The sequence below is a fragment of the Vibrio sp. Vb1755 genome (assembly GCF_033338635.1).
In the GTDB taxonomy this organism is placed as follows: Bacteria; Pseudomonadota; Gammaproteobacteria; order Enterobacterales; family Vibrionaceae; genus Vibrio; species Vibrio alginolyticus.
The window spans coordinates 57,672-115,342 of the sequence record NZ_JAWOTA010000014.1; the positions used below are offsets into that span (position 1 = coordinate 57,672).

A 57,671-nucleotide genomic window follows, 5' to 3' on the forward strand; every position below is an offset into this window, starting at 1 on the left:
AGCATTACAACAACTTGAGTCCAAGCTAAGAACGCAAAGAGCTTCTAGCCATTCAAATTTGTCAGAACCGGAATGGCAAAGCTATTACCAACAAGAAGTCGCGGATTTTCGTCGTGAATTTTTTTCTTCTTAACAATGCGCTTTGACTGACTGGGAACTTAAAAAGGCACGTTGCTAACCAGCCGTCGTGCCTTATGTTCAACTCTCTACTTTTAATTCAGAACAAATTTAAACCAAATACATCTTTCACATCAAATAGCACTTTTTCGGTTTTCTCGCGAGAACGCTCACTACCTTGTTTTAAAATATCAATCAGCTGCGCTTTATCATTCAAATACATAGCGCGCTTTTCTCGAATAGGGCGAAGCATCTCTTGTAAGCATTCTTCTAACACTTTCTTGGTCAAACCATCACCTAATCCACCTCGTCGATAATGGTCTTTTAGCTGTTCGACATAATTTTTATCAGGATGAAAAGCATCGAGGTAGATGAATACAATATTCCCTTCGACTTGGCCAGGGTCCTCAATTTTCAGATGATTGGGATCGGTATACATAGATTTCACTGCCGCGGAAATCTCCTTTTCGGAGGCGCCTAAGTTGATTGCGTTCCCCATGCTTTTAGACATCTTATTTTTACCGTCAGTACTCGGCAAACGAGGTGCATCGCTAAGTAATGGACGGCATTCCCTAAGAACCTCTTTTCCACCCAGGTGGTTTATTTTTCTCACGATTTCATTAGTTTGCTCTAACATCGGCAGCTGGTCATCACCCACTGGTACTAGCGTCGCATGAAACCCCGTAATATCAGCAGCTTGAGAAATTGGATACGTTAAAAAGCCTGCGGGAATAGAGCGTTCAAAGCCTTTACTTTGAATCTCATTTTTAACCGTGGGGTTTCGCTCTAATCGTGCGATAGAAACAAGATTACTGTAATACATTGTCAACTCGGCTAACGCTGGAATTTGAGACTGCAACGTGATCGTAGTTTGAGCGGGGTTGATACCAACAGCCAAATAATCTGCAACGACATTGAGAATATTAGAGGATACCTTTGATGGGTTATGCGCGTTATCCGTCAGCCCTTGCATGTCCGCAACCAAGATCGTTTGCTCGTGCTCCGTTTGCAATTTGACTCGTTGTTGCAATGAACCAATATAGTGCCCGAGGTGTAATGGACCTGTTGCTCGATCTCCGGTAAGTATAATTTCACGCTGAGATGTATTTTTATGGCTATTCATATTTGTCTCCAAGTATTTAATAGATCGCTACTGGAGATAAAAAGATCAAACACTCTTAGCTACCATCCAGCAGCTTAAGAATGTAAGTATTCCGCGCCGCTCTATTTAGAGCGCCACCAAGAGAAGGTTGTTAATGAAGGGCGAACGTGTATTTTCATGTTTTTTAAACTAACAGCACACACCGCAGAACTCAATCTGTTTTGTACTGAATTAGTGTGAGTGTTCCAACAGCCAATTAAGAGGATTACATTGGTAAAGACATCGCAATGACCAAAACCGCACCAAATACCGAACCAGAGACAAACGCACACAGTACAGTTTTGTTGTGTTTCCTTTTCATTGATGAACTCCTATCCATAACTACGATGACCAGCCCTCACATCTAATACGCATGTGGATGCATCACGACAACGAGTTAACCAACATATCGCACGTAGGACCAGTACCGCTTTGTTAAATTGGGACCTCGTCCATAACTTGGAGTGTAAATGACTCCGGAACCTACAACAGAAGAAAATTTCATCACGTTACTGTCCTACCCTCCGGGTTTGTGGCTTAATAGGCAGCAGGAACACTTTTTTCTTTTACTGCGGATACTTACATGGAAGCTGTTTTACATCAGTTGCAATTCTCTTTGTCGATAACCGGACCTATCTGTTTGATGTTGGTACTTGGCGTTCTTTTTAAGCGCTTTGGTCTAATCAACGATAATTTTATCGAAGTAGGCTCTAAACTGGTGTTTCAAGTTACCTTGCCTGCAATGTTATTTGTCAGCATTGTGGCTTCAGAACACGACTTTTCCGCGGCAAGTGGATTCGTCAATTTCGGCGTCACCGCTAGTATTTCGTTTTTCATTTTCACCTACCTTTCCGTCAAACTTCTGTTCAAAGCGTCGCCTGACCAAGGCGTTCTCATCCAAGGTGGGTTCCGAGCAAATACAGGTATTATTGGTATCGCTTACGTTGCCAATGCGTATGGTTCTCAAGGTGTGGCGCTAGCAGCGCTCTATGTCGCGGTCACCACATTTATTTATAACGTCCAAGCGGTAATTTGCTTATCGCCCAAGGGGGCAACGTCTGCCTCGCAAGCAGCAAAGATGATGGGCCGAACACTGACTAGGAATCCGCTCATAATCTCCATTGTTCTAGGAATGGCTTTTTATTTACTCGCTATTCCAGTACCGAATGTGGTTATTGATGCAGGAGACTACTTGTCCAAAATGACATTGCCTTTGGCGCTGTTGTGTACGGGTGGCTCACTTGACTTTAGCTTGATGAGAAAAGAGAAAGGTCCATCTTGGTTTGCGAGCAGTTACAAGCTCATCGTAGCGCCAGTCATCATCACCATGGGAGCTTACTTAGTAGGATTTCGAGGAATTGAGCTAGGTATTCTTTTCTTTATGAACGCCTCTCCAGTCGCTGCTGCCAGCTATGTCATGGCGCGTTCCATGGGAGGCAATGCCACGTTAGCTGCAAATATCATCGCACTCACTACGGTGCTTTCTACCGTGACCTGTACGTTGGGCATCCTATTTCTTAAGTTCTACAACTTAATATAATTGGTCCGCGATAAAATAAAGACGCTAAACGGCATTGATGTCAGTTACTGGTCGTGATTCGCAAAAGTGAGCTTTCTTACCAGACGAAAAAATTCACTCGCTTCAGATTCCGACAAACAAGAAAAAAACTCTTTCTGTAAATTCGTCATGATTTGATGAACTTGCTTTAAAGCATTTGCTCCCTCTTTTGTCATGCTTAGCATTTTAAGGCGCTGATTCGATTTACTTTTAGAAACTTGAACAAACCCTCTCTTTTCCAGATTGTCCACCATCCGCTTTGCTACACTTCGCTCAGTTCGAACCGCATCAGCCAACGCTTGCTGGCTCATAGGTTGAAATTCTTCTAAAGCGGCCAGTGCACTTGCCATTTCTAGTGTCATCAAATTTTGCCGAGACAGCTCGGCTTGGGCACGATTGCGGTACATGCGCTGCATCACACCGCAGACAAACATAGGGCTTTGATCCAAAACGGAAATTGGGGAAATTTTCTGATCTTTCATCGTCGTTTTTCTTCTTTAGGCTTTCATTCGGCCGAAAAGGCTGTGCTGATACTGCACACAACACGCCGTCTTTCAGGCTCGCGTCATAGACGGTAACCACCAAGTGAAAACATAAAATAAAGAGCGCCGAAGCGCCCTTTAATCGTGTTTATTATCACTAGTATAACTCAGTTAAAACAAGCAAGTCCTACTCGCTTTGCTGAGTGGGTTTAGTGCTGGTCTCAGACAACTCTGCCTCCGACTCTTTTCTCGCACGTCGATCAAACAATCGCTCAACCACTACAAAGAAGATTGGGACGAAGAATATACCCAATATCGTGGCACTGATCATGCCACCAAGTACGCCGGTACCTACTGCGTTTTGACCTGCCGATCCCACACCTGAACTGATAGCAAGTGGTACCACACCCAAACCAAAAGCAAGCGATGTCATGATAATTGGGCGCAGACGAACGCGAACAGCATGTAAGGTTGCTTCGATAAGCCCAGCGCCTTTCTCATAGTAGTCCTTTGCAAACTCAACAATCAGAATGGCGTTTTTGGTTGCCAAGCCGACCGTCGTTAATAAGCTCACCTGGAAGAACACATCGTTGTCCATACTTCGCGTCATTACCGCGAGCACAGCACCAAGCACACCAAGAGGCACAACTAACACCACGGCGAAAGGTACTGACCAACTTTCATACAAAGCGGCGAGAACTAAGAATACGACGAGGATAGATAGCGCATATAGCATCGGCGCTTGGTTTCCGGAAAGGCGCTCTTCATACGAAATACCATTCCAGTTCACCGTGAAACCTTCTGGTAGCTTTTCTACCATTGCTTCAATTTCTTCCATGGCTTCACCAGTACTTACACCAGGAGCTGCACCGCCTTGAATATTCATTGCTGGCAAACCATCAAAGCGCTGCAAAAGAGGAGAACCATAGGTCCACTCGCCACTCGCAAAAGCAGAGAAAGGCACCATCTCTCCTTTAGCGTTGCGTACGTACCATGAATCGAAGTCTTTTGGCTGCATGCGGTATTCCGCATCACTTTGCACCATCACTTTCTTCACACGACCGCGATCAATATAATCGTTAATGTAAGCCCCGCCCCATGCAGCTGACAGGATTTGGTTTACGTCATTGATACTGACATCCAAAGCACGAAGTTTGACGTGGTCAATGTTAACTTTGTACATTGGCGCATCTGCCTGACCGTTTGGACGAACACCGACAAGTTTCGGGTTTTGTGCTGCCATGCCCAGAAGTTGCCCTTGAGCCGCAACTAATGCATCGTGCCCTTTATTCAACGAGTCTTGGAGATAGAAATCGAAACCTGTCGAGTTACCTAGCTCTTGAATCGCTGGAGGGGCGAACGCAAACACCAAAGCTTCTTTAATGGTAGAGAAGTACCCCATCGCTCGACCAGTAATGGAAGCGGCATCGGCGCCAGGCGCTTCACGCTCAGACCAATCTTTCAGACCGATAAATGCCATCCCCATGTTTTGGCCTTGGCCTGCGAAACTAAATCCAGCAACGGAGAAGACTGACTTTACATTGTCTTTTTCGTCTACTAGGTAAAAGTCACGCATTTTCTCAAGTGTTTTTTCCGTCTGTTCTTGTGTTGAGTTAGGCGGCAAAATAGCCATTGAGAATACTGTGCCTTGGTCTTCATCTGGCAAAAATGACGTTGGAAGGTTCATAAATAACCAGCCAGCACCTGCACTCATTGCCAAAAATACAACCAACATGCGACCTGTGCGTTTTAGAAGTTTGGCAACGCCGGTTTCATAGCCTGCTGTCATCGCATCAAACTTGCGGTTAAACCAGCCAAAGAAGCCTTTCTTCTCTAGAAGCTCAGCATCGCCTTTTTTCAGCAACGTAGCACACAATGCTGGAGTCAGAATTATCGCAACCAAAACGGAAAGCGTCATAGCCGCCACAATAGTTATTGAAAACTGACGGTAAATAACCCCGGTAGAACCAGACATAAACGCCATAGGGACGAATACCGCTGAAAGCGTCAAACCGACACCAATCAGGGCACCAGTGATCTGTCCCATCGATTTTTTGGTCGCTTCTTTGGGCTCTAACCCATCCTCATGCATCACACGCTCGACGTTTTCCACCACAACGATGGCATCGTCCACCAACAAACCGATAGCCAGAACCATCGCGAACATGGTTAACGTGTTTACGCTAAATCCAGTCGCGTACAAAATAGCGAAGGTGCCGAGCAGTACGACAGGCACTGCGATCGTTGGAATGATCGTCGCACGGAAGTTCTGCAAGAACAGATACATGATTAAGAACACAAGAAGAATGGCTTCTAATAGCGTTTTAACCACTTCTTGAATCGAGGCTTTGACGAATGGCGTCGTTTCAAATGGGTAAGCAATCTGCAACCCTTCTGGGAACGTAGCACTCAGTTGGTCTAAGCGCTCTTTTACCGCATTGGCTGTCTCAAGCGCGTTTGCGCCAGTACCTAATGAAATACCTAAACCCGATGCTGGGAAGCCATTATATTGGCCTCGAATATCATAACTTTCTGCACCACGTTCAACACGAGCAACATCTTTCAAATAAACATTAGAACCACTGGCGTCAGACTTAAGAATGATGTCTTGGAACTCTTCCACACTGCTCAAACGACTTGCAGACGAAATCGTTGCATTCAACAACTGGCCTTCCTGCGCAGGTGCTGCACCAAGTTGACCTGAAGAAACTTGCGCGTTCTGTTCACTGATCGCGTTCGCTACATCGATTGCGGTCAAGTTGAATTGCGTAAGCTTAAATGGATCCAGCCAAACTCGCATCGCATACTGCGCACCAAACGCCTGCACTTGTCCGACACCAGTTACACGACTTATCGGGTCTTGAATATTCGTTACAACAAAGTCGCCGATATCGTTTTCTGTAAAGTCTGGATCTTCAGAATAAACTGCGACAACCATGAGAAATGCCGTATTGGATTTATTTACGACAATACCTTGGTTTTGTACCTCCATCGGCAATGAAGTCAATGCCAATTGCAGTTTGTTCTGCACCTGTACTTGCGCGATATCAGGATCAGCTTCGCTATCAAACGTCAGGGTAATTGTCGCATTACCAAATGCATCACTGCTCGATGATAGGTAGCGAAGGTAATCTAATCCTGTCATGTTTTGCTCGATAACCTGCGTTACCGAGTCTTCAACGGTTTTTGCTGATGCACCTGGATAGCGAGCACTGATGGTGATCGTCGTCGGTGAAATCGTTGGGTATTGCGAGACGGGTAAATTGAATAATGACATTACCCCCGCCAACATCGTTAGAATCGCGAGAACCCAAGCAAATACCGGACGATCGATAAAAAATCGTGCCATGATTACTCCTGTTCACCGTTTTGGATAGTTACCGAACTGCCTGGCCCTACCTTTTGTAAACCGGCGGTAATGACTTTATCACCCGCGTTCAAACCATCAATAATGCGCCATTGGCTATTGATCGCTTCGGCAGTCTTCACTGGTTTCGCTTCCACTTTGTTCTCGCCATTAACCGTCATCACTGTCGCTTTACCTGTCGCATCACGAGATACCGTATTTTGTGGTATTAGAATCGCATCAGGGTCTACACCAGTAATGACCGTCGCACGAACAAACATTCCAGGTAGCAACAAACCGTCAGGGTTTGGGAATTCGGCACGAAGCGTCACGCTGCCCGTACTTTCGTTCACATTGACCTCAGTAAATTTCATTGTGCCTTTGTGTTCGTAAGTGCTGCCATCTTCAAGCATCAATGTAACTTGCGCAGAGTCATCTTCTTGCATATGGCCTTGGGAGAGTGATGCTTTCAAACGCAGCAGTTGCGCGGATGATTGCACAATATCAACATTGATAGGGTCAAGCTGTTGAATGGTCGCTAATTTGGCAGCTTGGTTAGCCGTAACCAACGCACCCGCTGTCACACTCGATTTACCGATCACCCCGCTAATCGGAGCTTTGACTTGCGTATAATCTAAGTTGATTTTTGCTGTGTTGATCTTGGCTTTTGCGACTAGGACCTGCGCTTTCGCTTCTTTGTATGCCGCTTCTGCTTCATCCAAGTCTTGTTGGCTGATGGATTTTTTGGTGATCAAGGTTCTGTAACGCTTCACCGTGGCATAGGTCGACTCTGCCGCAGCTTGCGCACGGATTAATTCCGCTTCAGCGCTCAGCAAATCCGCCTGAAATGATGAATCATCAATTTGATATAGCGACTGCCCTCGTTCAACAAGGCCACCTTCAACAAAATTTCGCTCCGAAATAATGCCAGTGACTTGCGGACGAACTTCCGCTTCTTTGAATGCTCGGCTACGACCCGGCAACTCTACTGTCAATGCTTGGCGCGTTGGCTGCACTGTTAACACTTCTACTTCGGTTGCGGGCGCAGGACCACCACCTTGGCTCGATCCTTCTTCGCTAGGTTGACATCCAACCACAAAAAGGCTCGACGCAATCAGCAGAGATAGCGTGGTTTTACGTCTCATGAATTTTTCTCTCTTATCTACCGACAAGCCTTCAAGATTCCTTATTAAAAGCTTCTAGAATGACTTAATAATGACTAAAGGATGTATATCCAGAACAAATTAATTAGGATGATAAATACCCAGTGTTGTACATACAACAAAATTTACAGTTCTATACGCTTACGAAAAACGTTTATGGTAAAGGTGTTATGAAGTTCTCAAATTTGAAGATTTTGGGTTGGAAATCACATTTTCCTGTGTGCAATTGCAATGGTTAAAAAGCGGCAAAAGTGATGATAAAAGCATCATCACGCTGTACAGAGTTTGTTACCGCTGTCTAGGGTTATTTGCCCACTCTGGTATACGAACTAAAGTGAGAAAGGAATGTAAATATAGTCGAAATTTCACAAGTCAGGTTCGCCACTTATCTAAAAAATAACCCGCTAAGAAGCGGGTTATTTCGTCAGTGAGATTGCTGTTCTCAAGCTTATACTTTGAACTGACTGACCTGATGATCTAAACGTTGAGTTTGCTCTGACAACATGGCTAAAGAAGCTTGCGCTTGGTTTACGATTTCCACAATTGAAGTGCTACTGTCTGCAATGCCTTGTACGTTGCTATTTACTTCGTCACTTACTGTACTTTGCTGGCTCGCAGCCGTTGCAATGTGTGTATTCATCTCGTTCATACGTGAAATCGCGTTCAAGATTTCAGAAAGGGATTCACTCGCTCGGCCAGCGGACTTGATCGTTTCATCACTGCTATTTTGGCTACCGCGCATCACTTCTACAGCTTGTCCTGCACCAGATTGTAGCTTTTCAATCATGGTTTGGATTTCTCCCGTACTCTGTTGCGTACGACTGGCTAAAGAACGAACCTCGTCCGCTACCACAGCAAAGCCTCGCCCTTGCTCTCCAGCGCGAGCCGCTTCAATGGCTGCGTTAAGCGCTAATAAGTTTGTTTGCTCGGCAATACCACGAATTACATCCAGTACGGACGCAATGTTACTCACATCATGATCCAATGTGTTAATGACGTGGCTTGCGCTTTCGATTTCACTTGCGAGGCTGCGAATTGAGCTAACCGTTTGATCCAAAATAACATTGGTATTGGTAAGTTCATCATTCGCTGTTTGGCTCGCAACCGCGGCTTCGTTAGCGCTATCGCTTACATTTCTGCTGGTGACTTGCATTTCGTGCACTGCCGCCGCTACCGCCTCACTATCTTTTTGCTGAGAAACGGTCGAGTTCGCGATGGTCTTGGTCAACGAGCTAAGATTTGCCATTTCGTTACGTAGGGTATTTGAGCTTTCAATTACCTGAGCGACTGTCACTTGAATTTTGGACACAAACTGGTTAAATGCGTCTGCTAAATTGCCAATTTCGTCTTGTGTTTTTACATCAATTCGCTGACTTAGATCACCTTCACCGGACGCAATTTCTGTCATCGCATTTTTAATATCATTGATAGGCTTCACAACCGTTTGTAACAACAAAAAAGCCATCGCGATAGCGGCAAAAATAACAATCACAATGCCAGCCTCAAGAATGAGTTCTGCTCTTGTTGCAGCCGCTGATATTTCGCCCTTCAACTGGCTTTGCTTTTCTTCTATTGCATCTTTTACAACGTTAAGCTGCGCTCTAACCTCGATAAATTGGTCTTCAAAGGTATGTTTGTGCTCGTTGTAGTAACCACGCCATTGAGATTGAGGTAAACGTAGCATCGCTTCATAACTTGCTAACCATTTTTCACCCAAAGAGACAAGCGTTCGAACTTCATTACCATGTGTAGAAGGCATCACACCGGCTTGTGATAGCTCAATCATTTGTTCCATACGTGGTAGTGCTTTGTAGGCGTTGTCTTTGTATTCACCGATGTGATGATCAATATCGTTTTGAGTATCAGAAAGTGCAACACCTTGGATTGCAGATGTTGCTTGGTAAAGATCGCGATAAGCATCCTCAATCGTTAATAAGTTCGGCACGATCTGTTCGTTGAGTGTCTCACTCAATTCAGATTGCTTCCAACTTGTCATAACGTTTAATACAGAGCTCACAATAAACAATCCAATAATCAATGACAGCGGAATCACTATCTTCTGCTTGATCGTTAAGTTCTGGAACATGAATAGACTCTCTTTATTTATGGTATACAAACTGCCGAAAATTATATCAAACAAATAGAGTATACTATTAGGTAAAATAGACTATTCAACATGAAATCTAATGACTTTTTGACAAGGGTTCTAATTTCAACAATTAGTTGATTTTATAGAAAATTTAACAAATAGATCTTTTCAAAATATGCAAATTAAAATGCTCTTTCAAAACGAAAAATATGTAACAGAAAGTGAATTAAAAGGGACCACATTTTGAAGAATAGATCGAATCAATGATTTACTGAGAACACATACAAAACACAGTTCTTGGATTGAGCACCACCGCGGAATATGCAAAGGTCCGAACATTTCTTCTAAAGCTCAAAAAAACCATTGTTTATCTGACGTATTTAAGGGTACTCCTTGATGATGTTAGTCGTGATGTTGGCAGACAGGATGCTTACAAGTTTTCGAAGTTAACCAGTAGCACAGTGAACGATTCAGATTTTCTTGAGCGCCAAGGCAATAAAAAAGTTTGCTATTTTCCTCTCAAGAGACGCATTAAAGAAAATAATGCAACCTAGTCACAAAGTCTTGCTACATCTTCAGAAAAGAATGATGTTGCTAAACAAATCTGGTGCAGCATACACATTGAAGCTAAACTCGTTTAAGGAACTTTTTCATATCAATATGAGAAAACATAGATTTCTCAAAGTTACACCGACCATTCAACGATTAAACTAATGTTAGCGTACCGGTACGTCCAAAAACTCCATGCATGAACCATTTGAAAGAGCCAAAATGTTCCAACCCAACTTCGCCTCAGTGGAGTGGCGAGTCGTTTCGCTCGCTCTCCTACTCTCTCTTCCTAACACAGCTCAAGCGGATCCACTAGATAAGGAAATTAGCAACCTTCTCCAACAACGTTTTTCTATCGCGGTTTTGCTGTCCGACACTGACGCAATTGCGTTTGGTATTGGCGACTTTGATCCGAATGCATTATTTGATACCGCCAACCCAGAGTTCGGGACTGACGAGTCAATCAATGAACGTCGAAGCAAATCCGTATATGTTCTCCCTTACACGACTAACTTTGACATAGAGGGCAGCGAGGACTTACATGAGCTGTCGTTTAAGGCATTTACGATACAAACAGAGAATGATCTCAAACTATTCGGCACAAGTAAGGATCTTCTCAAGGAAAGGACATACGGTGCATCGATTGGTTATGGGTATCTATACAAAGCAAGTGAAAACGTCACCCTTAGCACCAGAACGACGACTCACCTTATGCGTTATAAAAACTCATTCTCTACCGATAATAAACTTTCATCCATCATTGGAAGAATCCTAGACGGCCGTGCCGTTAACGTTTCAGCATGGGCGGCAATAGTTCAACCATCCATTAAAGCCAAATACACGTCTCCCACAAGTTGGGGGAAATGGCATGCCAGTTCGACATTGAATTCATTCATTGGGCACAGCTGGGGAAGCGCAAATAACGGCAATATAGGCAACCCTAAAGGTTGGTACCTATCTAATGAAATCACCGGTTACTACAATATTTATCACGGTGAGCAAGCTTTATTTACTGGGATTAAAAGAGTCGACCTTTCGCATGATTTAAGCGACGAACTTGGAAGTCCGCATTACTACGAAGCTTCTATAGGATGGCTATTTTATGCACCAAAGCCCTTTGATTGGTTGGACAATTTCGGCATAGGCGTTAACTTCAACTACGGCTCGACTCTCAGAGGTGGCAGCATTCAACTTTACTACAACAAACAATAAAGCCGTCAGTACAGGAACCAGTTGGTAGCATATATAACAAGAAGAACGAGAAGACACAAAAGGAATGGCAGAGTTAGCGTCTTCGCAAACTTTTTCATGAGACTTGGGTTATCAAACACCACACCTTCCGCTTCTCTTACCCTTCGCTCTTCGTCAAAATGCCATTTAATGGCTAAGTAGGCTCCTATCCCTAATACAATAAGCTTAAAAGCTCCAGCAAAGTAAGGAAAGAAATTAGCCCAACTGTCGTTCATTATCCATCTCCATCAAATTCAATATCAGCTTTGCGGTGGCAGAATCCAAGATTCATGTAGAATGCCCCCCTCAAAGTCAGACTCTCTGGCTAGCGTCAGTCTACTGCTCGAGATAGCTGTCCACAACTCTCTTTACCATATCGGCATTTATTAATTATTTAATAAATAACAAGAAAGACACTAGCACACTTGCTGAAAAGTAAGTGTCAGTTTGGATTGAAACTCATCAGGAATCGAAAATGGTCCACAGTCGACTTGTTGATCTAGTGAAAGCCGAATTACCTAGCTTTAAATCGTTCGCTAGTATAAAAATGTAGCCTATCGCACTTCTGGTCGAGTGCTAACGAACTTATGATGCACATGTCATTAGCAGTGCAATTTTAAGTTTATCAATTAGCTAAAGTTTCCCACCTTAACTGCCAGTAAGTTTGCTGTGTTTGAGATGATCTCGACATGACTAGTGTATAAATAGTATGGAGGTTCAAAGTGAAGGCAAGGCAATTTTCCTTACTAAAAATATTGTTTTTGTAATTTTATTTCAGGATTATCGAAACCATCATAAGGATAATTCGAACTAATCTTAATCCATGCTCCTTCAGTTACATTTGCTTTCTTTTACTCACTTCTCGCGACTATTAGTGGCATTTTGAGACAATTTCCTACACTCCTTTCTTTGTCTTAGTTGATATAAATCATGGTTAGAAGAAAACAGAATCACCTGTATTTCTCGATACATGAATCCAAACTGCCCGACTTTTCGTAACTAAATTACAGATAGACACGATTTTTAGTATGGCACGTTTTTGAGGAACCAAGATGTTAGATACCCTCATGCTGTCGCGGATCCAGTTCGCGGCCAATATCAGCTTTCACATTCTCTTCCCGACCATCACCATTGCGTTGGCGTGGATATTGGTGTTTTTCAAGTGGCGATATAACCGCACACAAGCCCCCGTATGGCTCGATGTTTATTACTTCTGGGTCAAGATATTCGCTCTCACTTTCGCCTTGGGTGTGGTATCCGGCATTACGATGAGTTTCCAGTTTGGTACCAACTGGCCAGGCTTTATGGAACGAGTCGGAAACGTAGCTGGACCATTGCTCGGATACGAAGTGATGACCGCCTTCTTTATGGAAGCCACCTTCCTGGGTGTAATGCTTTTTGGACGAGGACGAGTACCGGAATGGGTTCATACTCTCGCCACCGTTCTGGTTGCTGTTGGGACAAGTATGTCCGCATTTTGGATTCTGGTGCTTAACAGCTGGATGCACACACCAAGTGGCTATGAAGTGATTGACGGCATTGTTCATGTGACCAGTTGGAAAGAAGTCATTTTCAATCCTTCTTTACCGTACCGTCTTCTACACACGCTATTAGCATCGGCGCTGACTGCCAGCTTCTTGATTGCGGGTATCTCGGCTTATCAAATAATGAAAAAGCCAGATCATCGCTCAGCCAAACTTGGCTTAAAAGTCGCGTTGTTCGCGGCGGCTGGGTTCATCCCGGTACAAATCTTTGTCGGTGACCTTCACGGGTTAAACACGCTTGAACATCAACCTGCAAAAATAGCAGCAATGGAAGGTGTGTGGGAGACCGAGCAAGGCGCGCCCCTTCTTCTGTTTGCGATGCCAAATGAAGAAACTCGCAGCAATGATTTTGAAGTGGGCATCCCTAAGTTGGCTAGTTTGATTCTTACGCATGACTTAGACGGGGAAATCCAGGGACTTAACGAGTTTGCGCCTGACCACCCGCCAGTGAAGCCCTTGTTCTTTGGTTTCCGCGTGATGGTTGGTGTAGGTGTCCTTATGCTGCTGGTTAGCTGGTATGGCGCGGTGAAGCTAACACGCAAGAAAGCGCTACCTAAACCTTACCTATACACAGTATTAGCCATGACGTTCTCTGGTTGGATAGCCACACTGGCGGGTTGGTATGTTACTGAGATTGGTCGACAACCTTGGTTGGTCAGCGGTGTATTGCGAACATCCGAAGCCGTCACCACGGTTGCGAGCAGTAGCGTGATGACTTCGCTCATTATGTACTTAGCCATTTATGCTGCATTGCTGGTTGCGTACATCCATACCCTATTCTATTTGGCGCGCAAAGACGTTGCAGCCCATGAAGTCCCACTGACACAACAAGAGGCCTAATCATGCTCAACTATCTACCAGAAATTTATCTTCTGCTGCTTGGCTTCTCGGTCTTTATGTATGCCGTGCTCGACGGCTACGACCTTGGTGTCGGTATCCTTTTGCCAAGTGATAATGAAGCGCAACGTGACCGAATGATAGCGTCTATCGGCCCTTTCTGGGACGCGAACGAAACGTGGTTGGTGTTAGCCGTTGGTATTTTGTTGATTGCCTTTCCTACCGCTCATAGCTTGATTTTGACGGAGCTTTATATGCCGACCGCCATCATGCTTATCGCACTGATCATGCGTGGCGTGGCATTCGATTTCCGAGCCAAAGCGAACTCGGATCATAAACCTCATTGGGATTGGTGCTTCAGAATTGGCTCGCTAATCACCGCACTAACTCAGGGTTACATGGTGGGTCGTTACATCATGGGATTTGAACAATCAACCGAAGCATTTGGCTTTGCTTGGTTAAGCGCACTTTGTGTAGCGGCGGCGTACGTTTACATCGGTGGCGCATGGTTAGTACTAAAAACGGAAGGTGATTTGCAAATACGCTCGGCCCGTTGGTCTCGCCGTGCTGGTTGGTTAGCGGCCTTAGGAATCTTGGTGGTTAGCGTTGTAAACCCGATTGTAAATCAACAAGTTGCCTTGCGTTGGTTCAGCTTCCCAGAAATCTTGTTGCTTGCCCCAGTTCCGTTAATTGTATTGGCAACCATCTTCCTAGTTGATCGCTATTTGCGTCAGGTTCCAATGGTGAATGATCTGGGTGTGCGCTGGCCTTTCTTTGGTGTCACTGTCATTTTCGCGTTGAGCTTTCTCGGGCTTGCGTATAGCTTCTTCCCAGAAGTTGTGCCGGGATTAATGACCGCACAAGAGGCCGCCTCCTCGCCTGCGACGTTAATAATCGTGGGCTACGGTGTGATGATTGTTATGCCGGTGATATTGCTTTACACCTTTGTGGTATACCGGATCTTCAAAGGCAAAGCGACAGAACTTAGCTACAAGTAGGAAAGGGAATTCCTCAACGAAGCGCCGCTGCTCATGCGGCGTTTTTTTGCAGTACTCACGACTAAAGTATCTACCCAAAGCGACTGAGTGGGAACGCTGAGAGAATGTAGCGGCAGCCAGTAGTTTGTTCCTAACTAGAACGAGATAACCGTTTCTCAAATATAGCGATACAGGCACAAAAACAGAAAGAACATTTGATGTTACAAAAGGTAGACCGCCACTTTAAAACGCTTTGAGTATTTTTTGCGCTCAATGAGGTGCAAGTATACTTATGCTTTTTATGACTTGTGAACACTCAATTGCATGTTATGTTGCTGTTGAAATAGTACATGAAATAAGGACAAGAACATGAAGATAAGATGCAAAACGACGCAAAGCATTGAAAAATTTAACCCAGATGACCTCAATCCAAACACAGATCTCTTTGGTATGATTGCTGTTGTATTCGTGTTCATGGCTGTTTTGCTTAGCATCTAGTAGCAATACGTTCATTCTTGTGGCCGTATTCATACCTCATGTGATATGGGTGCTAAATTCTAGATTAAAGCGGATGGGCTAACCCGCACCAATCAGATTATGGCTGCCTCTGTATAGCTTCTTCAATTTTGGCGTTGTATAGAGGTGAGATGTGAATAGTTGGCTTGTAGATAGAATGGCGCTTGCACCTTGAGCACTCTTGTGTACTTTCAATGACGCATTACTTTAGTGCAGATATGAAAAAAGGCCTGATAAATCAGACCTTTTAGAATGTGGCGGTGAGTGAGAGATTCGAACTCTCGATACGTTGCCGTATACACACTTTCCAGGCGTGCTCCTTCAGCCACTCGGACAACTCACCGAATCAAATTTTGGCTAGCATCATTGGCTAACGAGGCGCTAATTTAATGATTATGTGCCTGATGGTCAAGGCTAAACATAAAAAAAAGCGCCCTTTTCGAATCGATTGCTCACTAAGTAACTAAATTGAGCAAAACTGGGGCATTTACATGCTTTGAGAATAACCGGGAACACGGAACCAACGGCGGCACATATCCAAGAAGTACCCATACAACACACCCATGCCACAAGAAATAACAGCGTTACTTGCCACTGCGGTCACAATTTGATCTGTAGACGCGCCAACTGCGAATAAGATACCCGCATAAACTGGAGATTGAAATAGTACATAAGCGACCAGATCAGAGATGTTTTTCATAAAGGAAGACGGTGACACCTTACTACCTTGATGCAGCACCCAATCACGAAAAACCCCATACGGCCAAGCAATGGCGATATTCACTGGAATCGATAGCGTACGCGATGCTAGAGATTGCTCAAATGTCATCCCTGAAATCAAAATCTCGACAATCATCCCTGTGATAAAGCAAAAAACAACCATAGCAAAGGTATCCGCTGCGGCGTGACGAATACAAAATGGTCCACGAGACTTCATTTACAAAACCCTTAAAATCAAACACTGCAATTAATAAAAATAATAAAACTATTAACCACTAAAAAGACACCAAGCCAGTTAATGATGCAATTAGAACACACAAAAACTAGCTTATGGCTCTGTATTTAAAATTAAGTTGTAAATTTATAACCAACTTTTAAAGTAAAAGTAGTTTTTTTCACCAATGACGAGTAAAAACGCCTAAAATTACGTAAAAATGGTACAAAAACACGGATTTCACTTACATAAAAAGGGGTTACGATAATTATTTTGACGTAAAGTTAGAACAAAACTCGGACTGTAAACAGTCACTCCTATAGCTTATGCTACCAAGCTGCGAAAATTCAGAGTATTACCGATATAATCACAGTAGAAGGTCTTGCTGCTTTACTCGTAAAAGTAAAACTGCAAGCCTGTTCATTGCAGGTTAGAAGAGTTTGTCACGAAGCTGGATGACGTATGAATAGTAAGAACAATTCACAGTTGCGCCATATTGATTCAGTTATGGTGAGGCCAGCAAAATCGTTAATGTATCGATATCATCTTGGTCTGGGGATTGCTGACGCTTTAAGTTACTTCTTATCCGTTCAGCGACTGAAGAAACGTCGTCACTGAGTTCAAGGGGAGCCTCCGCAATGATCGCTGAAATAGCCTCAAGTGCTTCATTAAGATGTCCATTATCTAGAGCGACATAGAAGTTGAGTAACCACTTTTCAGCATTAAAGCTATCTGCTGCATTTCCATCAAAGTCCGATTGGTACTGATATAACTGTGTCGCATGAAGATACAGTGCATCATTTAATTCAGACTCCACTATTGGTTTCGCTATTATGTGGTCTGCTCCTACATTAATCATACGTTCTTGTGTTTCTTTGAACACATCCGCTGTACAGCCAAAAATCAGTACCGACTTAGCAGGTGAACTCATTGCTCGAATGGCTGATATGGCCCCAACGCCATCTAGAACAGGCATATGATTATCCATCAGTATCAAATCAAATGGTTTGCTCGCAACCTCATCGACTGCAAGCTGACCATTTTCGACACTTGTGCACTCAAAGCCCTTGGCTCGGAGGAAAGTTTCCATAATGATCGCATTTGTTCGGTTGTCTTCAACAATGAGTGCTTTCAACCCTTTACAGTTCAATTTATGTGTATTGATTGACTCTACTTTACCCGGCTTGCAAGGTGTAAGGGCAATTTCGACAGTAAAAGTCGTTCCAGCGTCCTCCTGACTCTCTACAACCACTTGCCCACCCATATGTTCCGCGATTTCTTTGACTATTGCTAAACCAAGCCCTGTACCACCAAACCGTCTAGTCGTTGATGACTCCGCTTGCTCAAAAGGACGAAAAATGCGTTTTTGTGCCTCTTTTGAAATACCAATTCCTGTATCTTTTACCTTTAGTATCAGCTTGGTGCCTGCCTTACTCGATTTCTCGGCTAGCTCTACCTCTACGATGCCACGATCGGTGAACTTAACAGCGTTATTGAGTAGATTGAACAGTACTTGACGCAAACGGGCTTTGTCATTGTTGTACCAACGACCCGTTGGTAAATGCGAGACGACTCTAAAGCGAAGACCTTTTTCTGCACATAGAGTTTGATAAACACTCTTGATACTGCCGATAATCGACTCAATTGGGAAAGGCTTATTTTCAAACTCAACATGCCCTTGTTCAATTTTTGAGTAATCTAAAATCTCATTGAGTAATGTCATCATGTGATCACCTGAATCATAAAGTGTTCTCAGGTGCTTACGCTGCTCATCGGTAAGTGGTGTTTTTAACAGTATCTGGGCAGTTCCTAGTACACCGTTCATTGGTGTGCGAATCTCGTGGGACAATGTGGCTAAGAATGCCGTTTTAGCGTTTGTCGAAGCCTGAGCTTTTATTCTCTCCTGCTCTAAATAGATCGTCTTTTCATTGAACTTCTCGATAAGCTGTCCGATTTCGTCATCGCTATCGTAGTCAATATCTATGATCCCACCAGTTTTCGAGTCATCAATCTTAGCGGCAATGCGAACAATTGGTTCAACAATATAGCGATTCAGTAAGTAGTAACCGACCAAGACACACAAGAGCAAAAATGGAATGATCCTCCCCTCAACGCTCATCACTTGTTCAAACACTTGATCGGCGACTTTAGCTTTTGCGTTGACAACTTCCATGCGCCAATCGAACTCTCCGAAATCAAGCTCGCTGACATAAATTTCGTCCGTCAGTTGAAAGTTGTGTTCAATAATCACGTTTGAGTCAGCATCGCGAACCACTACCCCCAAAGAATGCTGGTTCGTGTGCTCTCGAATAAACTGAAAAAGTGCATCAAGTGATAGGTCTACCGTTACAACTCCAGCGAATCGACCGTTTTGGTAGTACGGAGAAGACGCGGTAATCATCTGGACCTGAGTAAAGGTATCGATGTAAACCGTAGACCAACTAACAGAACCTACCGGAGCATCGGCGGCAGCGACATACCAGGCTTCATTATCATAACCGCCAGATTCGGGGTTATTGTAGGAGTGAATTTGGTCAATACCACTATCACTGTTTTTATTGAAGAATAGACTTTTATATCTCCATTGTTCTGCTTTTAGTTCGGGTTTAGGCCATACGCCACCACTAACAAGCATCTTGTCACTCAATTGAAGTATATGTGGAATTATTGTGTTGAGAGATTGAATATTTTCAGTCCCTTGGGCTAGCCCTACTAAGCTGCTCAATACACCTGTAGAACTGAGGAGGGGCTCTTTTATCTCAAGAGCCAGGAGTTGGGTACGTAACTCTAGGTTTTGCTCTAGCTTTTGTCTAACCGGTGGCTCAACAACCAAATAGGCGACAGAACCGATAGTGGCGATAAAGAAGCACAGGTAAAGTGTTAGGGCGAGAATGCTTTTTTTTCTAAGTGATGAGCGAATTTCCATAGATGTGTGAATCATTCCCTAATATCGATTTATCACTAATTGATTGGTAAGATGAGCGCAATCAACCAGCCCATTAACAAATGGTATTCTATTTTGAAACTACAAGACATCCTTTCTCTCCCAGAACTTGACGGTAAACTACTAAACCTAGCAAAAACTCAAGGCTTTGTAACAGCGATGGCTGCAGCGCCAAACGTATTAATGCCTCAAGAGTGGTTGCCATTCTTATGGGGTGGAGAAGAAACAGCGCCATTTACTGACGGTGAACAACTAGAGCAGTACATTGACGAGATTGTACAAATGTGGAACCAAACTCGTCCCGCTCTCCTAGAAGGCACTTGGCAGTGGCCTGCAGGGTGCGCGCTAGATGAGCAAGACATTGTAACAAGTCAGGCTCGCGATTTCTGTGAAGGTGTATTACAAGGCTGGCAACTTGCGCGTGATGACTGGGAAACGTTGATGCCTGAGGATAGCGAAGATAATGCCCTACTCGGTGGTGTTTTACTTTCTCTTACTATGCTTTACGACCCAGAAACAACCATTGAAACATTGGCCGAACAAGGTATGGAAGGCTTAGAGCAGTTTGAAGAGATCTTCAATGCAATGCCAGTGATGTTATGTGGTCTTACCCAGCGCGGTGTTGCATTAGCTGAAGAACAATAGACGCAACGCTGTCGACCATCAAGATTGAACGGCTGAATAGACAAAAAGCTCTCCAAATGGAGAGCTTTTTTGATCATGTTAAAATTACATGTGGAATATACCGCGCCATATCTTGAGTCACTAAGCTACTGTCTTCCCTAATCGAAATACCGGCAGCTCTATCATTGACCAACCAACTGCCAATTAACGTATGGTTGTGCCCAAACTTAGGTAGTGGATGGTATTGCTGGACGATATTGAATTTAGATTCATAAGGCCCTGACGTTTTAACAAAACGTTTTCCATCGATGACGATCTCGATGTTCGCGCCCTCTCGAGAAAATAGTGGCTTGATGACATAATCTCTCATAGTGTTCGCTTTTGAATCGTTAGCAAAATAAGCGGGCAAAAGGTTCGGGTGATTAGGAAAGCGCTCCCACAATAACGGTAAAAGTGCTTTATTGGATAGAATCGACTTCCACATCGGTTCTAACCAGTTTACGTTCGCAGTCGCTAAGTACTTCGCATATTCCTCTTCAAACATAAACTCCCAAGGGTAAAGCTTAAACATCCAACGAATCGCTCTGTCGTCAGCATCCACAAACAGACCATCTTCCGTCACTCCAATATCTTCGACATGCACGAATGCCGTTGCTAACCCTGCCTCTCGCGCGCAATCCTCTAAATACTGGACAGTCCCTTTATCTTCTTCAGTGTACTTGCAGCAGCTAAAGTGAAGTGTTTGTCCTGGTTGGTATTTTGCTATTTCGGCAAAGCGCTCGATCAAAAAGTCTTGAAGAATATTGAATTGATCCGCGCTCTGGTGAACTCGACCTTTATTTACAACATCTTCTAGCCACACCCACTGCCAAAAGCCAGTTTCAAACAAGCTGGTTGGCGTATCCGCATTGTTTTCCAGTAATTTTGCTGGCGAGGTCCCGTTGTACGCGAAATCCAGCCGCGAATAAAGCGAAGGTTCGCTTCGTCTCCATGAAGAAGCGACCTGCTCCCACATAGATTCAGGGATCGCACATTGCGTCAGCAACCGCTCACTCCGAACGACTTCATCCACAATAGCCAGGCACATCTGATGCAGCTCTTCAGTGGGCGCTTCTATATCGCGCTCAATTTGCTCCAGCGTGAATTGATAGTAAGCACTCTCATCCCAATACGGTTGGTCATACATGGTATGGAAACCAAAACCAAACTGGCGTGCTAATTCACGCCAGTTTTCGCGCTCTTGTATTTCTCGTCGAAACATAGTGCTTTTTAACCGCCTCGACTGACCGACACCACTTTACCAAACCCGCCTCGAGACATCGCCCTGCCAATGGTGCCGCCACCACGTTTATTAAGGCTATTCGTCGCAACTTTGGTCGGCTGATTTCGGTAGGAGCCAAAGAATTGCCCTGCTCCATTATAGAATTTGGATTTATAACGGTACATCGGCTCTGAGTAATAGCTCTTGTTATAACCTTTCAACCCGCTTAATGAGCGACTGTAAAAAAAACCGCCAAAGTTAGGTACATAAGCTCGGGAACTGGAACTGTAGTAACAATCATCCTCGTAGAAATCATTCTCGCATTCGAACTCGCTGCGGTAGCGAGGGGCATTTTGTTCGGCACGAGCTAAAGCTTCTTGGTATGCAATGTCACACTGTTCACTAAACTCAGGCGAGTTAGATTTACACTCATCAGCATCAGAAAAAATGTACCCTTCTGTTTTTGACTCGTACGTAGCAAAGAAGAAAATACCACCAAAGGCAGCAAAGGGAAGAATTTTCCCAAGCTTTAAGCTTTTGTCCATGGAAGAACGTTTAACGTTAGAACTCCGCTTCATCGTTCCTCCTAGTAAGTCATGCAAGCGGCATTCAATACGCCGACCGAAACAGAAACTGCGGCTAATACAATACCGGCTGGCAGTTCATCTTTTTCGATACGCTCTGCCACTTTCGGAAGTAAAATAAAGCGTACAATTGCAAATGCGATAATTTGAGCAAGCATTGCAACAACGCCCCACACCATAAAATCGACGATATTGACCGAGTTTTTTGCCGCCCCCGAAATCGCGAGACAATAACCAAGGAAGGCCCCACTTAGCGCAATCGCTGCTGCTGTATTTTGTTTTTCTTTGATCAGATGCCACTCATCGTATGGCGTCAACTTGACGTAGATGAACTTAAACGCCAATACAAAAATAATAGAAACAGAGAAATAGAGTAAAAAGTTTGGGAAGCCTGCTAACAGGCCGGCAATCATGTGCATTATTGTTCCTTGTTCATTTCTTTCCAGGCAAAATCTTCAATACGTTCATCTGCAATGTAAAACAGCTTGGTACTCGCGGGTACTTCAGCATCTAAATCTGGGTTGAGTTGAATACCATCGCCAATATCAAAAGCAATCAGCGTGGCATGATGGCGTCTTTTGAGAAAAACGAAGAGATTCTCAATAGTGGTGGCAGACTGACCCTCGGGATAAATAACTGAGTATTGCGTCATACCTCGTGTTGAAGCCAAAAGCTCCTGATGAAGCGCACTTGAGCCCGGGTCAACCGCCGCTTTTGCCAACATTTCTGCACCAACAGCAGGTATGCATTCCGCTTTCGGGCAATGCTGACTTAGAAGTCGGCCTAGCGCTTCATCTTTAAAGTAAGCGACCAAATGAGCGGAAGGGTTTACAGATGCGCAGTATAGAGCGGCTGACAAGGTAATGTCGTCCGAGAGATTATCCACAATAATGCAAGCGGCTTCGGCAATATTGGCGTTTTTCATTTCTTGCGAATCGGTATAACTGGTCACTTTGATAAAACTGATTTCGCCAGGTAACGGGTTCTCTATTTCTGAACGGCTGCATAAAACAATCGGACGCTTTCCCTCTTCTTCATGTTGTAACATGCGAATAAGGTGCATCGTCCTCGATCCATTCCAGCCCAACAATACAATATGGTTTTCCACTCTTACTCTCCGTTTTCCTAAAATACCCGCTCGCCAATAGTCCATCGCGGCTCCAGCGACACGCCCCAATAATGCGGCGAATAAGCTCAAACCGCCGGGGATTACAAATAGTACGACAACCCATTTACCCAAATCTGTTACTGGAGAATGGTCGCCATAACCCACCGTACTCGCCGTAACCATGAGGTAATAGATAAAGTTAGCGAAACTGTCTGTTAATGCTGTTTCACCAGCGAGAACCAGCAGCCACCATGAAAGGCTCACATATAAGCCACTAAAGATGAGAAGGCTTCGGTTGCTCAATTTAAAAAGGTGTGAACTAAGCCACTTTTTAACTACTAACCACACCGCCATAAATTTATGACCTCGATATTCATTGATTGCATCAATAGTAACTCATTGATAGTAAGACACAAAAAAACCAGCCATATTCGACTGGTTTTTGAGATTTACTTTCAGTTACGCCTACTTTTTAAGCATTACCTTTCACTTGCATATTTAGCTGCTCAGCAAAATCTAGCATGCGGTTAAGTGGTATAAGGGATTTAACACGCAGTTCTTCGTCAACAAAAATCTCGTGCTCTTTACCACCTTCACTAAGCGCTTTCTCAATTGCTTTCAAACCGTTCATTGCCATCCAAGGACAGTGTGCACAGCTGCGGCATGTTGCGCCTGCACCTGCGGTTGGTGCTTCGATAAGCTCTTTTTCTGGCACTAGTTGCTGCATTTTAAAGAAAATACCTTTGTCTGTCGCAACGATCATTTGTTTGTGAGGAAGCTCTTTCGCTGCTTTGATCAGCTGACTCGTTGATCCAACGGCATCGGCAAGTTCTACGACGCTTGCTGGTGACTCAGGGTGAACCAAAATAGCCGCATCTGGATACACGCTCTTCATTTTTCGTAACGCATCAGCAGAGAACTCATCATGAACCACACACTCACCCTGCCAAAGCAGCATATCTGCGCCAGTTTTGTTAGCGATGTACGATCCTAGGTGACGGTCTGGTCCCCAAATAATTGGCTTATCTTCAGCGTCTAAGTGTTCCACGATTTCAAGCGCAATACTCGATGTAACGACCCAGTCGGCACGGGCTTTAACCGCTGCTGAGGTGTTTGCGTAAACTACAACCGTATGATCAGGGTGAGCATCACAAAACTCGCTGAACTTATCCGCAGGACAGCCAAGGTCGAGCGAACATTCCGCTTCCAACGTTGGCATTAGAATGCGCTTTTCTGGTGTCAGAATTTTGGCCGACTCGCCCATAAAGCGAACACCACCAATAATCAATGTACTTGCAGGGTGACGATTACCAAACTTCGCCATTTCCAACGAGTCACCAACAAACCCGCCAGTGTCTTCAGCTAGGGCTTGAATCTCAGGGTCGGTATAGTAGTGCGCGATAAGTACCGCATCTTTTTCTTTGAGTAACTTTTTAATACGCTCAATGTAAGATGCTTTTTCTTCTTCGCTTAATGGAACTGGTTTCGGTGGGAATGGGTAAACAGTGTCGATTTTATCTAATATATGGCTCATTGCTCTTGCTCTACGCAACTTCCTTTAATCCGAGTATTGTAACCTCGTTAATTTTCAAAAACCAACTTGTCGCGGGGATTTCTAGCGGTCTAGCCGTATATCTTTGTTACAGGTAGCATTTCCGAGTAGCGAAATTCGGTGCAACATAAGGTCAGAGGCTCTGCATCATTGCTATCGACTTAGCCGTTCTGTACCAACAGAAAATGGAAAAGAAAAAGGAAGCCGAAGCTTCCTTTTTAAAACATAACGTCTTACAGCTTAGAGCTGGCAAGTTTTGCAGATGCACTACCTGGGTATTCATCAACCACTTGTTGGTAGTACTTTTTCGCTTGAGCTGCATTGTTATTACGCTCAGCGATTTCGCCTAACTTAAGCAACGCATCGGCTCGCTTATTGGAGTCTTTATAAGACACCACAGCGGCAAAACTTTTCACTGCATCCTCATCCTGCTTTTTAGCGAAGTACAACTGACCTAACCAGTAGTGAGAATTCGCTGAATATGTAGAATCAGGATAATCTTTCTGGAACTGCTGGAACGCTGCAATTGCACCAGTGTAATCACGCTTTTTGAGAATCAGGTCAACTGCATTCTGATATGCCGTTTGCTCATCAACATTTGGAGTGTACTGGCCACCTGTTTTCACAGGTTGTGCTTCTTGTGCAGGTGTGGATTTTATCTCTCCACGAACACGATCCAGCTCGACAAACAACTCACGTTGACGTTGCAACATTTGTTTCATTTCGTAGCTATTTCGCTCTAATTGACCACGCAATTCACTGATCTCTTGCGACATTTGGTCAATTTGCTGTTGCATTTGGAGCTGAACGCGATTGCGGTTTTGGAGCAAACGTTCTAGACGCTCTACTTCCGTTTCAGATGAACGGCTCTTAGAGACGGATGATGTGCTGTTGAGATCAGATACTGGAGCTGGTGCAGCGAACGCAAAGTTCGCTGCACTTGCCAGTAACGTAAGCGCAACAGCGCGCTTAGTGTTACTGAACATGAGGATTACCTCGAATTAGTATACTAGAACCGCGCGACGGTTCTTAGCGTAAACTTCATCTGATTGACCTAGAAGAAGTGGCTTCTCTTCACCGTAGCTAACGATTGAGATTTGGTCAGCTTGAACACCTAGTGCTTGTAGGTAGTTCGCTACTGCTTGTGCACGACGCTCACCTAGAGCAATGTTGTACTCAGGTGTACCGCGCTCATCAGCGTGACCTTCGATAGTTACGTTAAGTGCTGGGTTCTTGCTTAGGTAAGAAGCGTGAGCCGCTAGCATCTCTTCGTAATCTGCTGCAATTGTTGAGTTGTCAAAAGCAAAGTAGATTGTTTGAGTTTCACGTAGCGCTTGCTCTTTTAGCTCTTGCTCTGTCAACTGACCGCTTTGATCAATTGGCGTAGCTACTGTTGTTTCCACTGCGCCATTGTTGTTTGTTGCTGCACCAGTGTTAGAAGCAGCGTCGTCGCTTGAACTACACGCTGTAACAGCCATTACAGGAAGCGCGATTAGTAGCCCTTTTAGAACCTTGTTCAGTTGCATCTTATTTTCCTTTATTAATCAAACTTATTACTACAAAAACGGTGACCATGCAGGCGCTCGAACACGCCCATTTGTTGCCGGTAATCTAGCTTTGAATCGACCATCAATTGACACCATCGATAGTACGTTTTTCTTGTTGTAAATCGAGCTATACACAACCATGCCACCGTTTGGGGCAATACTAGGAGACTCATCAAGCAAGGTCTTAGTTAAGACTTGAAGAGCACCAGTTTCCAAATCTTGTTTCGCCAAATTAAATCCTGCGTTGCTGCGGTTCACCATAACTAGGAATCGCCCATCAGGAGTAATCTGACCACCCAAATTTTGGCTGCCTTGCCAAGTCAAACGGTCAATAGAACCGCTGCCCAAATTTACTTGATAAATCTGTGGTTTACCACCCCTATCCGATGTGAAAATCAACGATTTTCCATCCGGATGCCAGAACGGTTCCGTATTATTTGATCTGCCACGCGTAATTTGCGTCAGTTTACGAGTGTTAAGGTCAAACGTATAAACATGAAGCGAGCCTGTTTTAGAAAGAACAATCGCTAACTTATTGCCATCAGGCGAAAATCTTGGTGCACCATTGTGACGTGGGTATGAAGTAATTTTCTCACGTTCACCGGTGTAGATGTTCATTATGAAGATTTCTGCTTGGCCATTTTGGAAGCTAACATACGCAAGCTTTTTACCATCTGGTGACCACGCTGGTGACATTAATGGTTGCTTAGAGCGTAAAACCAGACGCTCATTGTAGCCATCGTAATCAGCGACTCGAAGTTGGTAAGGGAAACGGTCTTTATCGTTCACTACCACATATGCGATACGAGTCATGAAAGCGCCACGGTCGCCAGTCAACTGCTCATACACCAAATCAGAGATACGGTGAGCGTACTCACGCATACGAGGCCCTTGAACAGTGGCTACTTTATTGAACAGCACATGATCTTTTGACAGAACCAATTCACCGTCACTACCAAGCGCCTTACTCTTCCCACCCGTTAACTGACCACGCACAATATCAACAAGTTGATAGTTGATAACGTAGTCACCTTGGTCGTTTTGCTTGATTGAACCAGTCAATAGCGCATCCACGCCTAAATTGGTCCAAGCATCAAAATTAACTTCTGATTCACTGAACGGTGTTTGTGGCATTTTGCTCGTTGGAACTGGGCTAAATTTACCACTACGTTGTAAATCCGAGGCGATAACAGCAGAAACATCCGTTGGAAGCGCTTGTGTGCCCTCCCACTTAAACGGAACAACAGCAATTGGTCGTGCTGAATCAATACCATCGGTAATGACCAACTCTAATGCGGCATTCGCCACATTTGTCATACTGCTAAACAGTACAAACATTCCTAGTAAAAGGCGTCTAATCACGTCTTATTCCTTTTAGTCCAAAGCAACAGTTATGTTGATGTCTTTTAGTCTTTCATTGACCGCTGATTCTGAAGATTTAGGGAACGTCCCTACCTGAGCTATTGCTCGCTTCGCCGCAGCACATACTCGAGCATCACCACTCAAAACGGTAACACCAGAGACCATCATATCAGTTCCTGTCGGAATCAATTTGATGTTTACCCTACACTCCTTTCCCAGCAAGTAGTCATCCTTAATCAGCTTTTGCTGAATATTTTGAGTATAGATGGATGACATACGAGAAAGTTCGTCGTCAATAAATTGATTGCGCGCAGCACTGTTTTTACTGACCTCATCCTCGAGCCCCGCAAAAATATCATCTAACGCGGCTTCTTGAGCTTTACGCTCACGCTCGGCACGCTCAGCTGCTTCTCTCGCTTTACGCTCTCGCTCCGCTGCCTCTTTTGCCGCTTTCTCTTTTGCGATGCGCTCTTGTTCAGCTTTTTCAGCTGCTTCACGCTCACGACGTGCTTTTTCTTCCGCTTCTTTTGCTGCTTTTTCACGAGCTAAACGTTCTTGCTCAGCTTTTGCGATAGCCGCCTCTTTTGCTAAACGCTGCTGTTCAGCTTTACGCACGGCTTCTTCTTTTTCCTTGCGCTCTTTTTCTAGCTTAGCAGCTCGCTCTTTTTCTTTGCGAACACGTTCTTCTTCCTGCTTGCGCTCTTGCTCTTTTTTCTTACGCGCAGCTTCTGCTTCTCGTGCCGCTTGAGCATCTTTCGCTTGCTGCTCTTTCAACTTGCGAATTTGCTCTTCTTCAGCTTTGCGGTTTTTTTCTAGCTGCTCTGCTTCGCGTCTCAGTTTATCAAGACGCTCTTGTTCTTTTTTCGCTGCCTTTTCGCGTTGCTGGCGAATTTCTTTCGCTTGTTGCTGCACAAGTTTTGGATCGATGACAACAGCTTGAACCATTTGCCCTGTAGGCTCTGGTTTAGACATATTGAAGTCCGTCCCCCAAAGCAGGGCTGCAACTAGAATTGCATGCAAACCAACCGATATTGCTATCGGTTTGGTGTATTGGTTGGGTTTCTTCTTGTGATCTTTCATAGATAATTGATGTCTATTCCCTGATATCGGTCATTAGACCTACCTTAGGGATACCAGCTCGACTTAGTTCATCCAGCAATAGAACAACATCGGCATATGGTGTTGCCGCGTCGCCACCTACCGCAACTGGTGAATCCGGCTTAACCTCTCGCTCCGCTTTCACTCGCACAATAACATCTTGCAACGACAAACCTCGCTGAACTTCTTCATCATTGACGCTTAGGCCTAAATTACCCTCGCTATCAATTTCGATGATAATAAAGCTACTGTCAGTCTCGCCAGCAAGGTCTTGCATAGATTCTGCAGTCGATGTTTTCGGAAGATCAACGTCGACGCCTTGAGTCACAAATGGAGCGGTCGCCATAAAAATGATCAACAGTACGAGCATTACGTCGATATACGGAACAACGTTGATCTCCGCTGTCATTTTTCGCTTTTTAGGTTGATAACCCGCCATGCTTTATTCCTTATCCGCGCTGTCTCGGCCAGCCATCGCTTGACGATGAAGGATGCTGTGGAATTCTTCAGAAAATGTTGCGTAAGTGTGCTCTAGTTTACTCACTTTATTGCTTAGGCGGTTGTACGCCATTACTGCCGGAATAGCCGCAAATAGACCCATCGCTGTCGCGATAAGTGCCTCGGCGATACCCGGTGCAACCATAGACAACGTAGCTTGCTTTACTTCACCCAGCGCAATAAAGGCGTGCATGATGCCCCAAACGGTACCAAATAGGCCGATATAAGGGCTTATAGAACCGACTGTTGCCAAAAACGGTAAGCTTGTTTCTAGCTCATCAACTTCACGAGAAACAGCAACGCGCATTGCGCGGCCAGTGCCTTCCATGATGTAAGCTGGTGAATTTGCGTTGCTCTTACGTAGGCGAGCAAACTCTGTAAAACCTGCGTAGAAGATTTCTTCTGTGCCTTCAATTTCGTCTTTACGCGCTTTTACTTTTTGGTAAAGCTGAGAAAGATCAGTACCCGACCAAAATTTGTCTTCAAACTGCTCTGCATTTTTTGATGCTTGAGAAAGCACTTTGCTGCGCTTGATGATCATTGCCCATGACACAATTGACATGCCAAGCAACGTCAGCATCACAAGCTTTACCAACAGACTGGCCTGAAGAAAGAGATCTAAAATGGAAATATCAGCAGTCACTATTTGTTAGCTCCGAATTTATAAAGGTTGGAATAGCTATTGGTTTCATTTTCTTATTATCGATACATGCTACCTTAACCGAGGCCTTGCACAATATCTTGCCTTGATCATTGACCAACTCTTGACAGAATTGCAGAGAAGCACGTTTTATTTCTGACACTCGGGTTACGACTGTCAGATGCTCGTCCAGCCTAGCCCCTTGGTTGAAATCGATATCCATGTGTCGGACAACAAAGCCGATATTTTGTTCCAGTAACACATGTTGAGAAATGCCTTTAGCACGTAACATCTCTGTCCGTGCGCGCTCAAAGAATTTTAGATAATTAGAATGATATACAACACCGCCCGCATCAGTGTCTTCATAGTACACGGTGATCGGCCAGTGAAAGAGATTTGATGTGCCTTGCAAGGGAGTACCAATATATTCAATTCTTTAAAGTAATTACTATAACTGAAGCGACAGCAATTGGTACCGAGCTAAGGAAATATTTTTGAAATTTGTAGAAAAAATAAAAGCTAGGCGAGATACCTAGCTTTTATTCGATGATTTAGTAACCGACTTTATTACAGCATATTTCAGCCTAAATGAAATAAAGTGCCGTTAGATAAATTAAGATAGCTAACGAGAAATAAGGACTAAACAAAACTTGCCAGTACCAGTTTCTTGGCTTGAAGCCCACCCCATACACCATGCTTGAACATACAGACCAAATCAGTGCTGGTGCGATGATTGAGTTAAAACCACCAATTGCTTGATGGTAAGCTTCAGGGTCCCACATCACCAATCCTACGTGCATAAAGCCAAGGATGAGAGATAAGACTCGTAGCAGAGTCTTATCCATTGGTGCGTGAAGTTTCGCTACCTTATCAGCGAAGTTACTCACTGTCTTTATCCATCATTTCTGAGTGCTCTAGCCAAAGAGCGTTGATGATACCGAATGCACAAGCAAGTAGTACACCTAGAATCCATGCGAAATACCACATAGTAAATGCTCCTTAGTAAAGTGAGTTTTTGTTGTCTTCAATGTACTGGTCATCAAGGCGACCAAACATCTTGTAGTAAGTCCAAGATGTGTAGCCAAGGATGATTGGCACCATAACAAACGCAACGCCTGTCATCAGGTTCAGAGTCAGCTCAGATGACGTTGCATCCCACATTGTTAAGCTGTGGCTTGGCATTAAGTCTGAAGGCATGATGAATGGGAACATCGCAAAACCTGCAGTAAAGATAACACCAGCAACACCCAAACTTGAAGTAATGAACGAAATCGCACATTTTTCAAGACGAGATGCCAATACAGCGAGAAGCGGCATTGCAACACCTAATACAGGAGCAGCCCATAGTAGTGGGTAGTTTTCAAAGTTCTTCATCCACGCACCAGCTTCACGGATAACCTCTTTGTTTAGAGGGTTAGAAGCAGCGTTAGTGTCGATACCGCCAACAATGACGTAACCATCGATATTTTGGATCCAGAAACCAGCCGCTACAAACGCAGCAACCGTCAGTAAACCAGCCAACTGAGCAACGTTGCGCGCACGCACATGCACTTCGCCTGTTGTTTTCATTTGTAGCCAAGTAGAACCTTGCATCAAAATCATGAACAAGCTTACTAGACCACACAACAGTGCAAATGGATTTAGTAGACCAAAGAATGAGCCATGGTATGTTGGCATCAAGAACTCACTCAATTGGAATGGTACACCTTGTAGAAGGTTACCAAACGCCACACCAAAGATGATTGGCGGAACAAAACCACTGATTGAGATACAGATATCCCAGGTATTGCGCCATTTTGGATCTTCGATTTTAGAGCGGTAGTCTAGGCCCAGAGGACGAAGCCATAGCGCTGCTAGTGTCAAAATCATCGCTAAGTAGAAGCCTGAAAATGACGTTGCGTAAACCAAAGGCCAAGCTGCGAACAGTGCACCACCAGCAGTGATAAGCCAAACTTGGTTACCATCCCAGTGAGGAGCAATTGAGTTAATCATGACACGGCGTTGCGTGTCGTTTTTACCGATGATAGGTACAAGCGCGCCTACACCCATATCGAAGCCGTCTGTTACTGCAAAACCAACTAGTAGAACACCGATTAGTACCCACCAGATGAGTCGCAAGATTTCGTAATCAAACATCTTGTTATCTCCTTACCTTACGCTTCTACTTGGCGACTAACTTTGTCTTCAACAGAGTCAGCATTTTGCTCGAAGTGGTAGCGACCCGTTTTCAGGCTACTTGGGCCTTTACGAGCGAATTTCAACATTAGGTAAACTTCTGCAATCAGGAATACCGTGTATAGCGCCAGAATTGCGAAGAGTGAAGTCCAGATTTCACCTGCAGTTAGTGCAGAAGCTGCAACATGTACTGGTAAAATTTCACCTACAGCCCAAGGTTGACGGCCGTACTCAGCGACGAACCAACCCGCTTCAATTGCAATCCAAGGTAGTGGAATGCTAAATAGTGCAGCTTTTAGAATCCATTGTTTCTGCTCAATCTTCTGACGACACGTTTGGATAAACGCCGCACCAAAGACAAACAACATGATGAAGCCACAAGCAACCATGATACGGAATGACCAGAATAGCGGCCATACTGTTGGGATTGAGTCGTCCGCAGCAGCTTGGATTTGCTCTTCTGTTGCATCAACAACATTGTCTGTGTAGCGTTTTAGAAGTAGACCGTAACCTAGGTCACCTTTCACTTCATCAAACGCAGTCATGTTTTCTTCTGACTTATCGCCCGCACGAAGCTTCTCTAGAAGTTCATAAGCGTACATGCCGTCACGAATACGATCGACGTGTTCATCACGTAAATCACGAAGACCTGTTACTTGCTCATCAAAAGAACGTGTCGCGATAATACCCATTACGTAAGGGATCTTAATTGCGTAATCGGTATGCATCGTTTCCTGGTTAGGAACACCAAATAACGTAAATGCGGCAGGTGCAGGTTCAGTGTGCCACTCTGCTTCAATTGCAGCGAGTTTCACTTTTTGAACTTCACCAAGCTCGTAGCCAGATTCGTCACCAAGAACGATGGTAGATAAGATAGCTGCAATACCGAAAGAAGCAGCAATAGCAAACGAACGACGAGCAAACGCAATGTCACGACCTTTTAATAGGTAGTATGAACTGATGCCTAGAATAAACATTGCGCCACAAGTGTAACCAGAAGCAACCGTATGCACGAACTTAACCTGAGCAACTGGGTTTAGTACAACCTCAGAGAAGCTCACCATTTCCATTCGCATGGTTTCGAAGTTGAAATCTGCGCCTACTGGGTTTTGCATCCAGCCGTTTGCGATAAGAATCCAAAGAGCAGAGAAGTTAGAGCCTAGTGCCACAAGCCAGGTAACCGCTAAGTGTTGGCGTTTAGATAGACGATCCCACCCGAAGAAGAATAGACCAACAAAAGTTGACTCCAGGAAGAATGCGACAAGTGCTTCGATCGCTAGCGGTGCACCGAAGATATCACCTACATAGTGGGAGTAATAAGACCAGTTCGTACCAAACTGGAACTCCATGGTAAGGCCTGTCGCCACACCAAGTGCAAAGTTAATACCGAATAGCTTACCCCAGAACTTGGTCATGTCCTTATAGATTTGCTTGTTCGTCATTACGTACATCGATTCCATAATGGCCAGAAGGAAGGCCATACCAAGGGTCAATGGTACGAATAGGAAGTGATACATCGCTGTCAGTGCAAACTGCAACCGCGATAGATCAACTACGTCAATCATGGTAACTCCTATGTGTCGGCTGAATGACACTCTCTACATATTGCAATCCATATTCAGGTGTTATTTACACTTGAAAAATGTTGAATTATCACAACTCATTGTTGCAAAAATGTGCTTCATTGGTTAGTTAATTGTTAAGCATCAGCTAATATAGCTGGGGCTAATATTACTTGTAAAAACAGATTGTTTCAAAAGGTTTATAGCCGTAACGCGCTTTGATATACATCAATGTTTATGCGCGGAATTTGCACAAAAATCCATCACATTGATCTAGATCAACCAGTATTGGATACGGATGTTAAGAGAGAGTAATCAGGAGAGAAATTAACCAGTTGCAAGCAAACATCGAGTTAACAATCAATGCTTTTTACTTACTAAACCAGTATGAGAAAAAATTCAAAAAATGTGAGTTTGGTCAACTTTAATGAAGCGCTGGGCAACAACGGCCCAGCGAGGGAATCTTATTTTTCAATTCCGAAATGCAAATACGCACGATCTGTCGCGATTCTTCCACGCGGAGTGCGTTGTAAATAACCTTGCTGAATAAGATAAGGTTCAAGAACGTCTTCAATAGTGTCCTTTTCTTCACCTATCGCCGCTGCCATGTTGTCGAGCCCGACCGGACCACCACCAAATTTTTCCATAATCGCGAGTAGTAGCTTACGGTCCATGTAATCGAAGCCTTCGGCGTCCACATCAAGCATATTCAACGCCTTATCGGCAACATCGGCACAAATGTGACCATTGCCTTTTACTTCCGCATAATCACGAACACGACGTAGCAAACGGTTAGCAATACGTGGTGTGCCACGCGCACGTCTTGCCACTTCCAATGCACCTTCAGGTTCCATTGATAAACCTAAACAATCCGCGCTTCGCTGCACGATATCTTGGAGGTCTTTTATCTTATAAAACTCAAGGCGCTGAGTAATACCAAAGCGGTCGCGCAATGGTGACGTTAAAGAGCCCGCTCGGGTCGTCGCACCAATTAACGTAAATGGTGGTAAATCGATCTTAATAGAACGAGCGGCCGGACCTTCACCGATCATAATATCCAGTTGATAATCTTCCATCGCCGGATATAGCACCTCTTCAACCATCGGACTCAAGCGGTGAATCTCATCGATGAACAACACATCGTTTTCTTCAAGGTTGGTTAACAGCGCGGCCAAATCGCCTGCTTTCTCAAGTACAGGGCCTGAAGTAGTGCGAATGTTCACTTCCATTTCATTGGCAACGATATTCGCAAGTGTGGTTTTACCCAAACCTGGGGGACCAAAAATCAAAAGGTGATCAAGTGCTTCGCTACGTAACTGAGCAGCTTTAATGAAGATCTCCATTTGGTCACGGACATGGTCCTGACCTTGGTAATCCGCTAATTTTTTTGGCCGAATAGCACGATCAATGACATCTTCATCACGAAAGGCAGGGTTTTCTGGCGCGATTAAACGATCGGCTTCAATCATCTTTTTACCTTGAAAAATGGTTACCTGAGAGAATAATGCCGCTCGTTTAACAGCAAGTGGCATATTTCTATATCTCGTCATCCTGTACAGCGACGAAGGAGCGTGATACAGGATCTTCTATCCGAGCGATTTATGGTCAAATTGTTTCATTAACCGCTCAGCGTGCTGCTATTAGATTCCCAGTCTCGCCAGGCTCGCTGGAATGACACAAAAAACATCGTTAAGCGATTGGCATTAACCTTAGAGAATGAGTTATCTTGAACAAATGTTCACTGTGCAACCAGCGTTACACCATTGATTTTAGAGCTTCACGGATCATTTGCTCACTGCTCATGTCCGGTTTAGCGATCTGAGATACCACTTTCGACGCTTGAGTCGGCTTGTAACCTAGAGCTAGAAGCGCGCTGATTGCTTCTTCTTCCGCGTTGTTGGATGTCGCACTAGAATCCGCAGGAGCAGCATCCGTAAATGGTGTAAATAGATCGCCAGCGCCCCACCCTTTCAAGCGGTCTTTCATTTCAACAACCAATCGCTCTGCGGTTTTCTTGCCAACGCCTGGAAGCTTAACCAGCGTAGAAACGTCTTCATGTTCCACACAAGTAACAAATTGCGTTGCTGTCATACCAGAGAGAATACCAAGACCGAGTTTAGGACCAACGCCATTGGCTTTGATCACTTCACGGAAAAGTGCTCGTTCTTTTACCGTGTTGAAACCGTATAGCAATTGCGCATCTTCACGGACAACAAAGTGAGTATAAATAATGGCTTCTTCGCCAACATTTGGCAGTTCGTAAAAACAGCTCATTGGCATCTGGACTTCATAGCCAATGCCATTAACTTCAATTAATACTTCAGGTGGTTGCTTTTCAATCAGTATGCCACGAAGACGTCCAATCACTATAAATACTCTTTGGAAATGAATTTGCGACAGGATAATAAAGAACTGGATAGACATCCAGTTAATTTTAACGGTAGCGCCCTTTTCTGGCACTGGTTGCTTTGCCCGCTAACGCAACGAGAGTCTTGTTAGTATTGGCATGACAAATCGCCACACCTAAAGCATCGGCTGCATCCGCTTGAGGCTTGGCGGGCAATTTAAGCATCTGCTGAACCATATGCTGAACTTGCGCTTTGTCCGCGCCACCAGTGCCGACGACAGCTTGCTTAATAAGACGAGCCGCATATTCAAATACCGGCAACTCCGCATTCACCGCAGCAACAATTGCACTGCCACGAGCTTGGCCAAGTTTTAGCGCTGAATCCGCGTTTTTGGCCATAAACACTTGCTCGATCGCGAAAACGTCCGGTTGAAACTGGGTAATGATTTCCGTGACGCCTGCATAAATCTGTTTAAGCCGACCCGGAAGTTCTTTTTCTGAAGTACGAATGCAGCCACTACCAAGGTATTGCAAGTGGCGTCCATTTTGACGAATGACCCCATAGCCGGTAATGCGCGAACCTGGGTCAATGCCCAAAATAATTGACATGAATGTTCCTAAAAATGAGGCCTAATTCGGCCTCAGTCTTTTTATTATTACTTGCTAACTTCGGAGCAAATACCGCTCCCGACACCTTGAGTTTAATCTAGCGTAGCCGCAACGTCGTCAGAGATATCACCATTGTGATAAACCTCTTGAACGTCGTCCAGATCTTCCAAAGCGTCAATCAAACGAAGTAGTTTTGGCGCAGTATCCGCGTCCAAATCTGCTTTCGTTGATGGGATCAGCGACACCTCAGCGTTCTCTGCCTCAAACCCTGCGGCATCAAGAGCATCTTTTACGAGTCCAAAATCGCCAGGGGCCGTGTAGACATCAATCGAGCCATCTTCTGCCGTTTCAATGTCATCAGCACCACTTTCTAATGCTACTTCCATTACCGCATCCTCATCTAAACCTGGGCCATATGAAATCACGCCTTTCTTGTCGAAAAGATAGTTGACGCTACCATCCGTCCCCAGATTACCGCCTGACTTTGAGAATGCATGGCGTACGCCAGATACCGTACGATTTCGGTTATCCGTCATACATTCGACCATGACCGCCGTACCACCTGGACCATAACCTTCATAGATCACGGTTTCCATGTTGTCGTCGCCTTCACCACCAGCACCTCGGCTGACTGCGCGGTTGACAGTGTCACGTGTCATGTTGTTAGACAGTGCTTTATCAATTGCTGCTCGCAAACGTGGGTTATTTTCTGGCTCACCGCCCCCCTCTTTTGCCGCAACAACGATTTCACGGATTAATTTAGTAAAGATTTTGCCGCGCTTCGCATCTTGCGCTGCTTTACGGTGACGAATATTCGCCCATTTACTATGACCAGCCATAATTCACCTTTTAATGTATTTTGACGCTTAATAACAAAACATGTTCTAAAAGCGTTGCTTGGGAAATTGCTTTGGAAGTTTCTTGGGTTTATTTAAACAAAAACTCCCGCAGTTGCGGGAGTTTTCTTCAAATGTTGTGCGCTTATTCTGCGTCTTTTTCTTTCGCTGCAGTTACTGCGATAGCTAGCTCTTCTAGCGCTGCTGGGTTCGCAATACTTGGTGCGTCTGTTAGTAGACACGCCGCTGCTGTTGTTTTAGGGAACGCGATAACATCACGGATGTTCTCTGTGCCACATAGCAGCATTACTAGACGGTCTAGACCAAATGCAAGACCAGCATGTGGAGGCGTACCGAATTTCAGCGCATCAAGCAGGAAGCCGAACTTAAGCTGTTGCTCTTCAGGTGTGATGCCTAGAATATCAAATACGGCTTCTTGCATATCTGCGTTGTGGATACGAACAGAGCCGCCGCCCACTTCGTAGCCATTTAGAACCATATCGTAAGCGTTAGAATTTGCCGCAGCAGGGTTTGCTTTTAGCTCTTCTGCAGTCACACCTAGAGGCGATGTGAATGGGTGGTGCATCGCGTGTAGGTTGCCTTCGTCATCTTCTTCGAACATTGGGAAGTCAACAACCCATAGTGGAGCCCATGCAGACTCATCCGTTAACTCTAGGTCTTTACCTAGTTTCAGACGTAGCGCACCCATTGCTTCTGCAACGATACCCGCTTTATCAGCGCCAAATAGGATAATGTCACCAGATTCCGCTTGAGTACGATCTAGAATGCCGTTGATCACGTCTTCATTTAGGAATTTAGCGACTGGAGATTGGATACCTTCCATGCCCGCTGCACGGTCATTAACCTTCATCCAAGCTAGACCTTTCGCACCGTAGATGCCAACGAATTCACCGTAGCCATCAATTTGCTTACGAGTCAAAGATGCACCACCTGGAACGCGAATAACGGCAACACGGCCTTTTTCGTCGTTTGCTGGGCCAGAGAATACTTTGAACTCAACATCTTTCACTAGGTCAGCAACGTCTACTAGTTCCAGTGGGTTACGTAGGTCTGGCTTGTCCGAACCGAAACGACGAATCGCTTCGCTGAACGGCATTACTGGGAATTCACCTAGGTCAACGTTTAGTAGCTCTTGCCACATTTCACGAACCATTTTCTCAGTCGTTGCACGAACTTGGTCAGCCGTCATGAATGACGTTTCGATATCGATCTGAGTGAATTCTGGTTGACGGTCAGCACGCAAGTCTTCATCACGGAAACACTTAACGATTTGGTAGTAACGGTCAAAACCAGACATCATTAGAAGCTGTTTGAATAGCTGTGGAGACTGAGGAAGCGCGTAGAAGCTGCCTTTGTGAACACGGCTAGGTACTAGGTAGTCACGAGCGCCTTCTGGAGTCGCTTTTGTTAGGACTGGTGTTTCGATGTCTAGGAAACCGTTGTCATCTAGGAAGCGACGAACAAAGCTAGACGCTTTAGCACGTAGCTTGATGCGGTCGCTCATTTCAGGACGACGTAGATCTAGGTAACGGTACTTCAGGCGTTGCTCTTCAGAGTTCTTTTGGTTGAAGTCTAGAGGCAGAACATCAGAACGGTTGATGATTTCAAGACCTTTCGCAAGGATCTCAACTTCACCTGTTGCCATGTCTTTGTTTGCTTGGCTCTCTGGGCGAACGCGCACTTCACCCGTTAGTTTGATACAGAATTCATTACGAAGTGTGTTCGCCACTTCATACGCATCCGCCATATCTGGATCAACAACTACCTGAACGATACCTTCGCGATCTCGCATATCAATAAAAATAAGACCGCCTAAATCACGACGACGGTTAACCCAGCCGCAAAGTTCTACAGTTTGTCCTGCAAGGGACTTGTTCAGGTGACCACAGTAATGGGTACGCATAATGAAATTCCCAATCTCTCAAATGTTGTTAACTACGCTCTGTCAGCCTCATTGCTAAGCAGAGTAAAGATTCAGTTATACGCTGAATGTCCACGAAAATCGACTACTCAACATACAATTACGTGTGTTTTATCATTCACTGGTGCTTTTTAGTACAACAAATGTTCAAAAGCGCACCAAAGCGAAAAAATTGGGGAGGATTATAGCGTGAAATTACCTATTTCAGCAAAACTCTCGTAAAGTATTCACACGAGTAGCAAGCAGTAAAGAATAATGGATAACTTACCTCTTCGACTTGGATTGACGATGTGGTCGCACAATCAATGGCAACAAAGTTTTTACGGCAGCGGGACAAAGCCCGCTGAACGTTTAGAAAGGTATGCGCAAGTGTTTCATACCGTGGAAGGCAACACGACATTTTATGCCACACCGACGCTCAATACAGTGCAAAACTGGAGAGCCGCAACCCACGATGATTTTCGCTTTACTTTCAAACTTCCTAAAGCCATCACTCATGAGCAAATGCTAAGAGGTTGCAGCGAACAACTGAGAGACTTCATGAAAGTCATGGAGCCTTTGCATGACCGTGTGGGCCAATGGACAATTCAATTACCAGCCGCATTTGGTCCTGAGCACCTTGATCGGCTGAAAAAGTTCTGTGCGAACTTTCCACCTAACTTCCCTCTCGGTGTTGAGGTTCGCCATATGGCATTTTTCTCCAAAGGCGAAGAAGAGCGAGCACTTAACCAATGGTTAGTAGAGAATAATATTGACCGCATTATTATGGATAGCCGCCCAGTCTTTGCCGCTAAGCCCGACAATGAGGCGATTATTGATGCACAAATGAAAAAACCACGAGTCCCTGTTCACGCCATTGCTACCGCTTCACACCCTTTGATTCGCTTTATTGGTCATCCAGAAGAACAGCAAAATTACGAGTTTTTTAAACCATGGCTCAACAAGTTGCCACAATGGATTGCCGAAGGTAAACAGCCATATGTCATGATCCATACCGCAGACAATATAATTGCGCCAGAGTTGGCCGCAAACCTATATAAAGACATACAAAAGCGTATCACACTCCCTGAGTTATCACCTTTCCCAGCTGACGATGGCAACTCGCAGTTACAGATGTTCTAACGCAACACATGACAGAGGCGCGAAATTCCCATAAAATACGCGCCTTTTTTGGTGCCTGACATTTTCAGGCGGCTTGTATGCAGAGACTTAGTTATGAACCCTAAGAGCAATCCAGATACTATTTTTTCGGCTCCAATCGATAAAATTGGGGATTTCACGTTCGATGAACGCGTAGCGGAAGTATTTCCTGACATGATTCAACGATCGGTACCGGGTTACAGCAATATCATTTCTGCAATCGGTATGCTGGCAGAGCGTTTTGTAAAACCTCACTCAAACATCTATGACCTTGGCTGTTCTTTGGGTGCTGCAACATTGTCTATGCGTCGCCATATCAAACAAGAAGGTTGCCAAATCATCGCAGTGGACAACTCTCCTGCGATGGTTGAGCGTTGTAAACTTCACGTCAACGCTTACCGCAGTGACACTCCTGTGGATGTAGTAGAAGCAGACATTCGCAATATCGAAATTGAAAACGCGTCAGTGGTGGTGTTGAACTTCACTTTGCAATTCCTCTCTCCAGAAGATCGTTACTCCTTGCTCGAGAAAATTTACGCAGGCCTGCGTCCAGGCGGCATTTTGATTCTATCGGAGAAGTTCGTCTTCGAAGATGAAGTTTCGAACGAACTGTTAATTGACCTTCACCACGACTTTAAACGTGCGAATGGTTATAGCGAACTAGAAATCAGCCAAAAGCGCAGCGCGATAGAAAACGTAATGCGCCCAGATTCAAAGAAAGAACATAAAGAGCGTTTCGCTAAAATTGGCTTTTCTAGCTACGATGTTTGGTTCCAATGCTTTAACTTCGGCTCCATGTTCGCGATTAAATAGACCATGCATACAAAGCCTGAACCATACCGATTTCGGCTTTTGTTAATAATTTATACCCATCAACTCAGCGATTAACTAACTATGTTTAACTTTGCAAATTTCTACCAATTGATTGCCCAAGACACTCGTCTTCAACCTTGGCTTAATGTGCTTCCGCAACAGCTAACGGATTGGCAAAATGCAGAGCACGGTGACTTTGGTCGCTGGTTGAAAGCCCTGAACAAAATCCCAGCGGGTAGACCGGACAACATCGACATTGTTGATTCTGTCACGATTTCAAACAATGAGCCCATGCCTCAAGGGGAACTTAAAAAGCTAGAAAGCTTACTTCGTACATTCCATCCTTGGCGCAAAGGCCCATACAACGTACACGGCATCCATATTGATACTGAGTGGCGCAGTGATTGGAAATGGGACCGCGTGCTTCCGCATATTTCACCATTAAAGAATCGCAGCGTACTCGATGTAGGTTGTGGTAACGGCTACCACATGTGGCGCATGCTAGGCGAAGGTGCACGCTTAACTGTCGGTATCGATCCATCTCACCTGTTTCTAATTCAGTTCGAAGCAATTCGTAAACTAATGGGCGATGACCAACGTGCGCACCTATTGCCATTGGGCATTGAACAGCTACCTAAGTTAGAAGCGTTCGATACGGTATTCAGCATGGGCGTGCTTTACCATCGCCGCTCGCCTCTCGATCATTTAGTGCAACTAAAAGATCAATTGGTATCTGGTGGTGAACTCGTATTGGAAACACTCGTTATTGAAGGTGATGAGAATGCAGTACTGGTCCCGACTTCTCGTTACGCGCAAATGCGTAATGTCTATTTCTTCCCTTCAGCAAAAGCCCTAAAAGTGTGGTTAGAATTGGTCGGTTTTGAAGATGTTCGTATCGTTGATGAAAACATCACATCCGTAGATGAACAACGTACCACAGATTGGATGACGCATAACTCTCTACCTGACTACTTAGATCCGAACGACCCAAGCAAGACTGTAGAAGGCTACCCTGCCCCTCGCCGCGCGGTTCTTGTCGCTCGCAAATCATAATTCGCTGAGATTCCTGACATTGTCTTAACTCATTTTACGAGTTAAGACATTACCCTCTTTCCTCGTAATGAGCGAGTTTGTTTTTTGAATCCATTTGTCACGTCAAAATATAAGCACGCTCTAAATAAGGATGCGCTTTTATGTCCTTGATTTTTGGCTTTTCATCACTATTCCTCAAACAATAAGTAATAGAGAAACATTCTTACTTGTGAGGCTTTATCGATATAAGCTAAACTCCTAAAAAATAAACAACTTAATCCAATCCCAAGGTTTTCAATGTTATTACGATTGACCCCGATTGTTGCCATCGCCTTACTATCTGGATGCTCACTAACCAAAGGCGAACAGTACCACCAAGAAACGTTAGCGGCGATTCAAAATTCAGAAGCGAATGTCAATAATCGCATTACCAACCTAGAGCTACAGCTCAGCAACCAATCGGACTATATCGACAGCCTTGAAGAACAAGTCGATAAACTACAGGTTGAACTTCTTACATTTCGCGATGAAGCAATGGCAGAAGTAAAAAAACCGAAAGAGCCGATTATTGTCCAATCTCCCGCTCCTGTGGAACCAACCCCAACTCACGATATTGTCCTTGGCTCTATCGAAAAGGTCACGGTAGAGTCGATTAAGCAAACTTTTGATGCACGTATCGACACTGGTGCCGCGACGTCGTCTTTAAATGCCGTTGATATTGAAGAGTTCGAAAGAAATGGTAAAAAATGGGTCCGATTCCACTTAGCAGACACCAGTAAATCCGAAGAAGAGAAAAGTACTTGGATCGAAGCTCCTGTCATTCGCTACGTCAAAATCCGCCAGGTTACCAGTGAAGAGTTAGAACGCCGCGCTGTGGTAGAACTTTGGGTGCGCGTTGGAAAAATTCATGAAAAAGCGCAATTTACGTTGGCAGATCGCTCACATATGAACCATCCTATTTTACTGGGTAGAGAATTTATGCGCGACATAGCACTTGTCGATGTAAGTCGTACCTATATCCAAACGGACGAAGATAAAAAATAATAAGGTAGATTATGACGTCAAAAATACCGTTTTACCTTTCTATCATCTTATTGGTGATTGCGGGCATTGCTCTGAGTGTTTTCAGACATGAAAACTACGGCGTGCCTTGGACGCCAGGCGAAACTCGCCAGGTATGGGATGTAGAAGCTCGTATTGAGTTCAATGCTAACGGCAACGAAGTAAAAGCGTCACTTGCAGCACCTCATACACAAAGTGGTTACACACTTATCGGTGAATCTGCTTCCTCATCAGGTTATGGCGTTTCCTACATCAATGACGATTCAGGCCGTCGTGCAGAATGGTCAATTCGCCAAGCTCAAGGGCCACAAACCATATACTACAAAGCCCAGTTCTTAGTAGACCCTCAGGCTAAAGTCACTCCTTTACCGCCAACGGAAGACATTACGCCACCAACGCTTTCAGCGCCACAAGCAGCAGCGGCAAATGCCCTTATCGAACGTGCGATGAGTCGCTCAGCCGATAATGTGACGTTTACTCGTGAGCTTATCAAAGCGCTTAATGACCCTGATAGCCAAAACTCGTCGCTACTACTGAACGATTTCAGCCGTACTGATGCACTGCATAACATTTTGCTTACCGCAGGTATACAGAGCAAAACCGTCGGTGTTATCGAACTAGAAGATGGTCGTCGACGCCAAACAATTCAACCAATGGTTCAGGTTTGGTCAGGTAAAGATTGGGTACTGTTTTCGCCAAAATCCGAACAAAAAGCAGTGAAACCCAACTTGTTAGTGTGGGATGAATCAAACGTATCCTTACTTGACCTTGTTGGTGGTAAAAATAGCCAAGTGCATTTCTCGATGATTAAGCAAGAAATGACACCACAACAAGCTACAAACAACAAAATAGAAGCAGATGGATTACTGAATATTTCAATTCATAGCCTACCTTTGGAAGAGCAAGCGATGTTCAAAACCATCATGCTCATCCCTATTGGTGCTCTGATCGTTGTGTTCTTGCGTGTGATTATCGGCCTGAAAACATCCGGTACCTTTATGCCTGTGTTGATTGCCGTTGCTTTTGTTCAAACTCAACTATTAACGGGTATTGTCGGTTTCTTGCTAATTGTAGGTACAGGCCTGATTATTCGAAGCTATTTGTCTAGGTTGAACTTATTGCTGGTAGCAAGGATATCTGCGGTCATTATTACCGTTATTATGATCATCTCGGTGTTCACCGTTGTTGCGTTTAAAATGGGCTTAACAGAAGGCCTAACAATTACCTTCTTCCCTATGATCATCTTGTCTTGGACGATTGAACGTATGTCAATCCTATGGGAAGAAGAAGGTGCGAAGGAAGTTGCTCTGCAAGGTGGTGGTTCATTGCTGACAGCGGTATTAGTTTACCTTGCAATGACGAACTCATACATTCAACACTTAACCTTTAACTTCATTGGTCTACAGTTGATTGTTCTGGCCGGTATTCTATTACTAGGTACTTACACAGGTTACCGCCTCACTGAGCTACGACGCTTCAAACCACTAGCGGAGGACTAAACGATGTTCGAAAGTTTTACTTCGCCGTCTAAGCTTCGCCATAAAGGCATTATGGGGATGAACAAGCGTAACCACAGCTATATTGGCCGTTACAATGATCGTTCTAAATACCCACTTGTCGATGACAAGCTAAAGACCAAAATTATTGCACAGGCAGCAGGAGCAACAGTTCCTGCCCTGATCGGTGTCATTCATAACCAAGCTGAAGTTAAGACTATCCACAAAATGGTTGAGAACTGGCCTGGTTTTGTAATCAAACCTGCACAAGGTAGTGGCGGTAAAGGCATTCTGGTTGTTACGTCTCACAAAAACGGGGTATATACCAAACCCTCCGGCTCTACAATTGGTAGGGATGAGGTCGAGCGTCACATTAGTAATGCGCTTGCTGGCCTTTTCTCTCTTGGTGGTAAAAATGACGTTGCTGTGGTTGAAAACTTAATCAAGTTTGATGACTGTTTTGATGGCTTCAGTTATGAAGGCGTACCAGATGTTCGGATCATCGTATTTAAAGGTTATCCAGTTATGGCGATGATGCGCTGTTCTACAGCGGCTTCCGACGGCAAAGCAAACCTTCACCAAGGTGCCGTAGGAGTAGGCATTGACATCGCGACAGGTAAAGCCGTCAGAGCGGTGCAGTTCGATCATCCAGTGACTCATCACCCTGATACAGGTAAAGACCTTTCGACCCTTCAAGTACCGCATTGGGAGCGCTTGCTGGAGCTTGCGTCAAGTGCCTGGGAAATGACAGGTTTGGGATACATGGGTACGGATATGGTGCTGGATAAAGATGAAGGACCTATGGTTTTAGAGCTTAACGCTCGCCCTGGTCTGGCAATCCAAATCGCTAATGGTGCAGGCTTGCTTCCTCGTTTGAAACACATAGAGAGCCTTGGCACACCTGCTGAGTATCCAAAACCGATTGAACGCGTCGCTTACGCGGCAGAGCAGTTCGGTGTGAAGCCGTTGTTCTAACCCTCCGACATAATGTTCGTTATTACTCGCCAGTAATTGTCATGATTACTGGCGTTTTTGTTCCCGCATCCAAAAACCTTGCACTTGCTCTCCTTATTAAACACATCCTTCTCATATATAAGTTGAATCAATGATCGAGCTAACAAAATCAACATAGATCGTTTCTTTTCTACTTTGCCTTTTGAGTATGATGAGAGCTCCCCTTACTCAACTTGAGAGGTTGGGAAATGCTAATAAAAGAAACAAATAATGATGAACCAGAGCTTGAAGAACAAGAGAGCTTAGACCAACACCTACAACGCTTGTCTGAGCTTTCTGTCCAAGCACTTGAAGAGCTTGCTGAAATGATCGAAGTCAGGGACGATATTCCAGAGGAATAAACGTCGCTTCCTCATTAAGTTCCGTTAATAAGCCGAGACTGCCGTCCTACAGTCTCGGCTTATCTTATGTATTTCGAAGCCTGCCTCGTAAACAGATACAAAAACGCCCGCATTCATTGCGGGCGTTTTGTTAGATTCGAAGTTTACGATTCAAACTCTTCAATCATCTCTTGTGCTTCGGTCTTAGGCTTATCCGTTTGACCAAAACCGCGCAGACCCACTACGTGTACGTGTTCGTGGTCTTTAAACACCTTACGCACCAGTTTGTAGGTCGTACCTTTCTCTGGGCTGATGTTTTCTGGTGCCGCGATAAGAAGCTGCATATCCAGACGGTCACACAATTCGAACAATGTCGCGATCGATTTCGCATCCAGACGCGCTGCTTCATCTAAGAACAGCAGACGACAAGGCACAATGTCTTTACTGCGCAGGCGGCGTGATTCTTCTTCCCAGCTTTGAACAACCATCAGTAGGATTGACTGACCAGTACCGATCGCCTCACCTGTTGATAGCGCGCCAGACTCAGCCTGTAGCCAACCATCTGTACCACGGTTCACTTCTACACTTAGCTCTAGGTAGTTACGGTAATCCAGTAGCTCTTCACCCAAAACCTGAGGAGAACGTTGACCCATATCGATATGTGGGTTCACACGTTGGAACAGCTTCGCCATTGCTTCGGAGAAAGTAAAGCGAGTCGATTCAAACAGGTCTTTGTGCTGCTCTTGTTGTGTCGCTAGACCGTTCAGTAGCACTTCGTGACTTTCGCGGATCTTCACGTTTAGACGTACGCCCTTCACCTGACCAAACGAAATGTTCGACAAGCCTTGATTCAGCATACGAATACGGTTTTGCTCACGCTGAATCGTCTTCTTGATGATGCTCGCTACCGACTCAGAGCTGATCGCTAGACGGTTTTCACGTTGCGTTAGCTCTTCCGTTAGACGCGCCAGCTCGACTTCCATCTCTTCGATTGCTTCAACTGGGTCATCAGTACGGATGATATCCTGACGAATACGCTCACGAAGGTGTTGGTATACAGCAATATAGAACAGAACTTTACGCTCTGGGCGAGCGTTGTCTTCTGATAGACGCAGCGCATCACGCAGGTCGTCATTGTTCGCAACCGCTAGACGCAGCGCACCCAGTGATTTATCCGACATCGAACGCAGTTCATCCGCTGACATGTAAGCCAGTTCACGCTTGTGTAGACGACGTTCAACATCGTTCTCGCGCGCCAGACGAAGTACAGAGCACCAGCCAGCTTTCGCTGCAACCACAAAGGTACGTAGCTCAACGTATTCTTTCTGAACTTTCTTCAGACGTTTCGCCAAGCCTTTCATCTCTAGTTCAGTAGAGGTGATTGTGCGCTCGTATTCGCTCTTACGGCTACGAGACGTGTGTAGACGCTCATGCAATTCATCACGACGACGCATTGCACGTTCTTCAGCACCTTCGTCCGCGTTCACGCCAAACTCTTGAAGTTCTTGTTTGAACTCTTGAACCGTTTCCAGTTTCGCTTGGTGTGAACTCTTCAATGACGCCAATACTTGGTTGTATTGGTTCATTTGGCCTTGCGACTGTTTCAACTCTTCACGAGAGCGTGTACGCATTTGTTCAGCTTGAACCAGTTTTGCTTTTAGCTGCTCGCTCAGTTCGCTGCTCTTGTTCAGTAGGTCTACTGAATCTGAGTAAGCGAAGTAGTGGCGACGCTCAACGAGATCTGAGAGTGCAAAGATTTGCTTCTTAAGATCTTGTAGCTGTTCGTCTGCCGCTTTGTATTCTGCTTCTAGCGCGTCGAATTGCTCTGGGTCAGCATCAAGCGCAGACGCAATATTCTCTAATTGCGCGACGGCTTTTGCATGGTTGCTTAAGAAGTTCTTCGCCTCTGCAAGCTGAGCGATTTTCTCTTCTAGCTCATCAAAACGCGCTTGCAATGACTCATCTTCAACAAGCACCATGTGTGACGCTAGCTTGTCCAGAGAAGACAACGCTTGCTTGCTGGTTTGAAGCTGAGAACGTTGTTGTTGCTCTTTCACATCCAGATCCGCCAACACGCGAGCAATTTGGTTACGCTTATCACGAATAGTTGCCAGTGCTTGTTCTGGATCGGCGTCAAAAGCAACCTGAATGTGGTTAGACACAAATAGGTTAAACGCTTGGTACAAGCGCTGCATTTTCTGAGAATCAAACGCCGCTTTTGCGTGTTTCTCTACCACTTCTTCTCGTTCGTTACGCAGCAACTCTAGACGCTGCTCACGTGCCGCACGGCCAAACAATGGGATCTCAGGCAAGCGAGAGTAACGCATTTGGCGATCGTTCATACGAACGCAAACCGCGCCCTCTAACTCTTCTGCATCGAACGAGCTGTCATCAAAGGCATCGATGTCACCTTCAATGATGTACAAGTCTTCTGGACAGTCGTCTAGCTCTACCAGTTTCTCTTCGATGCCTGACAAGTCAGAAACAACGATAGCGTGACGAGCCGGACCGTACATCGCACTGAAATAAGGCGCGTCATCAATCGTGATGTCATCGTAGATCTCAGACAGCAATACACCGCCCAGCGTATCTGCCAAACCTTTCAGGCGAGGGTCATTTGAACCACCAGGAGAAGCAAGACGCTCAATCTCAGAGTCTAGCTGGCTACGGCGCTCAGCAAGCTTATCTTTAGCTAAAGACAGCTCCCTTTCTTGTTCAAGGACAACTTGCATGTGGTTCATTACCGCATGGCGATCCTCAAGCTCTTCACCGCTCTGCTCTCTCAGTTTCTCTAGCGCATCGTTCGCCGCGATCCAAGCTGGTGCTATTGCTTCAAGCTTACTGATTTCTGCCACCGCGTTTTGCTCTAGACGGCGCTGTTCACCACGCTGATCACGAACTTCTTCTTGAGCTATCTCTAGTGATTCGATTTGCGTCGCATGACGTTCACGTTCTTGTTCAAACGTAACCTCATCGGTTAGTTCAACGTGATATTGCTTTTTGTATTCAGCAACCAGTTCACGTGCTTGACGCTGCTGGTTAAGGCTGCGTTCGAGATCACGGTGTTGTGCTCGCCATTGCTGTTCGTTTTGTGCGATTTGTTGTGACTCACGCGCTTTCGCGATTGCAGTTTTCGCATGTTCAGACGCGTCTTTGCGCTCAACTTGACCAACGATGCTTTGTACCAGTTTAAGCGCGGTTTCAAACTGCTCTGCCGCTGCAGAGGACATGTCCAGTTTGTGCTTAACCGATAGCAACGCATTGGTGTGTTCTGATTCTTTGCTCTTAAGCTCAGAGACAAGCGCTTGAGCCGATTCCGCCGTTAGGCTGTCATCGCCAAGTAGCTGCTTCGCTTTCTCCAGCGCTTGAACTGCTTGTTGATATTGAAGGGCGCGAGTTTGCTGAACGTCAAGAGCTTGCTGGTAATCAGCAAGTTGCGTCTTAAGGCTATCCACCTCTTCTTCTGCAACGGTAGCTTGCTCTTCAGCCATCATCACGCGTTCTTGCGCTTCTTCCACTACCATCATTTGTTCTTCAAGACGCTCGCTCAGCTCTTCAAGATCTTCTTGGTAGCGTTCGATCTTCTCTTGCTGACGCAGCGCGTTTTGCACCAGTTGCAAGTGATCAGAAGCCGCTTGGTAGTCTTGCTCTAAAGAAGATTCTGATTCGATCAGCAGTTCCAGCTCTTCTTGAACGCGATTAAGCAGATTGTTTTGCTCAATCAAGGTCTCGCGAGAACCAAATAACTCTGAACGCAAAGACAATGTCTGTTCTAGTTTTTTACGACGCTCGTTAGCATGGCGCATATAGTCCGCTGCCACGTAGTTAGTCGACTCTGTGATCAAGTGTTTGAACAAGTCACGGTCTGCTTGCGTAGTTTTGATCGCTTCTAGCGTCATGCGGTTTTCACGCAGCGCCGATTCCATATCTTGGAACGCTTTCTTCACGCCGCCGTTTTGTGGCAGAAGGTAGTCACGTAGCGAACGGGTAATCGCACTTGAGATACCACCGTAAAGCGATGCTTCGATCAGGCGGTAGAATTTAGAACGGTCACCAGAGTTACGCAGTTTCTTCGGAATCACACCGAATTCAAACATTTGTGCGTGGTAATCCACGATAGAAGAGAAGGCTTTAAATTGAACGCCTTCAAATTCTGCGATTGATTCTTTTACTTCATTGATTTGACGTACACGAGCTTGAGTCGCAGATACGCTTTCAACCAAGATATCTGTTGGTTTCACATGGCTTGGAAGACCTTGGATAACAAACGGTTTGATGTCTACTTTCTTATCACGACCTGCAACTTGCTGCAGTTTTACTGCGAACAATAGGCGTTGGTTACGTGAGTTAACCACGTCAAGCGCCGCATAACACGCGCCCGGCTGTAGCTTACCGTACAGACCTTTGTCGCGAGACGATTGGCTGCTGCCTGCTTCTGTCGTGTTACGGAAGTGCAGCAGCGTTTGGTCAGGAATCAATGCGGTGATGAACGCCGCCATTGTGGTTGATTTACCTGCACCGTTACCACCTGATAGCGTGGTGACCAGACCATCGATGTCAAACGTACGGGCAAAGAAGCCGTTCCAGTTGACCATGGTCAGCGATTGGTATTTACCGCGTTCAATCATGCTCATGCTTCACCCTCTTCTGTTGTTTCTTCTTGGGCTTGGTCGTCTTGATCTTCTTCAGACAATAAGCTGCCTTGGCTTGGCTCTTTGGTGTGCACTACCGCTTCACCATCACGGATCAGACGCAGCTGCGCTTCACGCATGTCATCGCCAATACGTACATCGGCACCAAAGCGGAATACCGCTTCACTGATGCTGAACTTACCGGTTTCACCGATGTTGATGATCATGCCTAGGCGACGCAGACGACGAAGTGACGTACGTACTTTTTCAAACAGCTTTTCTTTATCAAGGTCAGAACCGGTAGCACGGTTCGTCACTAGCTTCATCAGCTTATTTTCATCTGCTAGAGCAAGCAGTTCGTCGTACAGCTCTTGGTTAGTGAAGATGCCTTCGTGCGCAAGACGCTCTGGGCTTAGGTAAAGGAAACACAGTACCTTACCCACCAGCATATCCAGTTCAGAAAGAACACTACGGCCAATCAGAGACGTTGAACGAGGACGAAGATAGAAGAAACCTTCTGGCGCTTTCACCAATTCGGTGTTGTAGCGTTGGTAGAAAGAAGAAAGCTCAAGTTCGAAATCCGACAGCAACGCGTGGTTGTCTAGATCTTCACTTGAGATATGACGCCCTGCTCGAAGCATGCTGTCTAGCGCTGGGAACAGAGGGTTAGAAATTGCTTTTGCCAGATTCTCTGACATGTATTCATTAGTATCGGTCGATGACATTCGCTTGTACCTTTGCCCCAAATTCGTTGATTGCTTTCCAGTCTGGTTGAATCGCTTGGTAATCCGATTCTGAATACCCTAGACGTACAGCTTGATCGACGATAATGCGAGCTAAATCAAAATGATGAGTGTAAGGGTGCTGTGCAAGGTAATCTCGCAGTACCACACTCAAGTCGATTGGCGTGCCTTGATCTTTATGCGCTTTTAGCATGTCACCAATTCGTTCAGACAGCTCATCATTGACTTGTTGAAACTCTTCGTATTCTACTTCCATCGGAACTTGACCCGTGACCTCGTCATCACGCAGTACTAGGGCCTCATCACGAAGGTCAGAAAGCCTCTCCGCATCTGCATAAGTCAGATACCAAGGCGCATCGAAGTAATCTTTGACGGATTGACGCAGACGCGAGCTAAACGCACGGTTCTTATCCATATCGATTGCAGTACGAATAAACTTGTGCACGTGTCGGTCATAACCAATCCAAAGGTCGATCGCTTGCTGGCCCCAGCTTGTGATTCGGTCCAGCTTCATTTGCAGACCAAACAAGGCTTCTTCGATAAACACTAGCTCAGGGTCACCGTAAACAATTTCTTGAATATCGAGGATCTGAGTTTGCAGTTCATCACTGGCGGCTTGCAGCGTATCTTGAAGTTCACGCAACGTGCTTGATGTTTCTGACAGAAGTGCTTCACAGTTGTTGATCGCTTCGCGCCAGTCTTTGTTAAGCAGGTCAGCAATCTGTTGTTTCACTGACTGTTGCTGCTCATCCATAACACGTTGGTTGAGGTCAATTTGATCGAAGATTTCGCCTACAGAATATTTTAAAACACCGTATACGTTTTTCTTCCAGTGACCCGGTGTGCCACCTTTTTGTGCTGCCTCAATCGCTTTCGCCATTTCATCCGCTACCATGGATAGCTGGATAGATAGACGCAGTTTTGAGAACTCACGATGACGCACGTAGTAGTCGGTTATTCCTATCGCTAATGGCGACAAGCGGTAAATGCTCGCTCCGTCAGTAATCTCACTGACAAAACGGCTCATAAGACGCTGCTTAACCATCTCGTTGATCGCATTGTTCGCACGAAAAGCGGAGGCTTCGCCGGTCTCATCAAATAGTCGAGTGACGATGGCAAATGCATCATGCAGTTCACCTTCACCCAGTTCTTCATCGAACCTTTCATTACTCAGTACGGCAATGGCTATCAAAAATGCCAATCGCTCTGTGGTCAGGTTCAACGAGAAATCGTGCTGCTTAACCCAGCCAACCAGCTCATCGATTGGTTGCTCTGCAGCATTGAGAGTCATCTCACTCATTGTTATTCCTGTTTATCGTTCTTTTTAGCCCACACATGAATGTAGCGGCCTAATGAGAGGTATGGCTCTTGTCGACAAAGTTGTTTTTCTAGCGCCAACACATCTTCAAACTCGTAATCACCCATGTATTCCATATTGCCTATGTAATCACTAAATGAGCGAATACCAGATTTGCCACAAATATTAAAACCTGAATTTTCTATCCACTGGTAGACTTCTTCAGGTTTTAAGCCTTTTTGCGGCTGTAGTTTAAATCTTTTTCGGTGAGGCATGCCGTCTAATATATGAGGAATGTTGCCACAAACCACGTTTTTATAGACTAAACCGTGGTGGTTGTAGAACATGACTGATGCGATACCTCCCGGTTTTACTTGTTCAAGAACTGTTTCAAGTGCGGTCTTAGGATCAACCAGCCACTCCATCACAGCGTGGAACATAACCAGATCGACCTGTCCATCCATATGTTCACCGATGGATTGGACAGGCGAATGAATCAGGCGATACTGCTCAAGCAAACCGTTTTTTTCAATATCCTGCTTAGCCAACTGCAGCATTTCCGAAGATAGATCACATAAAGCGATTCGATGTCCGAGCTTAGCAAGCTTTTGCGACATTTGTGCCAAACCACCACCAGCGTCCAACACTTCTAGGGGTTGCTGGTCAGCATCTAATTCACTTAGAATCTGTAGAAAATCTTCCCACACAATGATTTGGCGGATCTCCCCTTTATCGGAGCCGTAAATATTTTTTGCAAATTTGTGGGCGATATCGTCGAAATTGCGGTCTTCTGTCACTTCTGCTGAGTTATCATAACGGATTGTGCCGCTATTCTGGCACAAGGAAAGCAGGAATAAAGAGGGATACCCTCATTTTTATTATCAATTGATGTTTTTTCGGACTATTTATGTATGTTTGAGCTGAAAAAAGTAGTGTCAGCCATGCTTATGCCCCTTCCGGCATTGCTGCTGATAGGCTTGTTGGGTCTTGCTCTCATTAGTTTTACTACAAAACGTAAAACTGGCTGCTTCGTTGTTCTATTCTCTTTTGTTGGCATTTTTCTTGTTGCCTTCCAACCTGTTTCAACCAAGCTTCTTATGCCGTTAGAGCGAGAGCATAAAGCCTTTTTGCCAGTTTCTGGCACCATCGACTACGTGATGGTTTTAGGGAATGGTCATGTTATCGATGACGAAATTCCACCCACCTCGCAGTTAAGCCGTGCAGCATTAATGCGCTTAACTGAGGGCATTCGTATTTTAAGAATGTATCCAGGCGCGAAATTAATCTTATCCGGCTATGCTGGCGGATCTGAAATTAGCCACGCGCGAATGATGGCGAACGTTGCCCTTGCGTTGGGAGTCGCGAAATCCGATATCATTTTATTAGAAGATGCGAAAGATACGTGGGAAGAGGCGCGTCAAGCGGCTGCATTCGTTCAACAAAAGGAGATTGTGTTAGTCACTTCTGCGAGTCACATGAGCCGTGCATTGTATGAGTTCAACGCAGCAGGCATTAAACCAATCCCAGCCCCGACCAACTTCTTAGCTATTAGCGAGATAAGTCAACCTTGGGATAAATACTCACCTAAAGCGCGTTACTTAGAACAAACAGAGCTTTATTGGCATGAGTACTTGGGCAGTATTTGGCAAAGGTTGCGTGATACTGTCGGCCAAACACCAATGGTTGAAGCAAACTAGTATTATCTTGAAGCCACAAAAAAGGAGAGCCCAAGCTCTCCTTTTTCTTTTTACGATTGAGTTATGTTCCAACTAGTCACCAGCAAACATATAGCCTTCGCCGTGTACCGTTACAAAAATCTGTGGGTTCTTAGGATCGAACTCCATTTTTGCGCGCATACGTCGAATAAGAACATCAATGGTGCGGTCATTCGGCGCATCCACTCGATGGCTGATCATGTTCAAAATACGCTCACGACTTAACACCTGGTTAGGATAAGACGATAATGCCACCAAAAGTTCATACTCTGCTTTAGTTAGTTTTACTGGCTCACCGTTGCGGCTAAGTGCGCGACGTTGAATGTCGAATGTCCACTCCCCAAAGCGCACAATGTGCTCTTCACTGGTTTCATTCGCTTTCGAGCTGCCACTGCGCGCTGCTGAAATACGCCACAGCAAGTTTTTAACGCGAACTAACAGCTCTCTCAGTTCAAAAGGTTTTGTCACATAATCGTCAGCACCCATTTCTAGGCCTACGATTTTATCAATGCTATCCGTGCGTCCTGTTACTAATATGATACCAATATCCGATTGGCTACGTAACTCACGAGTAAGCATCAGGCCGTCTTCACCAGGCAGGTTAATATCCAGCATGATCAGGTCTACATCGCCCGCTTGCAAAACTTCACGCATTTCTGCGCCACTCTCTGCTTCGCTGACTTGGTAGCCCTCATTTTGGAAATATCCCGCAAGCTTACTACGAGTTACAACATCATCTTCTACGACTAATACGTGATAGCTCATTTACACCACTTTTCTGTCTTCTTATTATCCAAGACGTATTCTATTCATAACTAGTAACATTTCTAGTCATAGATACATTAAAACGCAAGATTTAGCGTTTTTATTGATTCAAAACAAGCTTGCCCATTGCTATTAATAAACGGTCATTTTTGACCATAAAACATAACAATTATAGTTACTGCTATTCATTTTAATTGATTACACTTAGGGGATATCCCTAATTGACTTTGTGATGCATGACTTGAAGCATCATTCAGGAGCCCAAAATGCAAGAAGTGAAAGCTTTTAATGAAAAACGCGCTGAAATTTACTGGTGGTTTTCGAGCTTGTTCGCAAAAGAACTAACAGAGAAAGAATTGGAAGCCTATCACAGTGTTGAAATTCGCAGTTTTCTCGCAGGTTTAGGTGAAAATGAGTCGCTGAAACCAGCTGTTGATAGCCTAGTTGATGCGCTGAATCGGTTACAAGATCGTGAAGATGCACAACTAGAGCTTGCAGCTGACTTTTGTGAACTGTTTTTGAAGACAGAAAAATACGGCGCTCTTCCTTACGCATCCATGTACATTGGTGAATCAGGTTTACTGAATGACAAGCCAGCTGAGGAAATGGAAAAGTTGATGGCTGAATTTGGCGTTCAAGTAGACGAAAACCTAAAGGAACCTGCGGATCACTTAGCCGTTGAGCTCGACTTTCTCGGGAACATGATTATCCGCTCAAACGAGCTTGAACAAGAAAAACACATGGAAGAAGCCTTCGTTAAACAAAACGACTTTATCCAGCAACAATTGATGTCTTGGTTACCTCAATTTTCAGACAAATGTAAAAAAATCGACGAATTTGGATTTTACTCGAGTGTCGCGAAACTATTAGTTGCATTTTGTAAACTAGACAGCGCCTACCTTCTTGGTGAATAATTGCCGCCTATTTTTAGGGAGCCTGCCTATCGGGCTTCCTGTATGCCTGAAAGTGACCAATTGTAAGTAACTTGGGTATAATATTCGTTTGCCTTAACTTAGCGCAAAGACGCTTGGTTATTTAGCAGTCAAAATGTGACTTCAAATACACAAATCTCTTGCTGAAAACATTGCTAGTCAGTCCACATAGGGCTAAAATGTGAGCGCAAACGATTAAATATGATTTATATGTAAACCGCTGAAATATAGCGGTTTTTGTGTTTTCTTAACAGGTTGATGGCAATTTCTCATCAGATAGAAAAAAGATAAAATTCATCGACCGATGCTGCTACGCACCCTTTTGTCGCACTTGGATCAACCGCTGCCGAGACACTTAGCGCCAATTTTAGATTGCTAGGTGTGAAACCATTAGAGCATCAGGTACATCCAATACGACATATTTCAGTAGCTCGATACAGGACACCATTTATGGCCACGATAAAAGACGTTGCTCGCTTAGCCGGCGTTTCCACTACGACAGTTTCGCACGTTATCAATAAAACGCGTTTCGTTGCAGAAGCAACGCAAGAAAAAGTAATGAAAGCCGTTGACGAGCTGAATTACGCGCCAAGTGCCGTTGCACGCAGCCTAAAATGCAACTCAACTCGTACGATTGGCATGTTAGTAACTCAATCAACTAACCTATTTTTCTCAGAAGTGATTGATGGCGTTGAGAGCTACTGTTACCGCCAAGGCTATACTCTGATTTTATGTAACACAGGCGGGATTTACGAAAAACAACGCGATTACATTCGTATGCTGGCTGAAAAGCGCGTTGATGGCATCCTTGTGATGTGTTCTGACTTAACCGAAGAACTAAAAGAGATGCTTGACCGTCATGCGGACATTCCTAAAGTGGTCATGGATTGGGGCCCAGAGAGCTCACAAGCAGACAAGATCATGGATAACTCAGAAGAAGGTGGCTACATTGCAACCAAACATCTGATTGACAATGGTCATACGGATATCGCTTGTCTAAGCGGTCATTTTGAAAAGCTTGCTTGCCAAGAGCGCATTGCAGGTTTCCGTCGCGCAATGAGCGAAGCGAACCTAGCTGTAAATGAAGACTGGATCCTTGAAGGTAACTTTGAATGTGATACGGCCGTATTAGTTGCAGATAAAATTACCGCAATGGACAAGCGCCCGACGGCGGTATTCTGTTTTAACGACACAATGGCTCTAGGCCTAATGAGCCGCTTGCAACAAAACGGGATCAAAATTCCTGAAGATATTTCAGTGATCGGCTACGACAACATCGAGCTTGCGGAATACTTCTCTCCACCGCTAACGACTATCCACCAACCTAAACGTCGTGTTGGTAAAAATGCATTCGAAATTCTACTTGAGCGTATCAAAGATAAAGAACACGAAAAACGAGTTTTCGAAATGCAACCTGAGCTTGTAATTCGAAATACTGTGAAAAAAATGAACTAAATTTCACTGTATTTAACCGTGTTAAATAAGCGCTCTACAGGGGCGCTTATTTTTTGGGGAAAATTAAGCATTCTCTAATACTTC

General features: G+C 44.8%; 51 protein-coding genes and 1 tRNA gene (1 of these 52 only partly in view). 17 read left to right on the forward strand and 35 right to left on the reverse strand.

Annotated elements, in window-relative coordinates; translation table 11 throughout:
- Positions 1-133: the final stretch of an ATP-dependent dsDNA exonuclease gene (locus R7E00_RS13730; RefSeq protein WP_258456828.1), read on the forward strand. It extends 824 nt beyond the left edge of the window; only the last 133 of its 957 coding nucleotides appear in the window; the start codon falls outside the window, past its left edge; it ends in the stop codon at positions 131-133.
- Positions 134-217: 84 nt separating this feature from the next.
- Here R7E00_RS13730 and trpS read toward each other — a convergent pair whose 3' ends face one another.
- On the reverse strand, positions 218-1,240 hold the full coding sequence (gene trpS / locus R7E00_RS13735) for a tryptophan--tRNA ligase (RefSeq protein WP_025766897.1): 1,023 nt from the start codon (positions 1,238-1,240) through the stop codon (positions 218-220).
- A gap of 601 nt (positions 1,241-1,841) precedes the next feature.
- Between trpS and R7E00_RS13740 the strand changes: the two genes are divergently transcribed.
- Positions 1,842-2,798 (forward strand): AEC family transporter, encoded by a 957-nt coding sequence (locus R7E00_RS13740; RefSeq protein WP_258456826.1) that lies wholly within the window; start codon positions 1,842-1,844, stop codon positions 2,796-2,798.
- Positions 2,799-2,842: 44 nt separating this feature from the next.
- Here the strand turns inward: R7E00_RS13740 and R7E00_RS13745 are convergent, their stop codons facing one another.
- The 4 genes from R7E00_RS13745 to R7E00_RS13760 all read right to left on the reverse strand — a co-directional run bounded on the left by R7E00_RS13745 (position 2,843) and on the right by R7E00_RS13760 (position 9,893).
- Positions 2,843-3,298, reverse strand: a complete 456-nt coding sequence (locus R7E00_RS13745; protein WP_017635039.1) for a MarR family winged helix-turn-helix transcriptional regulator — start codon at positions 3,296-3,298, stop codon at positions 2,843-2,845.
- A 187-nt stretch (positions 3,299-3,485) separates the two neighbouring features.
- On the reverse strand, positions 3,486-6,647 hold the full coding sequence (locus tag R7E00_RS13750; RefSeq protein ID WP_054576391.1) for an efflux RND transporter permease subunit: 3,162 nt from the start codon (positions 6,645-6,647) through the stop codon (positions 3,486-3,488).
- A 2-nt stretch (positions 6,648-6,649) separates the two neighbouring features.
- Positions 6,650-7,789: an efflux RND transporter periplasmic adaptor subunit gene (locus R7E00_RS13755; protein WP_005388411.1), complete on the reverse strand. Its 1,140-nt coding sequence runs from the start codon at positions 7,787-7,789 to the stop codon at positions 6,650-6,652.
- A 466-nt stretch (positions 7,790-8,255) separates the two neighbouring features.
- Complete coding sequence (locus R7E00_RS13760) at positions 8,256-9,893, reverse strand: methyl-accepting chemotaxis protein (RefSeq protein WP_054576389.1); 1,638 nt, start codon at positions 9,891-9,893, stop codon at positions 8,256-8,258.
- A gap of 774 nt (positions 9,894-10,667) precedes the next feature.
- On the opposite strand from R7E00_RS13760, the gene R7E00_RS13765 reads away from it, so the two are divergent.
- Positions 10,668-11,657, forward strand: coding sequence for a Solitary outer membrane autotransporter beta-barrel domain (locus R7E00_RS13765; RefSeq protein ID WP_025766900.1), 990 nt, complete (start codon positions 10,668-10,670; stop codon positions 11,655-11,657).
- 5 nt (positions 11,658-11,662) lie between these two features.
- On the opposite strand, the gene R7E00_RS13770 is transcribed toward R7E00_RS13765, so the two are convergent.
- Positions 11,663-11,911: a hypothetical protein gene (locus R7E00_RS13770; protein ID WP_005378271.1), complete on the reverse strand. Its 249-nt coding sequence runs from the start codon at positions 11,909-11,911 to the stop codon at positions 11,663-11,665.
- Between the two features lie 816 nt (positions 11,912-12,727).
- On the opposite strand from R7E00_RS13770, the gene R7E00_RS13775 reads away from it, so the two are divergent.
- The 3 genes from R7E00_RS13775 (at position 12,728) to R7E00_RS13785 (ending at position 15,531) form a co-directional block, all read left to right on the forward strand.
- Complete coding sequence (locus tag R7E00_RS13775) at positions 12,728-14,059, forward strand: cytochrome ubiquinol oxidase subunit I (protein ID WP_262606131.1); 1,332 nt, start codon at positions 12,728-12,730, stop codon at positions 14,057-14,059.
- Between the two features lie 2 nt (positions 14,060-14,061).
- Complete coding sequence (locus tag R7E00_RS13780; protein ID WP_149191924.1) at positions 14,062-15,054, forward strand: cytochrome d ubiquinol oxidase subunit II; 993 nt, start codon at positions 14,062-14,064, stop codon at positions 15,052-15,054.
- A 348-nt stretch (positions 15,055-15,402) separates the two neighbouring features.
- Entirely contained in the window at positions 15,403-15,531 is a 129-nt protein-coding gene (locus tag R7E00_RS13785) for a hypothetical protein (protein WP_017635045.1), read from the forward strand.
- A 273-nt stretch (positions 15,532-15,804) separates the two neighbouring features.
- Here R7E00_RS13785 and R7E00_RS13790 read toward each other — a convergent pair.
- The 3 genes from R7E00_RS13790 to R7E00_RS13800 all read right to left on the reverse strand — a co-directional run bounded on the left by R7E00_RS13790 (position 15,805) and on the right by R7E00_RS13800 (position 19,409).
- Positions 15,805-15,892 (reverse strand) — tRNA-Ser (locus tag R7E00_RS13790).
- Between the two features lie 144 nt (positions 15,893-16,036).
- Positions 16,037-16,486, reverse strand: coding sequence for an L-alanine exporter AlaE (locus R7E00_RS13795; protein WP_005378276.1), 450 nt, complete (start codon positions 16,484-16,486; stop codon positions 16,037-16,039).
- A 502-nt stretch (positions 16,487-16,988) separates the two neighbouring features.
- On the reverse strand, positions 16,989-19,409 hold the full coding sequence (locus tag R7E00_RS13800; RefSeq protein WP_054576387.1) for a hybrid sensor histidine kinase/response regulator: 2,421 nt from the start codon (positions 19,407-19,409) through the stop codon (positions 16,989-16,991).
- A gap of 51 nt (positions 19,410-19,460) precedes the next feature.
- Between R7E00_RS13800 and R7E00_RS13805 the strand changes: the two genes are divergently transcribed.
- Positions 19,461-20,072, forward strand: a complete 612-nt coding sequence (locus tag R7E00_RS13805; protein WP_005378278.1) for a YecA family protein — start codon at positions 19,461-19,463, stop codon at positions 20,070-20,072.
- Positions 20,073-20,145: 73 nt separating this feature from the next.
- On the opposite strand, the gene R7E00_RS13810 is transcribed toward R7E00_RS13805, so the two are convergent.
- The 21 genes from R7E00_RS13810 to aspS form a co-directional block, all read right to left on the reverse strand.
- Entirely contained in the window at positions 20,146-21,312 is a 1,167-nt protein-coding gene (locus tag R7E00_RS13810; protein ID WP_042522104.1) for a glutathionylspermidine synthase family protein, read from the reverse strand.
- A gap of 8 nt (positions 21,313-21,320) precedes the next feature.
- Positions 21,321-21,890, reverse strand: a complete 570-nt coding sequence (locus R7E00_RS13815; protein ID WP_213915689.1) for a DUF1190 domain-containing protein — start codon at positions 21,888-21,890, stop codon at positions 21,321-21,323.
- A gap of 8 nt (positions 21,891-21,898) precedes the next feature.
- Positions 21,899-22,315 carry a DUF350 domain-containing protein gene (locus tag R7E00_RS13820; RefSeq protein ID WP_005378281.1) on the reverse strand — a complete coding sequence of 139 codons (417 nt, stop codon included), beginning with the start codon at positions 22,313-22,315 and terminating at the stop codon, positions 21,899-21,901.
- Complete coding sequence (locus R7E00_RS13825; RefSeq protein ID WP_017635053.1) at positions 22,315-23,358, reverse strand: potassium channel protein; 1,044 nt, start codon at positions 23,356-23,358, stop codon at positions 22,315-22,317. The genes R7E00_RS13820 and R7E00_RS13825 overlap by 1 nt, the downstream gene beginning before the upstream one ends.
- Positions 23,359-23,476: 118 nt before the next feature.
- Positions 23,477-24,538, reverse strand: a complete 1,062-nt coding sequence (nadA, locus tag R7E00_RS13830; RefSeq protein ID WP_017635054.1) for a quinolinate synthase NadA — start codon at positions 24,536-24,538, stop codon at positions 23,477-23,479.
- Between the two features lie 251 nt (positions 24,539-24,789).
- On the reverse strand, positions 24,790-25,542 hold the full coding sequence (gene ybgF / locus R7E00_RS13835; RefSeq protein WP_005378285.1) for a tol-pal system protein YbgF: 753 nt from the start codon (positions 25,540-25,542) through the stop codon (positions 24,790-24,792).
- 15 nt (positions 25,543-25,557) lie between these two features.
- On the reverse strand, positions 25,558-26,082 hold the full coding sequence (pal, locus tag R7E00_RS13840) for a peptidoglycan-associated lipoprotein Pal (protein WP_005378293.1): 525 nt from the start codon (positions 26,080-26,082) through the stop codon (positions 25,558-25,560).
- A gap of 30 nt (positions 26,083-26,112) precedes the next feature.
- Positions 26,113-27,465, reverse strand: a complete 1,353-nt coding sequence (gene tolB, locus R7E00_RS13845) for a Tol-Pal system beta propeller repeat protein TolB (RefSeq protein WP_005387925.1) — start codon at positions 27,463-27,465, stop codon at positions 26,113-26,115.
- A gap of 12 nt (positions 27,466-27,477) precedes the next feature.
- Positions 27,478-28,545 carry a cell envelope integrity protein TolA gene (gene tolA / locus R7E00_RS13850; protein ID WP_054575111.1) on the reverse strand — a complete coding sequence of 356 codons (1,068 nt, stop codon included), beginning with the start codon at positions 28,543-28,545 and terminating at the stop codon, positions 27,478-27,480.
- Between the two features lie 13 nt (positions 28,546-28,558).
- Positions 28,559-29,002 carry an ExbD/TolR family protein gene (locus tag R7E00_RS13855; RefSeq protein ID WP_005378298.1) on the reverse strand — a complete coding sequence of 148 codons (444 nt, stop codon included), beginning with the start codon at positions 29,000-29,002 and terminating at the stop codon, positions 28,559-28,561.
- Positions 29,003-29,005: 3 nt separating this feature from the next.
- A complete protein-coding gene (tolQ, locus tag R7E00_RS13860; protein ID WP_005378301.1) occupies positions 29,006-29,704 on the reverse strand; it encodes a protein TolQ in 699 nt (232 codons plus the stop codon).
- On the reverse strand, positions 29,694-30,113 hold the full coding sequence (ybgC, locus tag R7E00_RS13865; protein ID WP_017820044.1) for a tol-pal system-associated acyl-CoA thioesterase: 420 nt from the start codon (positions 30,111-30,113) through the stop codon (positions 29,694-29,696). The genes tolQ and ybgC overlap by 11 nt, the downstream gene beginning before the upstream one ends.
- Before the next feature lie 172 nt (positions 30,114-30,285).
- Positions 30,286-30,588, reverse strand: a complete 303-nt coding sequence (ybgE, locus tag R7E00_RS13870) for a cyd operon protein YbgE (protein ID WP_213871542.1) — start codon at positions 30,586-30,588, stop codon at positions 30,286-30,288.
- Positions 30,581-30,688, reverse strand: a complete 108-nt coding sequence (cydX, locus tag R7E00_RS13875; protein WP_000270284.1) for a cytochrome bd-I oxidase subunit CydX — start codon at positions 30,686-30,688, stop codon at positions 30,581-30,583. Before cydX ends, ybgE begins: the two co-directional genes overlap by 8 nt.
- 12 nt (positions 30,689-30,700) lie before the next feature.
- Entirely contained in the window at positions 30,701-31,837 is a 1,137-nt protein-coding gene (gene cydB / locus R7E00_RS13880; RefSeq protein ID WP_006742909.1) for a cytochrome d ubiquinol oxidase subunit II, read from the reverse strand.
- 17 nt (positions 31,838-31,854) lie between these two features.
- Positions 31,855-33,441: a cytochrome ubiquinol oxidase subunit I gene (gene cydA / locus R7E00_RS13885; RefSeq protein WP_005378311.1), complete on the reverse strand. Its 1,587-nt coding sequence runs from the start codon at positions 33,439-33,441 to the stop codon at positions 31,855-31,857.
- A 461-nt stretch (positions 33,442-33,902) separates the two neighbouring features.
- Entirely contained in the window at positions 33,903-34,907 is a 1,005-nt protein-coding gene (gene ruvB / locus R7E00_RS13890; protein ID WP_005378312.1) for a Holliday junction branch migration DNA helicase RuvB, read from the reverse strand.
- 286 nt (positions 34,908-35,193) lie between these two features.
- Positions 35,194-35,805: a Holliday junction branch migration protein RuvA gene (gene ruvA, locus R7E00_RS13895; protein ID WP_017820041.1), complete on the reverse strand. Its 612-nt coding sequence runs from the start codon at positions 35,803-35,805 to the stop codon at positions 35,194-35,196.
- A 67-nt stretch (positions 35,806-35,872) separates the two neighbouring features.
- A complete protein-coding gene (ruvC, locus tag R7E00_RS13900; RefSeq protein WP_005387909.1) occupies positions 35,873-36,394 on the reverse strand; it encodes a crossover junction endodeoxyribonuclease RuvC in 522 nt (173 codons plus the stop codon).
- A gap of 92 nt (positions 36,395-36,486) precedes the next feature.
- A complete protein-coding gene (locus R7E00_RS13905; protein ID WP_005378402.1) occupies positions 36,487-37,233 on the reverse strand; it encodes a YebC/PmpR family DNA-binding transcriptional regulator in 747 nt (248 codons plus the stop codon).
- Positions 37,234-37,375: 142 nt separating this feature from the next.
- Complete coding sequence (aspS, locus tag R7E00_RS13910; RefSeq protein WP_005378401.1) at positions 37,376-39,154, reverse strand: aspartate--tRNA ligase; 1,779 nt, start codon at positions 39,152-39,154, stop codon at positions 37,376-37,378.
- Positions 39,155-39,427: 273 nt separating this feature from the next.
- Between aspS and R7E00_RS13915 the strand changes: the two genes are divergently transcribed.
- The 7 genes from R7E00_RS13915 (at position 39,428) to R7E00_RS13945 (ending at position 46,070) form a co-directional block, all read left to right on the forward strand.
- The gene (locus R7E00_RS13915) at positions 39,428-40,294 is read left to right on the forward strand and encodes a DUF72 domain-containing protein (RefSeq protein WP_042522110.1); all 867 of its coding nucleotides are present in this window, start codon (positions 39,428-39,430) and stop codon (positions 40,292-40,294) included.
- 93 nt (positions 40,295-40,387) lie between these two features.
- Entirely contained in the window at positions 40,388-41,125 is a 738-nt protein-coding gene (cmoA, locus tag R7E00_RS13920; RefSeq protein WP_017635063.1) for a carboxy-S-adenosyl-L-methionine synthase CmoA, read from the forward strand.
- A gap of 81 nt (positions 41,126-41,206) precedes the next feature.
- Positions 41,207-42,178, forward strand: coding sequence for a tRNA 5-methoxyuridine(34)/uridine 5-oxyacetic acid(34) synthase CmoB (gene cmoB / locus R7E00_RS13925; protein ID WP_017820038.1), 972 nt, complete (start codon positions 41,207-41,209; stop codon positions 42,176-42,178).
- 276 nt (positions 42,179-42,454) lie between these two features.
- Positions 42,455-43,201, forward strand: a complete 747-nt coding sequence (locus tag R7E00_RS13930) for an ATP-dependent zinc protease (protein ID WP_005378391.1) — start codon at positions 42,455-42,457, stop codon at positions 43,199-43,201.
- 11 nt (positions 43,202-43,212) lie between these two features.
- Positions 43,213-44,718: an inactive transglutaminase family protein gene (locus tag R7E00_RS13935; protein ID WP_005378389.1), complete on the forward strand. Its 1,506-nt coding sequence runs from the start codon at positions 43,213-43,215 to the stop codon at positions 44,716-44,718.
- Between the two features lie 3 nt (positions 44,719-44,721).
- A complete protein-coding gene (locus tag R7E00_RS13940; protein WP_005378387.1) occupies positions 44,722-45,690 on the forward strand; it encodes an alpha-L-glutamate ligase-like protein in 969 nt (322 codons plus the stop codon).
- Positions 45,691-45,917: 227 nt separating this feature from the next.
- Positions 45,918-46,070 (forward strand): hypothetical protein, encoded by a 153-nt coding sequence (locus tag R7E00_RS13945; protein ID WP_005378381.1) that lies wholly within the window; start codon positions 45,918-45,920, stop codon positions 46,068-46,070.
- Between the two features lie 143 nt (positions 46,071-46,213).
- Here the strand turns inward: R7E00_RS13945 and mukB are convergent, their stop codons facing one another.
- From mukB to cmoM, 4 genes are read right to left on the reverse strand one after another with little or no spacing between them, the layout of a single operon-like run.
- Positions 46,214-50,677: a chromosome partition protein MukB gene (gene mukB, locus R7E00_RS13950; RefSeq protein ID WP_031777201.1), complete on the reverse strand. Its 4,464-nt coding sequence runs from the start codon at positions 50,675-50,677 to the stop codon at positions 46,214-46,216.
- A 2-nt stretch (positions 50,678-50,679) separates the two neighbouring features.
- Complete coding sequence (gene mukE / locus R7E00_RS13955) at positions 50,680-51,405, reverse strand: chromosome partition protein MukE (RefSeq protein ID WP_005378379.1); 726 nt, start codon at positions 51,403-51,405, stop codon at positions 50,680-50,682.
- Entirely contained in the window at positions 51,386-52,723 is a 1,338-nt protein-coding gene (gene mukF / locus R7E00_RS13960) for a chromosome partition protein MukF (RefSeq protein ID WP_318124435.1), read from the reverse strand. Before mukF ends, mukE begins: the two co-directional genes overlap by 20 nt.
- Before the next feature lie 2 nt (positions 52,724-52,725).
- Positions 52,726-53,517, reverse strand: coding sequence for a tRNA uridine 5-oxyacetic acid(34) methyltransferase CmoM (gene cmoM, locus R7E00_RS13965; RefSeq protein WP_054578034.1), 792 nt, complete (start codon positions 53,515-53,517; stop codon positions 52,726-52,728).
- 114 nt (positions 53,518-53,631) lie between these two features.
- On the opposite strand from cmoM, the gene elyC reads away from it, so the two are divergent.
- Positions 53,632-54,417 (forward strand): envelope biogenesis factor ElyC, encoded by a 786-nt coding sequence (gene elyC / locus R7E00_RS13970; protein ID WP_005387893.1) that lies wholly within the window; start codon positions 53,632-53,634, stop codon positions 54,415-54,417.
- Between the two features lie 72 nt (positions 54,418-54,489).
- Here the strand turns inward: elyC and torR are convergent, their stop codons facing one another.
- A complete protein-coding gene (gene torR / locus R7E00_RS13975) occupies positions 54,490-55,200 on the reverse strand; it encodes a two-component system response regulator TorR (protein WP_005378370.1) in 711 nt (236 codons plus the stop codon).
- 266 nt (positions 55,201-55,466) lie between these two features.
- Between torR and torD the strand changes: the two genes are divergently transcribed.
- Both torD and purR read left to right on the forward strand, forming a co-directional pair.
- The gene (gene torD, locus R7E00_RS13980) at positions 55,467-56,114 is read left to right on the forward strand and encodes a molecular chaperone TorD (protein WP_318124436.1); all 648 of its coding nucleotides are present in this window, start codon (positions 55,467-55,469) and stop codon (positions 56,112-56,114) included.
- A 468-nt stretch (positions 56,115-56,582) separates the two neighbouring features.
- Positions 56,583-57,587, forward strand: coding sequence for an HTH-type transcriptional repressor PurR (purR, locus tag R7E00_RS13985; protein ID WP_033905052.1), 1,005 nt, complete (start codon positions 56,583-56,585; stop codon positions 57,585-57,587).
- The last annotated feature ends 84 nt before the right edge of the window (positions 57,588-57,671 follow it).

Bases quoted from the DNA above. Each gene is read 5' to 3' on its own strand.
- trpS (WP_025766897.1), bottom strand. From the start codon at position 1,240: ATGAATAGCCATAAAAATACATCTCAGCGTGAAATTATACTTACCGGA.
- R7E00_RS13740 (WP_258456826.1), top strand. From the start codon at position 1,842: ATGGAAGCTGTTTTACATCAGTTGCAATTCTCTTTGTCGATAACCGGA.
- R7E00_RS13745 (WP_017635039.1), bottom strand. From the start codon at position 3,298: ATGAAAGATCAGAAAATTTCCCCAATTTCCGTTTTGGATCAAAGCCCT.
- R7E00_RS13750 (WP_054576391.1), bottom strand. From the start codon at position 6,647: ATGGCACGATTTTTTATCGATCGTCCGGTATTTGCTTGGGTTCTCGCG.
- R7E00_RS13755 (WP_005388411.1), bottom strand. From the start codon at position 7,789: ATGAGACGTAAAACCACGCTATCTCTGCTGATTGCGTCGAGCCTTTTT.
- R7E00_RS13760 (WP_054576389.1), bottom strand. From the start codon at position 9,893: ATGTTCCAGAACTTAACGATCAAGCAGAAGATAGTGATTCCGCTGTCA.
- R7E00_RS13765 (WP_025766900.1), top strand. From the start codon at position 10,668: ATGTTCCAACCCAACTTCGCCTCAGTGGAGTGGCGAGTCGTTTCGCTC.
- R7E00_RS13770 (WP_005378271.1), bottom strand. From the start codon at position 11,911: ATGAACGACAGTTGGGCTAATTTCTTTCCTTACTTTGCTGGAGCTTTT.
- R7E00_RS13775 (WP_262606131.1), top strand. From the start codon at position 12,728: ATGTTAGATACCCTCATGCTGTCGCGGATCCAGTTCGCGGCCAATATC.
- R7E00_RS13780 (WP_149191924.1), top strand. From the start codon at position 14,062: ATGCTCAACTATCTACCAGAAATTTATCTTCTGCTGCTTGGCTTCTCG.
- R7E00_RS13785 (WP_017635045.1), top strand. From the start codon at position 15,403: ATGAAGATAAGATGCAAAACGACGCAAAGCATTGAAAAATTTAACCCA.
- R7E00_RS13795 (WP_005378276.1), bottom strand. From the start codon at position 16,486: ATGAAGTCTCGTGGACCATTTTGTATTCGTCACGCCGCAGCGGATACC.
- R7E00_RS13800 (WP_054576387.1), bottom strand. From the start codon at position 19,409: ATGGAAATTCGCTCATCACTTAGAAAAAAAAGCATTCTCGCCCTAACA.
- R7E00_RS13805 (WP_005378278.1), top strand. From the start codon at position 19,461: ATGAGCGCAATCAACCAGCCCATTAACAAATGGTATTCTATTTTGAAA.
- R7E00_RS13810 (WP_042522104.1), bottom strand. From the start codon at position 21,312: ATGTTTCGACGAGAAATACAAGAGCGCGAAAACTGGCGTGAATTAGCA.
- R7E00_RS13815 (WP_213915689.1), bottom strand. From the start codon at position 21,890: ATGAAGCGGAGTTCTAACGTTAAACGTTCTTCCATGGACAAAAGCTTA.
- R7E00_RS13820 (WP_005378281.1), bottom strand. From the start codon at position 22,315: ATGCACATGATTGCCGGCCTGTTAGCAGGCTTCCCAAACTTTTTACTC.
- R7E00_RS13825 (WP_017635053.1), bottom strand. From the start codon at position 23,358: ATGGCGGTGTGGTTAGTAGTTAAAAAGTGGCTTAGTTCACACCTTTTT.
- nadA (WP_017635054.1), bottom strand. From the start codon at position 24,538: ATGAGCCATATATTAGATAAAATCGACACTGTTTACCCATTCCCACCG.
- ybgF (WP_005378285.1), bottom strand. From the start codon at position 25,542: ATGTTCAGTAACACTAAGCGCGCTGTTGCGCTTACGTTACTGGCAAGT.
- pal (WP_005378293.1), bottom strand. From the start codon at position 26,082: ATGCAACTGAACAAGGTTCTAAAAGGGCTACTAATCGCGCTTCCTGTA.
- tolA (WP_054575111.1), bottom strand. From the start codon at position 28,545: ATGAAAGATCACAAGAAGAAACCCAACCAATACACCAAACCGATAGCA.
- R7E00_RS13855 (WP_005378298.1), bottom strand. From the start codon at position 29,002: ATGGCGGGTTATCAACCTAAAAAGCGAAAAATGACAGCGGAGATCAAC.
- cydX (WP_000270284.1), bottom strand. From the start codon at position 30,688: ATGTGGTATTTCGCATGGATTCTAGGTGTACTACTTGCTTGTGCATTC.
- cydB (WP_006742909.1), bottom strand. From the start codon at position 31,837: ATGTTTGATTACGAAATCTTGCGACTCATCTGGTGGGTACTAATCGGT.
- cydA (WP_005378311.1), bottom strand. From the start codon at position 33,441: ATGATTGACGTAGTTGATCTATCGCGGTTGCAGTTTGCACTGACAGCG.
- ruvB (WP_005378312.1), bottom strand. From the start codon at position 34,907: ATGATTGAAGCCGATCGTTTAATCGCGCCAGAAAACCCTGCCTTTCGT.
- ruvC (WP_005387909.1), bottom strand. From the start codon at position 36,394: ATGTCAATTATTTTGGGCATTGACCCAGGTTCGCGCATTACCGGCTAT.
- R7E00_RS13905 (WP_005378402.1), bottom strand. From the start codon at position 37,233: ATGGCTGGTCATAGTAAATGGGCGAATATTCGTCACCGTAAAGCAGCG.
- aspS (WP_005378401.1), bottom strand. From the start codon at position 39,154: ATGCGTACCCATTACTGTGGTCACCTGAACAAGTCCCTTGCAGGACAA.
- R7E00_RS13915 (WP_042522110.1), top strand. From the start codon at position 39,428: ATGGATAACTTACCTCTTCGACTTGGATTGACGATGTGGTCGCACAAT.
- cmoA (WP_017635063.1), top strand. From the start codon at position 40,388: ATGAACCCTAAGAGCAATCCAGATACTATTTTTTCGGCTCCAATCGAT.
- cmoB (WP_017820038.1), top strand. From the start codon at position 41,207: ATGTTTAACTTTGCAAATTTCTACCAATTGATTGCCCAAGACACTCGT.
- R7E00_RS13930 (WP_005378391.1), top strand. From the start codon at position 42,455: ATGTTATTACGATTGACCCCGATTGTTGCCATCGCCTTACTATCTGGA.
- R7E00_RS13935 (WP_005378389.1), top strand. From the start codon at position 43,213: ATGACGTCAAAAATACCGTTTTACCTTTCTATCATCTTATTGGTGATT.
- R7E00_RS13940 (WP_005378387.1), top strand. From the start codon at position 44,722: ATGTTCGAAAGTTTTACTTCGCCGTCTAAGCTTCGCCATAAAGGCATT.
- R7E00_RS13945 (WP_005378381.1), top strand. From the start codon at position 45,918: ATGCTAATAAAAGAAACAAATAATGATGAACCAGAGCTTGAAGAACAA.
- mukB (WP_031777201.1), bottom strand. From the start codon at position 50,677: ATGATTGAACGCGGTAAATACCAATCGCTGACCATGGTCAACTGGAAC.
- mukE (WP_005378379.1), bottom strand. From the start codon at position 51,405: ATGTCATCGACCGATACTAATGAATACATGTCAGAGAATCTGGCAAAA.
- mukF (WP_318124435.1), bottom strand. From the start codon at position 52,723: ATGAGTGAGATGACTCTCAATGCTGCAGAGCAACCAATCGATGAGCTG.
- elyC (WP_005387893.1), top strand. From the start codon at position 53,632: ATGTTTGAGCTGAAAAAAGTAGTGTCAGCCATGCTTATGCCCCTTCCG.
- torR (WP_005378370.1), bottom strand. From the start codon at position 55,200: ATGAGCTATCACGTATTAGTCGTAGAAGATGATGTTGTAACTCGTAGT.
- torD (WP_318124436.1), top strand. From the start codon at position 55,467: ATGCAAGAAGTGAAAGCTTTTAATGAAAAACGCGCTGAAATTTACTGG.
- purR (WP_033905052.1), top strand. From the start codon at position 56,583: ATGGCCACGATAAAAGACGTTGCTCGCTTAGCCGGCGTTTCCACTACG.